Here is a 57,671-nt window from a genome sequence, read left to right as displayed (position 1 = left end):
TGGCATATATCGTTCGGAGATACTGCATCTCCTTGAACCTTGGCGTTCCCCCTCCCTATAATGGGGCATGAGCGACCTTTTTCAGAATACCGCCGTCAAGCAGGACAGCTATTCCGCCCAGGACATCGAAGTTCTGGAGGGGCTGGAACCCGTGCGCCGCCGTCCCGGCATGTATATTGGCGGCACCGATGAACGCGCCCTGCACCATCTGGTGGCGGAGGTGCTGGACAACGCCATGGACGAAGCGGTGGCAGGCCATGCCAACCGCATCGAACTGGACCTTGCCGCCGATGGCACGGTAACGGTGCGCGACAATGGGCGCGGCATCCCCACCGATGAACATCCCAAATATCCCGGCAAGTCCGCGCTGGAGGTGATTTTCACCACCCTGCATTCGGGCGGCAAATTCTCCGGCAAGGTCTATGCCACCTCCGGCGGCCTGCATGGCGTGGGTTCCGCCGTGGTGAATGCCCTGTCCGATCGGCTGCATGTGGAGGTGGCGCGCGACCGTCAGCTTTGGGTGCAGAACTTCTCCCGCGGGGTACCGCTGGGGCCGCTGACCAGTGGCGGGGCGGTGCAGAATCGGCGCGGCACCACGGTCAGCTTCCACCCGGATGCGGAGATTTTCGGCGCCGATGCGCAGTTCAAGCCGGAACGGCTTTACCGGCTCTGCCGCTCCAAGGCCTATCTTTACCGTGGCGTGGAAATCCGCTGGAGCTGTGATGCCAGCCTGTTGCCGCCGGGCAGCGAGGTGCCGGCGGCAGAGGTGCTGCATTTCCCCAACGGCCTGCTGGATTATCTGACCGGCAGCCTGAAAGGCCGCGCCACTGTCACCCCCAACCCGTTCGCCGGTCAGGCGGAATTTCCCGGTGATGCCGGGCGGGTGGAATGGGCGGTGGCCTGGCCGGAAGATGATGAAGGTTTCAGCCACACCTATTGCAACACCATCCCCACGCCGCTGGGCGGCACGCATGAACAGGGCCTGCGCGGGGCGCTGATCCGCGCCATCAAGGGCTATGGCGACCTGCTGGGTAATAAGCGCGCCGCCACCATCACCGCCGATGATGTGATGGAAGGGGCGATGGTGCTGCTCTCCGTCTTTATCCGCGACCCGCATTTCCAGGGCCAGACCAAGGAACGGCTGGTGAATGCGGAGGCGCAGAAGCTGACCGATGCCGCCATCAAGGACCATTTCGACCATTGGCTTTCCGGCTCCCCCGATGCTGCCAAGGCCCTGATCGAACGGCTGATCGAAAAGGCGGATGAGCGGGCGCGCAAGAAGGCGCAGAAGGAGATGGCGCGCAAAACGCCAACCCGCCGCCTGCGCCTGCCCGGCAAGCTGGCCGATTGTTCGCGCCAGAGTGCCGAAGATACCGAGATTTTCATCGTCGAGGGTGATTCGGCCGGCGGTTCGGCCAAACAGGCCCGCTCGCGTGAAACCCAGGCCATTCTGCCCCTGCGCGGCAAGATCCTCAATGTGGCCTCGGCCAGCGTGGACAAGCTGCGCGGCAACCAGGAACTGGCCGATCTGGCCCAGGCGCTGGGCTGTGGCACCGGCAAGGATTTCAGCGTCGACAAGCTTCGCTACGAACGCGTCATCATCATGACCGACGCCGACGTGGACGGGGCGCACATTGCCTCCTTGTTGATGACCTTCTTCTATCGGGAAATGCCGGCCCTGATCCAGCAAGGGCATCTTTATCTGGCCCTGCCCCCGCTCTATCGCCTGTCCGGCGGCGGCAAGGTGCAGTATGCGCGTGACGACGCGCATAAGGACGAGCTGATGCGAAGCACCTTCAAGAATGTGAAGGGCAAGATCGAAATCAGCCGCTTCAAGGGCCTGGGCGAAATGCCGCCGGCCCAGTTGAAGGAAACCACCATGGACCCGAAAAAGCGCATGTTGCTGCGCGTGGTGGTGCCCGACCTGCGCGACCCGGAGCAGAAGGATGATGTGGAATCCACCAAATCCCTGGTGGAAAGCCTGATGGGCCGCAAGCCAGAGCTACGGTTCAAGTTCATCACTGAAAATGCGAAGTTTGCGCAGGATTTGGATGTTTGATGGGAACGGCGCGAGCAAATTGCTCGCGTTGTTTAAAGCAACTTATGCAGCGATAAATTCATGCGCTGATGCAAAATTCGCAGTATTTCTACGCCTGCATCTACGTTTCGGTAAATAACAATGTGCTGTTCGGCATTTATGGCCCGGACCCCCGCTGCCAGATCAGATAAGGGACGGCTTCCCAAAGCAAAGGGATTTTTACCGAGCCGATCAAAGACACGAAGAAAAGCGGCTTGATATTTTCGGCCCTGACCAAGGCCCCATTTAACAATGGTATATTCAATAATATCGACCAAATCCTGCGCCGCCAGTTCGGTCAGACGGTAGGACATGCGATTTTATCGGTCTTGGTTGTTTGTTGCCGCACGAGCCACTGCAACCTCAAACAATTCTTCCACCGTTCTGGTCGAAAAACGCCCCGCGTCCGCCGCATCGACCCCGGCCTGTATGATCGCGCGCAGGGCTTCATGCTCCACCCGCGCCAGTTCCGCAGATAGGGCATCATCCAGAATGGACGCGACAGGGCGCCCGGTCAGCGCCTGCAAGCGCTCCAGGGTGCGGGCTGTACGGTCATCAAGGTCGATATGGCCATCCATAAAGATACTATGGACCAGGCGGCCGCACCTGTCCACCGCTGCCCCCAAGCCGAAATGCCGTGCGCATGATGCATGGCGGATTCAGGCGGAAGCGCCTTGTCCCGGGGCACAAGGCGGGCTAATCCGGGTTTACCAAAGGCGTGGGACGCTGTAGGCCATCGATGGGCCGGCCGCTGGGCCGGGGCGTCGTTCAATCGGAGGAAAGCATGGCTGTTAAAGTTGCGATCAACGGGTTCGGGCGTATTGGCCGTCTGGTGCTGCGCGCGCTCTTTGAAAGCGGTCGGACCGATATCGAGGTCGTCGCTATCAACGATCTGGCCGACGCCAAGTCCAATGCCCATCTGCTGAAGTATGACAGCGTGCATGGCCGTTTCCCCGGCACTGTGGAGGTCGTGGACGGCAATCTGGTGGTCAATGGCCACACCATCCGTTCCGTGCAGCAGCGCGACCCGGCCCAGTTGCCCTGGGGTGAGCTGGGCGTTGATATCGCCCTGGAATGCTCCGGCATCTTCACCAGCCGCGACGCCGCTTCCAAGCACCTGACCGCCGGTGCCAAGAAGGTGCTGATCTCCGCCCCGGCCACGGATGAGGATCTGACCGTCGTTTATGGTGTGAACCATCACAAGCTGACAGCCGAACACAAGATCGTCTCCAACGCGTCGTGCACCACCAACTGCCTGGCCCCGGTCGCCTATGTGCTGAATAACGGCATCGGCATCGACCATGGCTTCATGACCACCATCCACAGCTATACCGGCGACCAGAACACCGTGGACACGTTCCACAAGGATCTGCACCGCGCCCGCGCCGCCGCGCTGAACATCATCCCCACCTCCACCGGTGCTGCCAAGGCCGTGGGCAAGGTTCTGCCGGAACTGAAGGGCAAGCTGGACGGCACCTCGCTGCGCGTTCCCACCCCGAACGTCTCCGTGGTGGATTTCAAGTTCGTCGCCAAGCGCAACACCAGCGTGGAAGAAATCAACCAGCTCATCACCGAGGCCGCCAACGGCCCGCTGAAGGGCATCCTGGGCGCCTATGCGGAGCCGCTGGTGTCCAGCGACTTCAACCATGACGCCCACAGCTCGATCTTCGCGCTGAGCGAGACCAAGGTCATGGAAGGCAATTTCGTGCGCATCCTGTCCTGGTACGACAATGAATGGGGCTTCTCCAACCGCATGGGCGATACTGTCATCGCCATGGCCAAGGCTGGCTGATTGACCCACTGATTTCGGCAGCGGAACGATTTCGTTGCGCTGCCGTAACGGTTGGGCGCCGTCCGTGTCGCGGACGGCGCCCTTGACGTTTCAAGCAACCGACGAGAAAGACATGACCCCCAACGAGATCGCCCGCCTGCAGGCCTATCTCCGCCGTAATTTCGGCAACGAAAAGATCACCGTGAACCCGCCGGCCAAGAAGGGCCAGCCCGTCGAAGTGACGCTGGATGGCGAGTTCATTGGCACGCTGTACCGGGACGAGGAAGATGGCGACGTCTCCTACGCCTTCAACATGTCCATCCTGTCCGAAGACCTGCCGAACATCGCCCCGGCCAAGGGCAAGTAAGCAAGGGGCCCGCACGGCATTGGATAAGGCCGCCCCTGCCCCCCTTCTGGGGGAGACAGATGGCGGCCTTTTTTCTGGCGGATTTGTTCTTGTTTTGATCGCATCGAAATGCGAGAATAGATCACAAGATGATCTTCTTGAATTTCACGTGGTCCCGCCCCGATGCACGCACCGCAAAGCCAGTTCACCCGCCAGGATCGTATTGACTGGCTGCGCCTGATTCGCACGGAAAATGTCGGCCCCATCACCTTTGCCCGGTTGCTGGAGCGGTTTGGCACGGCCACTGCCGCCCTGGCGGCCCTGCCTGATCTGGCCCGCAAGGGCGGCCGGCAACAACCGTTGCGCGTGCCGCCCAAGGCGGAGGTGGAGCGGGAGTTGGCAGCGCTGGAAAAACGCGGCGCCCGGCTGATCTGCAAGGGGGAGGCGGAATATCCCAGGCCCCTGGCGACTGTGGATGATGCCCCGCCCGTGCTGACCGTACTGGGCTTCCCTGGCCTGCTGGCGCGGCCCTGTGTGGGCATTGTCGGGGCCCGCAACGCCAGTATCGTCGGGCGCAAGATGGCCGAAAAACTGGCCCATGATCTGGCCGATGCCGGCTTCACCGTCGTGTCCGGCCTGGCACGCGGCATTGATACGGCAGCACATGAAGGATCGCTGGCCAAAGGCACCGCCGCCGTGGTCGCCGGCGGCATTGATGTGATCTACCCCCCGGAGAATGAAGCCCTTTATCGGGAACTGGCGCAACGGGGCGCCATCATCGCCGAATCGCCCCTGGGCACCGAGCCGCAGGCCCGCCACTTTCCCCGGCGCAACCGGCTGATCTCCGGCCTGTCGCTGGGCGTGGTGGTGGTGGAGGCGGCGTTGAAGTCCGGCTCCCTGATCACCGCCCGCTTTGCCGCCGAACAGGGGCGCGACGTTTTCGCCGTGCCGGGCTCACCGCTGGACCCGCGCGCCCAGGGCTGCAACCGGCTGATCAAGGAAGGTGCCGGGCTGGTGGAAACGGCCGAGGATGTGATTCTGGCCCTGCGCAATGCCAGCCTCTCCCCCCTGTCGGAACCACCGGGCGGCCTGTTTCGGGGTGGCCCCGGCGCCCCGGTGGATGAAAAAATGATGGATAAAGCCCGTGCCATCGTGGTGGAGAGCCTGTCCCCCACCCCGGTTCTGATTGACGAACTGGTTCGCGGCTGCCAATTGTCTGCCGGGGTGGTACTGACAATCCTGCTGGAGTTGGAACTGGCGGGTCGTTTGCAGCGTCATCCTGGCGGGCGTGTCAGCCTGATCTGACCCCCGTTATCCCTATCGTTACTGTATCCCTCGAAAGGCGGGTCGTTCAGTGGCTGGCAGTGTCGTCATCGTCGAGTCCCCGGCCAAGGCCAAGACCATCAACAAATATCTCGGGCAGGATTACACGGTTCTGGCCAGCTTTGGCCATGTCCGCGATCTGCCGCCCAAGGATGGATCCGTCCGTCCTGACGAGGATTTCGAGATGGATTGGGAGTTGGGGGACCGCTCCAAACGCCATGTGGACGAAATCGCCCGTGCCGTGAAGGGGGCTACCCGCGTCTATCTCGCCACCGACCCTGACAGAGAGGGGGAGGCGATTGCCTGGCACGTCCAGGAACTGCTGAAGGAAAAGCGGCTGGCCGGTCGGGAAATCCGCCGCATCACCTTCAATGAGATCACCAAGAGTGCCGTGCTGGATGCCATATCCAAGCCGCGCGACGTCGACCAGGAACTGGTTCAGGCCTATCTGGCCCGCCGCGCGCTGGATTATCTGGTGGGCTTCACCCTGTCGCCGGTGCTGTGGCGCAAGCTGCCGGGCAGCCGCTCGGCAGGGCGCGTTCAGTCGGTGGCCCTGCGGCTGATCTGTGAGCGGGAAGCGGAGATCGAAGCCTTCCGCCCACAGGAATATTGGACCATCGAGGCGGAATTCAAAACCCACGATGGCGCCACCTTCACCGCCCGCCTGACCCAGCTGGACGGCAAGCGGCTGGAAAAATTCAGCCTGACCAACAAGGAACAGGCCGAGGCCGCCCTGGCCCGCATCCGCCCGATGCTGTTCAAGGTGGGCCGGGTGGAACGGCGGGAGGTGAAGCGCAACCCCTATGCGCCCTTCACCACCTCCACCTTGCAGCAGGAAGCCAGCCGCAAGCTGGGTTTCGGCGCCGTGAAGACGATGCGCACGGCCCAGAAGCTCTATGAAGGCGTGGATATCGGCGGTGAAACGGTCGGCCTGATCACCTATATGCGAACCGATGGCGTGTCGCTGAGCCAGGAGGCGATTGACGGCTCCCGCCGGCTGATCGACCAGACCTGGGGGGCGGCCTACGTCCCGGAAAAGCCCCGCATCTACAAGACCGCCGCCAAGAACGCCCAGGAGGCGCACGAGGCGATCCGCCCCACCGACCTGTTCCGCCGCCCGGACCAGATGGGCCGCTATCTCGACAAGGATGAGTTGCGGCTCTATGAGCTGATCTGGAAGCGCACCATGGCCAGCCAGATGGCCAGCGCCATCCTGGATCAGGTGACGGTCGACATTATGAGCAAGGGCGCGGAAGCCGTGTTCCGCGCCACCGGCTCCATCATCCGTTTCGACGGCTTCCTGAAGGTTTATCAGGAAGATAAGGATGATGATGGGGAGGAAGAGGAGAACCGCCGCCTGCCGCCGATGAAGGATGGCGACGACCTGACGCGCGGCAATCTGAAATCTGACCAGCATTTCACCCAGCCCCCGCCCCGCTATACGGAGGCGAGCCTGGTGAAAAAGATGGAAGAGCTGGGGATCGGCCGGCCCTCTACCTATGCGTCGATCCTGCAGGTGCTGCAGGAACGCAATTATGTGCGGCTGGAGAAGCGGCGCTTTGAGCCGGAGGACCGGGGCCGGCTGGTCACCACCTTCCTGGAAAGCTTCTTCAACCGCTATGTGCAGTATGATTTCACGGCGGCGCTGGAAGAGAAGCTGGACGATATTTCCGGCGGCCGCATCTATTGGAAGGATGTGCTGCGCGATTTCTGGCAGCATTTCCGGGGTGCCATCGATGGCACCAAGGATCTGACCATCACCCAGGTGCTGGATGCCCTGGATGAGGCGCTGGGGCCGCATTTCTTCCCCACCCGCGTTGGTGCCGACGGGCAGCCGATCGACGTGCGCGCCTGCCCCACCTGCGGCAGCGGCAGGCTGTCGCTGAAGCTGGGCAAGACCGGCGCCTTTATCGGTTGTTCCAACTACCCGGAATGCCGCTATACCCGCCCCCTGGCGGTTGCTGGGGAAGAGGGCGAGGCCGATGCCGACCGCGAGTTGGGCCCCGATCCCGAAACCGGGCTGACGGTGGTGATGAAGCGCGGCCCCTATGGCGTCTATGTGCAGCTGGGCACGGAATCCTCCAAGGAGGTGAAGCCCAAGCGCGTATCGCTGCCGCGCGGCATGGAGCCGCAGGATGTTGACCTGAACAAAGCGCTGGCCCTGCTGTCGCTGCCGCGCAGTGTGGGGATGCACCCTTCCACCGGGATCGAAATCCAGGCCGGCATCGGGCGTTACGGCCCCTATCTGAAACATGGCGACGCTTATAAGAATGTACCGCCTGATGATGATGTACTGACCATCGGGCTGAACCGGGCGGTCATATTGCTGGGCGACAATCTGGCCAAGAAGGCAGTGGCAGGACGGGAACTGGGCAACCATCCCAAGGATGGCAAGCCGATCAGCATCGGGTCCGGTCGCTTCGGCCCCTATGTGAAGCATAACAAGCTGTTCGCCAGCATTCCCAAGGCCATGTCGTCGGACGAACTGACGCTGGAACAGGCCGTGGAACTGCTGGCTGCCAAAGCCGCGAAGGACAGTGCCAAGAAGGGCGCCGCCCCGGCGGAAGCGGATTCCACCGCGGAGGAGAAGCCGAAAAAGGCCCCGGCCAAGAAGGCAACCACCACCAAGGCCGCGACCGCCAAAACCGCGACGGCAAAGGCAACGGCCCCCAAGCGGGCCAGCGCGGCGAAAGGCGATGCGGCGGCAGCGCCCAAAAAGCCCGCCGCCCCGCGCAAGACGGCCGCCAAGGCGACCAAGGTAAGCGAACCGTTCTGACCCTTTACGGCGATGCGGGGATCATCCCCGCATCGCCGCCTACCCCGGAAGACCGACGGGACAGGGGCGATGCGTCCGTGTAACCTGGACTGACCCCTTCCGCCCAGGAACCGCCATGCGCCCCCTGCCCCTGATATTCTGCTGCTTCCTGACCCTGGCATCGGCACTGCCGACCTTGGCGGCGGATGGTGATGCCGTGGTCGGGGGACAGAACACCGCCGTCAACCCCGGCAAGCCCGTCAATGGCTGGGTCAGGCTGGATCGTCCGGGGGAGAATGGCAGCACGGTAGCGGCGGCACCCACAGCCGCCCAGCAACTGCCCATGGTGCCGCTGGCCGGGGATACGGCGACGGATCAGAAGGCCAAATGCCGGGTCCGCAAAACGGTGGAAGCCGGGGTGGCCATGGGGGCGGTCAGCGGCAAATATGTCGGCGCCGAACTGGCTTATGGCAAGGATGATCGCGCCATGGCGGGCGGTTATATGCCCAACCCTTGCCCGGATACGAATTTCAGCATGTCCGTCGCCGTCTCGCAGTCGGATATGGAGCTGAAACGCCGCCACCGCGACCATTACGATGGCGCCTATGATCCCTATCGCCTGGAACAGGATCGCTATAACGGTATCCCCGGCCCGCTGGACCGCTGACGGACAGGAACTGGTTAGCGCCGGCGTCCGCGTGACTTCATGGCCTGGAAGAAGGCCGTCACCACGGCTGGATCGAACAGGCTGCCCGATCCCTGTTCGATCATGCGCAGCGTCTCTGCCAGCGGCATCGCGTCCCGCCAGCTGCGCTTATGCGTCAGCGCATCATAGACATCAGCCACCGCGACGATCCGGGCGGCCAGGGGAATGGCCTCCCCCCGCAGGCCAGCGGGATAGCCGCTGCCATCCCAGCGTTCCTGGTGGCAGCGGGCAATCGTTGCCCCGAAGGAGAAATAGCTGCTCCCCTCCACCATGCGGGAGGCCTTCTCCAGGATGGCGGCCCCGCGCTCGCAATGCTGTTCCATCAACTGGCGTTCGTCCGCATCCAGGGGTTCCTGCTTGGTAATCACCCGGTCGGGCACGCCCACCATGCCGATATCATACAGCATGGCGCCCATGGCGATCTGGTCCAGGAAATCATCATCGATCACCCCGGCATAGGCGGGGTCGCCGCGCAGAATGAAGGCAATCTCCGTCACCAGCCGCGACAGACGCAGCACATGGTCGCCGCCGCCCTCTGGATCCTTATACTCCGCCAGCCCGGCCAGGGCGATGACGGCGGCCTTATGGGCCCGCTTCACCTGTTCATAGAGGTGGAGATTGTCAAAACCGATGGTGATCTTGGAGCCAAGCACCTCCGCCAGCTTACGCTCCAGCCCATCCAGCGGGCGACCGGCATGAACACAGGCTGCCGCATCGCGCCCATCCGCCGTGCGCAGCCAGATAATGACATCGCCATCATCATAATGATGGGTCCGGGTGCGCAGAACCTCCGCGATTCGCGCCGACAGCAACGGGTCAACGCTGCGCCCCATGGGCAGGCCGACCAGACCATGGTGACGCCCGGCCGCAGCCAGTATCTGCGCATCGGCCGCGGTACTGCCCCGCACAACGCAGACCAGCCCATCACAGGGCAGGTCCAGCACCCGCGCCAGTTCCCGCAGCACCGCCTCAGCGAAACTATCGATGGCGCGCAGGGCGAACAGGTTGCCCGAAGCCTCAATGATCCGCTCCATCCCCTTGCGGGAGCGGGTCAGTTCCAGAATATGCTCGTAAGAGCGCAGGGCCGCCACCGTGGCCGTACCCAGCTTCTGCGCCGTCAGCTCCGTCTTGGCCTTGTAATCATTGATATCATAGCCATGGATGACATCATCCTCCGGCGCCTGTCCCGGCTGGCCGGTGCGCAGGATGATGCGGACCAGATCATTGCCCAAATCCTTGCGGATACGCGGCACCAGACGCAAACCGGCATCATCGGTTTCCATCACCACATCCAGCAGGATGACGGCGATGCCCGGATCGTTGCTCAACACCCGCAACGCCTCTTCGGCGGAATAGGCGGAGAGGAACTGCGCCGGCCGGCCGCGATAGCTGAATTTCTTCATGACCAGCCGGGTCATGGCGTGAACCTCAGGATCGTCATCGACGATCAGGATCAGCCACGGGGGCAAGGGCGCTGGCACGACGGAATTGTCCGGCGTTTCTTCCCGAAACAGGAAGGCGTCGTCATTCATGCCCATATCCGTCCCAAATCCCCCCAGAGGGAGAGCGCTTGTTAAAGTTCGCCCGTCCCGAAACCTGTTCCAAAGTTATATCCGTCGGGAACGGATGATCCAACCTATTCCCGCATAGGCCGACATGTTACGCAAGCACCATAAAACAACCGCAAAAAGATGTATTGCTGTTGCCGTGCTGGAGCGGGCACCTCACATGCCTTAACCGACCAGAATCGAAACGGACCCACGATAATGACGCCATTCTCCCTTCCTCGTCTCCGCCCCTTGAAGCGTGCCGGCTGCGCCCTGCCCCTGGTGACCCTGCTGACACTGGGCGGCGTGGCACCCGGCATGGCTGCCGACAAGCCGCTGGATCGGCAGGCGGTGGAACAGATCGTGCGCGATTATCTGATCGCCAATCCGGAAGTGCTGGTGGAGGCCATGCACGCGCTGGAGGCCAAGGAACAGGCCCAGTCGGAGCAGGCGCAGAAGACCGCACTGACGGCGAATCGTGCCGCCCTGGAAAATAAGGGGCCGGTCGGCGGCAACCCCAAGGGCGATGTCACCCTGGTGGAGTTTTTCGATTACAATTGCGGCTATTGCAAGCGCACCCATCCGGAACGGGTGGAAGCGGTGAAGAAGGATGGCAAGGTCCGCGTCGTCTATAAGGAATTCCCCATCCTCGCCCCCTCTTCCATGGAGGCGGCCAAGGCTGCCCTGGCCGCCAACCGCCAAGGCAAGTATGAGGCGTTCCATACGGCCTTGATGAAGCATGAAGGCCGGCTGGACAGTGATGTCATCCGCGCCACGGCACGCGATGTTGGCTTGGATATCAAGAAGTTGGAAGCCGATATGGGCGACGCGGCCATCCAGGCGGAAATCGACGCCAATATCGCGCTGGCCCGCGAACTGGGTATTCGCGGCACCCCTGGTTTCGTCATCGGCGACACGCTGGTGCCGGGTGCCATTCAAACCGAACAATTCACCAGCTATTTCGCGGCTGCCCGTACGGCCAAGAAGGCCGACAAGGCAGGCTGACCTATAGGTAAGCCCGTGAAACCGGGTGTTTTATCGCGGCCATTGCCCCAATCCATGGCCGTGATATAACCGCCCCGCTTCCTTATGGTGACAATAGCGGGCGGCTGAACTTTGGCGATCCAACCTTCGATTCTTGTCCTGAACGGGCCGAACCTTAACATGCTCGGCACCCGTGAGCCCCAGATCTATGGGGCGGAAACGCTGGACGATGTCGAGGCCCTGTGCCAGACAGAGGCAGCGCGCTTAAGCGTGGACCTGGAATTCCGCCAGTCCAACCATGAGGGAGAGCTGGTGACCTGGATCCAGGAGGCAAGGGGCGAGCATGATGCCATTGTGCTGAATGCTGGCGCCTATACCCACACGTCGGTGGCCATCATGGATGCGCTGTCGGCGGTTGACCTGCCTGTCATCGAGGTTCATCTGAGTAACATCTTCCGCCGTGAGCCGTTCAGACACCATTCCTATGTGTCGATGGTCGCGCGCGGGGTCATATGCGGCCTCGGCTCGCACGGTTATGTTCTGGCACTTCAAGCCGCCTGTCGGCTGATCGACGCTGCGAACCGGCCGGGCGCCTGAGGCAAGCCATTGGATAAGGTTGAGAACACCATGTCGAGCTTCGATCTGGATGCCGAGTTCGTGCGGACCATGGCCAAACTCCTGGAGGAGTCGGGCCTGACGGAAATGGAATATTCGGAAGGCGAACGCCGCATCCGGCTCAGCCGCACGGCCCCTGCTGCGGCCTACCCGGCCGCTTACGCCATGCCGGCCGCCCCGCTGGCAGCCGCACCGGCCGCCGCCGCCGCACCGGCCGCTGCCCCCGCCGTGGCCCCGGCCCAGAACCCGAACGCCCTGAAATCGCCGATGGTCGGCACCGCCTATGCCGCCTCTGAACCCGGCGGCACACCGTTTGTGAAGGTGGGCGATGTGGTGAAGGCCGGCCAGACCGTGCTGATCATCGAGGCCATGAAGGTGATGAACCCGATCAAGGCCGCCAAGGGTGGCACCGTGACCGAGATCCTGGTCTCCGACGCGCAGCCGGTCGAGTTCGGCCAGCCGCTGCTGATCATTGAGTGATCGCACGATGAGCGCGAATACCCAGCAAGGGCTGTTCGACAAGGTGCTGATCGCCAATCGCGGCGAGATCGCTTTGCGTATCCACCGTGCCTGCCGCGAGATGGGGATCAAGACGGTGGCGGTGCATTCCACCGCCGATGCCGACGCCATGCATGTGCGTCTGGCGGATGAAAGCGTCTGTATTGGTCCGCCATCCGCCAAGGAAAGCTATCTGAACATCCCGGCAATCCTGTCGGCGGCCGCCATCACCGGGGCCGATGCCATCCATCCCGGCATCGGCTTCATGGCGGAAAATGCCCAGTTCGCCGATATGGTGATCGAGCATGGCTTCGCCTGGATCGGGCCGACGCCGGACCATATCCGCATCATGGGTGACAAGGTCACGGCCAAGAAGACCGTGATCTCCCTGGGCCTGCCCTGCGTGCCCGGCTCTGACGGTCCGGTGGACAGTTTTGAGACGGCTGCCAGCGTGGCCGACCAGATCGGCTATCCGGTGCTGATCAAGGCTGCCGCCGGTGGTGGCGGCAAGGGCATGAAGGTGGCCTTCAGCCGGGACGAGCTGAAGGAAGCCTATCAGCTGGCCCGGGGTGAGGCGCGTGCCGCCTTCGGCAATGACGAGGTTTACCTGGAAAAGTACCTCGCCAACCCACGCCATATTGAGGTGCAGCTGCTGGGCGATCACCACGGCAATGTGGTGCATTTCGGGGAGCGTGACTGCTCCATCCAGCGCCGGCATCAGAAGGTGGTGGAAGAGGCACCGTCGCCGGCCCTGAATGCGGAGGAGCGGGAAAAGGTCGGCTCGCTGGCCGCCCGCACCGCCAAGCTGTTGGGCTATCGCGGCGTCGGCACGATGGAGTTCCTGTACGAGAACGGGCAGTTCTATTTCATCGAAATGAACACCCGCCTGCAGATCGAACACACGATCACGGAAATGATCACCGGTGTCGATCTGGTGCGTGAACAGATCCGCGTCGCCACCGGGGCGCCGCTGGGCTATACGCAGCAGGATATCCGTTTCCACGGCCATTCGATCGAATGCCGCATCAATGCGGAAAACCCTGTCACCTTCATGCCCTCGCCCGGCCAGATCACCCAGTACCATGCGCCGGGTGGCCTGGGCGTGCGCGTCGACAGCGCGCTGTATGACGGCTATCGCGTACCGCCCTATTATGACAGCATGATCGCCAAGCTGATCGTGCACGGCAACACGCGTAACGAATGCCTGATGCGGCTGCGCCGTGCCTTGGAAGAATTCGTCATCACCGGGGTGGATACCTCCATCCCCCTGCATCAGCGCATCATCGCCGAGCAGGATTTCATCAATGGTGATTACGATATCAAGTGGATGGAAGGCTGGATGAAGCGTCAGGCCGAAGGCTGATTACGCCACGCCTGAAAACCGACTGAATGGAGGAACCCGGCCCGCACCCGCAGGCCGGGTTTTTTCATGCCAGCATCGGTAGCAACAGAACACAGGTCGGGAAGACCGCAGCCAGATGATCCATTCACCCACACATTCCATACAAAGTTTATAATTTCAAAAATGGCAATTAAAATGAACTTTTATAAATGTACAAATATTAATGAATCTGTATTTCTGTAAAATTATTACACATGAAACAAAATTGATCCGACATAAAATATTATAATTTTTTACTAAACGGAAAATTTATAACAAGAACACAATAGAATGTGGCTGTTTCGACACATAAGGCACAGAGTTTTTCAGTTTTCTGACGATAAGGTTGAATCGCCATGACGAGGGTGGCTCAATCCCCGGGCTAAAAATGAACAGCCCATCGGACGGGCTGCGGCAGAATACAAAAGAAAGTTGAACAATGATGATGAGCAATCGTACCCGCACGCTGCGGGGCCTGCTGCTGTTGGGTGTTGCCGTGGGCAGCATCGGCACGCTGGGGGCACCGGCCCTGGCCCAGAGCAGCAACACCGAAGAAGCCATGTCGGAAATCGTCGTGGTGGGTTCGCGTATCCGCCGCGATACGTTCAATTCCCCGTCGCCCATCCAGGTGCTGACCAAGGAAGACAGCGTTCTGGCCGGCATGAACTCCACCGCGGAGATGCTGCAGAATGCCGGCATCACCAGCGGTTCCGCGCAGATCAACAACGCCTATGGTAATTTTGTCACCAATGGCGGCCCCGGCGCCAACACGGTGGGCCTGCGCGGCCTGGGTGCTGGCCGCACGCTGGTGCTGATCAATGGCCGCCGCGTGGCCCCCGCCGGCACGCGTGGTTCCATCGGTTCCGCCGATCTGAACGTGCTGCCCAACGCCATGATCGAGCGTGTGGAAGTACTGCGTGACGGCGCCTCCTCGATCTATGGTTCCGACGCCATCGCCGGCGTGATCAATGTCGTCACCCTGAGCAATGTCGAAGGCGTGACGGTCGATGGGCGCTACACCCGCCCGGTGCATAATGGCGGCGAGGAAGCCCGCGCCTCCATCGTTGGCGGCACCAGCGGTGACCGCTGGAAGGTGGCCGGCTCCTTCGAATATTACGAGCGTGGCAACCTGACCCTGGCGGATCGTGACTGGACCCGCTGCAACACCGATTACCAGTTCAACCCGACCACGGGTGCGCGCCTGGATTTTGTCGACCCGATGACCGGCCAGCCCAAGTGCTACCCGATCTCCGGCACCGGTTCGAACGGCTCTGCCATCAACAGCATCGGCACCAACAACCTGGCCGGTGTCGGCGCCCCCGGTTCGGTGGGCAGCACCTTCAACCGCTGGCGCCCGAATGGTGCCGTCTCCACCGGGCTGGTCGGCTTTGAAGGTGTGGGCGGTGGTGCCAACAACCTGAATGTGCGCGACACGTTCGCGCCGGAAATGCTGAACCGGTCGCTGATTTCCCCGGTGAAGACCTATACCGGCTTCGGTCAGGCCTCCTACGAGCTGGAAGCCCTGGGCAACGCCGAGGTCTATACCGAGGCGCTGTATAACCGCCGCGAATCCACCCAGACCAGCTATCGCCAGCTGGCCCTCGATTATGCCAAGGGCAGCCTGCTGATCCCGACCGGGCTGCAGGGCTCGACCTTCTCCTCCGTGGCGAACGCGCTGACCAACAAGGCCCCCGTCGGCGTTCGCGCCTTCATCGGCTTCGGCAATGACCGCAGCGAGCAGGATGTCGATTTCTACAAGTCCACCACGGGTATCCGCGGCGATTTCACCCCGCTGGATGGCTGGCGCTATGACCTGTCCTTCAGCTATTCCAAGTCTGACGCGACATATCGTCAGCAGTCCTTCCTGACCGATCGTCTGGCACAGAGCCTGAACGTCGTTGCCGCCCCGGCCGGCTTCAATGCGTCACTGGTGCGTCCGGGCGCCAATGGCGGGCTGGTCACCTGTGCCGCCAATATCGCCAACCCGTCGCTGGGCTGCATCCCGGCCCCGGTGCTGAACACGGCGACCATTGGCGGCAAGCTGCCGCAGGACTGGTCCAACCAGGTGTTCCAGACCGTGACCGGCCACACGAAGTATGACGAGAAGGTCGCTTCGCTGGGTCTGGACGGCCCGCTGTTCACCGTCCCGGCCGGTACGGTGCAGGGTGCCTTCGGTGCCGAATATCGTGAAGCCAAGATCGACGATACGCCGGACATCAACAGCCAGACCGCCAACCTCTATAACCTGACCTCGTCGGCCCCGACCCGCGGCACGGACAAGGTGTATGAGCTGTTTGGCGAAGTGGAAGTGCCGGTTCTGGCCAATCTGCCGCTGGTGGAAGAGCTGACGGTGACCGGTTCTGGCCGTTACACCGAGTATGATTCCTACGGTTCGGACTGGACCTATAAGGTGGGCGGTGTCTATGCGCCGACCAGCTGGATGTCGCTGCGCTCCTCCTACGGCACCTCGTTCCGCGCCCCGGCGCTGTTCGAACAGTTCCTGGGCACAACAACGGCCTTCCTGTCCTCGCAGAGCGACCCCTGCAACAATTATGGTGCCGCCGGCAAGACAGCGACCCTGCGGGCCAATTGTGCTTCTGAGGGGATCGGCCCGGATTATCAGGCCACCAACGGCGTTCAGGTCAATTCCGGCGGCGGTTCGGGCACCGGCCTGGAAGCCGAAACCTCCAAGAACTTTACCGCCGGTCTGATCCTGCAGCCGGAACTGCCGGGTGAGTTCGGCCGCTTCTCCTTCGCTGTCGATTATTTCGATATCAAGATCGACAACAGCGTGGAGCGTATCGGCGGTACGGAAATCCTGGGTCGCTGCTATGAATCGGCGGATTTCCGCCGTGGCAGCAACCTGTGCCGTCTGGTCTCCGCCCGTGCCGCCGGCACCAATGCGCTGACCGTTTCCGACAGCTACACCAACATCGCCTCCTCCCTGACCCGTGGTCTGGACTTCACGGCCCGGTATAATGTTGAAGCGGGCCCCGGCGATCTCGGGTTGAACGGGACGCTGACCTACTTCATCGATCAGAAGTCAAAGACCTTCAGCGATCAGCCCTTCATCGAATATAACGGCACCCTGAACCAGCCGAAATATTCGCTGAATGCTGACCTGACCTATAAGATCGAGGAATGGAGCTTCCGTTACGGCTTTGAATGGATCTCCGGCACGGACAGCTACGATCTGTTGGATCTGAACCCGGCCACGGATCCGCGGATCGCCAAGGTCAGCGACTATGACCTGCATCACCTGTCGATGCAGTATAAGGGCGAGGACTGGAGCGTCACCGCCGGCGTGCGCAACATCTTCGACCGCGATCCGCCGAAGATTTCTGCTGGTCTGACCGGTACCTACGCTTCCTACAGCCGCGTCGGCAACTCCCCGCTTTACAGCGGTTACGATTATGTTGGCCGCCGCGTCTTCATCAACCTGAGCAAGAGCTTCTGATCAGGTTGAAAGGCATTTGGGGGCGACGGTCAGGCCGTTGTCCCCAACCAACTTGTACCCCGCCGGGCGACCGGCGGGGTTTTTCTTTGCCGTTGCGGCGCCCAAGAAAAAAGCCGCCCCGACAGGGACGGCTTTCTTATCAAACCCGATGATCCGGCCCCCAGTGAAGGCCGGATCAAGGAGATCAGGATCAGAAGTTGTAGACCACGCCTGCGTAGAAGAAGCGGCCACGGTTCTGATAGATACCGGAGCCTTCGCCCGTGCCAGTCAGACCAAACGGCGGCTCCTTATCGAAGACATTATCCACACCGGCATAGACATTCAGCCCTTCATTGATGTCATAGCCGACGCGAACATCATGATAGAACACGCTCGGGTACCAGCGATCGGTCGCATAATCGGCATCCTGCGGCGGACGCCCCTGTACAGACTTGATGGCTTCGATGTCCGGAGAAATCGACATCTTGCCGATATACTGCAACTGGTAACCGAAGGTGAAGCCTTGGGTCTTGTACTTGGCCGAGAACTGGCCGCTCCACTTCGGGTCACCCAATTCCAGCAGAACCTGATCCTTGAAGTTCGGATCAAGCACATTGGGGTAGTTGTTGCGCAGGATCGTGTAGGTGGCGATCGCCTGCAGCTCCAGGGTGCCCAGATCGCCAATATCAGTGTTGTAGCTGGTATCGAAATCGATACCGCGCGACGTCCGCTTGGCGTAGTTCAGGGAGGATTGCAGAATGCCACCGGGCACGAAATAGAAGGCGTTGCTCTCACCCGTGCGGGGATCCTTGCTGCCAGCCGGCTGACGCTGAATCAACTGGCAGAACGCATTATTAAGCGAGGCGGCGTCATAGCACAGATTCACAATGTCCTGCACATCAACGGACTCGATAACATCATCGACCTTGATGTCAAAATAGTCCGCTGCAAAGGTGAAGCCGGGGATGATATCCGGCGTCAGGACGAAACCCAGCGTCGTCGCCTTGGACTTTTCTTCCGTCAGGTTGGGATTGCCCCCCGAACGGATTTCCGCTGTCTGTAGACGCGCCAATTCATTGACGAAGCCTGCCGGAATACCAGCAGCTGCACAATTGGTCGGACGGGATGACGTACCGGAGCTGATGAAGTTCACATCACAGGGATCGTTAATGGAAGCGAAGCTCTGCGTCGGAGAGGAATAAAGTTCGTCCTGATTGGGGGCACGCACAGCAACCGAGTAATTGCCGCGGAAACGGATCCAGGAATGCGGGGACCAGGTACCACCTGCGTTCCAGGCGAGAGTCGAACCTGTGCTGCCCTTATAGTCAGAATAGCGTACCGCACCCTGGGCCGACAGCTCCTCTGCGAAAGGCAGATCCTTCAGCAGCGGCACATTGATTTCGCCATAGGCTTCCTTCACCTCGAAAGAGGGCGGATCGAAGATTGGAATGGCGTTCAAGAAGGTGCCACCATCGCGCACCAGCTGGTCATATTCCTGATAGGCTGTCTGGCGACGATATTCACCGCCCACGGCAAAGCCGACCGGGCCGGCCGGCAGCTCAAACAGGTCGGAGCTGTCACCGCTGAGGAAGCCGCCGGCAACAAACTGCGTCTGTTTACCCGTCGCCTTGGACTGGGTCATCACATAATTGCGGGCAGCCCCCGTCATGGCGCCTTCGCCAAACGGATTTAGCGGAACGCAGTTTGCCACATCGTCCGCCAGATACTTTTGCAGTTCCGGCGCCAAGGCTTCCCGCGCCGACGGATCGACCGTCACCCGGCAGACAATTTTGCCGCTGGCATCACGGACGGCGTCAGTGGCAAACGCAAAGCGCTGCTCGACACGGTTGCCGCCGGACAGCAGCGTCTTCTTCTGATGACCGTAATTCAGGGAGAATTCGTAGTTCCAGTCATTATTGAATTCGCCGCGGACACCCACCACACCGCGATAGGTTTCACGCGTGATGTCTTCCACGCGGCTGCCCAAATCGAGGTTGTTGCGATTCAAGGAGAAGGTCCGCGACGGCGAGGTGCCGGGCACAATGCTGTTCAGCAGCGTGCGGGCCTGGCTGCTAAGATAGGGATTGTCCAGGCCCAGGATCAGGTCGCTCTGATTGAAACTGGGGCTGGATTCCTGCGTCACCTGATTGCGCACGAACTTCGCTTCGAAGAACGGCACGAAGGCGTCGGAAATGGTATAATGGCCGACCGCATTGACCGCCATACGCCGGATTTCCGGCTGCAGCTGGCCATAGCGGCGCAGCGTGGTGCCATCGCCGCCGTCAGTAGTATTGGCGTTGGGACGGAAATCCCGTGAGCCATAATCGGCTTCAGCCAGAGTGCCATCGGGGCGGAAACGATAGACGCGGGCAATATTTGAACCCGGCTTGCAACGCAGGTCACGAGCAGCACCGGTCAGGGAAGCGGGACAACCCGGAATAACCGAACCGCCTTCGCTCAACAGCACACTGTGCATGTCGCGCACGAAGATGCGATCCGGAATGCCGTCCGTACCGCCTGGCTCATTGGCGGGGCTTTCATTGATCACAAATGCCTGACGAGACCGCGTCCAGTCGCGGTCCTTCATCTTGATCTGCTTCTGCTTGGCCTGTTCAACGGAAAGGGCGATATTGCCCTTGTCATTGTCGAAATTGGTGCCCAGCGTGGCACTGACGAAATAGCTGTCCCCACCCGGATCTTCCGGCGAACCATATTGGGCGCGAACCTTCGCACCCTCAAAATCATTCTTCAAAACAAAATTCACCACGCCGGCGATGGCGTCAGAACCATAAATGGCAGAGCTGCCGCCCGTCACCACATCCACCCGCTCAATCAGATCGGTCGGGATCATGTTGACGTCGACTTCGTTGGTCCCCTCAAGCGCCCCGATATGGCGGCGGCCATTCTGCAGCACCAGCGTGCGGCTGGTGCCCAAGCCACGCAAATCAAGCAGGTTCAAGCCGGAAGTACCGATGAAACGGCTGGAGTTGCCGGTGCTGAAGGTGGAGCGCAGGGCCGGCAGATCGTTCAGCACATCACCGACGGAAACGGTGCCGGTTTCAGAGAAAGCCTCCGCCGGAACAGAGGTCACAGGCACCGCCGAATCCACATTCGGGCGGCGGATGCGCGAACCCGTCACCACGATTTCTTCAATGGGCTGCGTCGCCGCACTGGTCGGCGCGCTTTGCTGCGCCTGTGCCGGCAGTGCAGTCACCAAACCTGCCGCCACACCGGCAAGCAGGACGGAACGGAAACGCCGTGCCGTCGGAATGTACTGGATCGCCATGATTATATACCCCGTTATTTTTGGTTCCCATCCGCAGCAAGGTGGTTCCCGATCCACCAACCATGCAGGCAGGTCATGGCAGTTAACTCCGGAAAGAAAATAACGACAAGAAGTGCGTAACCAATTCGTAAAAGTGGTTTTGACCTGTTGCATTGTTGCAATAATTTCGCCTTGATATAATTTTGTTACGTCACCGCCCTAAAATTGAAATTAAATTTCATTTTTGTTCAGGTAAATGCTATTTTATTTTTACGCGCCGGGACGCACGCTACGCGTGCTCTCTCCCCAGGAAAGAAAGCATCGACATGCCATCGCAGCTCAACAGCGTGAGATGCTTCCGGTTTACCGGTATGCTTTCGCGTTAAGACCAGCGCGCATGACTTTTATTTTAAGACAATTATATGCATAATTATGAATAAAAAACTCACCGTCTCAATCCAGGATTGATTCATACAAAAAAATTGGGAGAGCGGAATAGTGTTTCCAAAACTTTCCCTTACCCCACCTCCATCACTTCCTTTACCTTGGCCGCCAATTGTTTCAGACTGAAGGGCTTGGGTAGGAACTCCGCCTTCTCATCATTGCCCAAGGTGCTGCGGAACCGTTCCTCAGCGTAGCCGGAAATGAAGATTACCTTTACGTCAGGCATGGTTTCCCGCACGGTCCGGATCATGGTGGGACCATCCATTTGCGGCATCACCACATCCGTTACAATCAGGTCCACCGCCGGGGGATTGTCCGCCGATAACAGTTCCAATGCGGCCTCCCCGCATTTCGCCTCGATGACATGATAGCCCTTGTTGCGCAGGGCGCGGGCCGCGAAAATGCGCACGGCATCCTCATCCTCCACCAGCAGGATGGAGCCCATGCCGGTCAGATCGGAGCTGCCGCGCTCCTGCTTTTCGGCACTGACCGTCGCATCAGCCTCGTTGAAGCGGGGCAGATAGATGCTGAACTTGGCGCCGTCCCCCGGCGCACTGTCGACAAAGACGAAGCCGCCCGTCTGGCGGACAATGCCATAGACCGTCGACAGGCCCAGCCCCGTGCCGGACCCGACCTCCTTGGTGGAGAAGAAGGGTTCGAATATCCGCTCCAGATTTTCCGGCGGAATGCCGATGCCGGTATCCAGCACCTCGATCACCACATAATCGCCGGCCGGCACCAGATCCGCTGCCCGTCTCACAGGCTCGCCCAGCGCCAGATTGGAGGTAACGATAGTGAGCTTGCCACCGCCCACCGCCTGCATGGCGTCGCGGGCATTGACGCAGAGATTGATGATCACCTGTTCCAGCTGGCCCTGATCCACCTTGACTAGCCCCAGGTCACGGCCATGCAACATCCGCAGCTCGATATTCTCACCAATCAGTCGGCGCAGCAGATTGGACAGTTCCGCCAGCACATCGGTGACCGACAGCACGCGCGGCTGCAAGGTCTGCTGGCGGGAGAAGGCCAGCAGCTGGCGCACCAGATTGGCGGCCCGGTTGGCATTCTGCTTGATCTGCATGATGTCGGTGAAGGAGGTGTCGCCCGGCTTGTGCCGCAGCAGCAGCAGGTCACAGAAACCGATCATCGCGGTCAGCAGGTTGTTGAAATCATGCGCCACCCCGCCGGCCAGCTGGCCGATGGCCTGCATTTTTTGTGACTGGACGAACTGCGCCTCCAGGCTTTTTTGCCTGGTCATGTCAACGATATGCAGCACCAGCCCGCAATCGCCCGCTTCCTCCCCCTCCACCGGACGGGCATAGACCTGCACCACGGGCCCCGGCGCCCCGCGAAGCTGGACCTCGAACGGCACCTCCCCATCCCGCCCATCGCGCAGGGCCAGCAGGCGGGCCTGGGCGTCGGCGCGCTTTTCCCGCTGGAACAGCAGGCCGACGGACCGGCCCGCCACCTCTGCCATCGGGATGCCGGCCAGGGCCAGCATCGTGTCATTGCACTCCGTCACCCGCAATTCCGCATCCAGCAGCACGATGCCGATGGGCGCATAATCAAACAGCCGCTGAAACCGGCGTTCCAGCTGCGCCAGGGCGGGATCGATGGCCGGGGGTGGGGGCGATACCGGGGCGGATACAGCCGACGGCGGAGCGAGGTGGACCAGCCAAAGGATATGGCCGGCAAACCCCTCCACCGGCCGGGCGGAAACGCGGTGTGGCGCCAGCTGCCCCGACGCGGCATCCGGAAAAGGCAGCGTCACCTCCCCCGCCATCCCGCGCGCAGCGGCGGCGGCCAGCCGGGTCAGCTCCACCCCCGCGGTTGGGCTGGGACTGCGGCCGGCAAGCGCCGTCAGCGGCGGTGTCGTCCCTGGCCGGGCCAGATCACGGAAAGCCGGGTTATAGGCCACTGCCCGTTCGTCCGGCCCCATCAGCAGCTGCGGCAGCGGGCTGGCCTCCAGCGTACGGGAAAACAAGCGCCGTTGTGCCTGCGTCACCGCCATGCCGGCCAGCAGCATCCGCCCCAGCACCAGCCCGCCAAATACCAGCAGGGCGGAAAAGGTCCAGATCAGCAGCCCAGCCCGTAGCCCCCCCGGCCATTCCGCCGGCGGCGGTCCTTCCACCCGGCCCATCAGCAGTAGCCCCGCCACCCCGGCCAGTACCAGCAGCGTCAAGCCGCCGCCCACCAGCCGCGCCGGGGGCATATCGGTGGGGAGGGCGAATTTTCCGGCACGCCTGCTCACGTCTGCATTCTTCCTGACAAGGGTGCCAAGGCTTAACTCATTTGCATTGCTTAGAACCTATAGGTTCTAAGCAATGCCCTCAAGCGCCGGCGGCAGTCGCCGCCGTACACAGTTGCGATGAGGCGAACGCATCGCAACTGTGTGTCAGCCCGGCAGGGGTTTGCGCTTCATTTTGAATACGTAGGAGATGATCTGCGCCACCGCCTTGTAATGGTCGGCGGGGATCTCCTCATTGACTTCTGCCGTGGCATAGAGCGCACGAGCCAAGGCCGGGTTGGCGATCAGCGGTACATCATGTTCTTCCGCCAGTTCGCGGATTCGCATGGCCAGATGATCCACCCCCTTGGCCACCACCGTCGGCGCCCCCATGGCAGCGGGGTCATATTTCAGGGCGACCGCGTAATGGGTGGGGTTGGTGACCACCACGTCGGCGGTGGGAATATTGCCCATCATGCGGTTGCGGGCGCGCTCCATGCGCAGCTGGCGGATCTTGCCCTTGATCAGCGGATCGCCTTCCGCCTGTTTGAACTCGTCCTTCACTTCCTGCTTGGTCATGCGCATCTGCTGCATGAACGTATAGCGCTGGTACAGATAATCGGCCCCGCCCAGCACCAGCAGCACCAGCAGCACGGCAAAAATGATGCGGGCCGCCAGCGATTGGGTTTCCCGCACGATATCAATCATCGACATGGCGATGAAATGATCGACCGAATGCCAGAGGGGGCGGAGCATGACAAAGACGACGATGCTGACAATCACCAGTTTTGCCAGTGCCTTCAGAAACTCCACCAGATTCTTCATGGAGAATTTCTGGCTTAACGCCGTCAGCGGGTTGATGCGGCTGAAATCGAATTGCAGGAATTTCTCTGTGGTGACCAGGAATCCCACCTGCACCACCGAGGCCAGAACACCCGCAACCAGCAGCAGCAGCAGCGGCACCGCCAAGGCCCCCACCACACTGATCGCCAGATCGCGCAGGATCAGTTCCAGCGTGCCGCCATCCATGGGGATGGCGTGGGGCTGTTCAATGAAGGGCAGCAGCGAGGCATCAATGCGCCGGAACGACCAGGGCAGAATCAGCAGGATCAGGCCCAGGCTGGCCCCCAGCACGAACAGATGGCTGAATTCCTGGGATTTCGGCACCTGGCCTTTTTCACGCGCATCGGCCAGGCGCTTACTGCTTGGTTCTTCGGTTTTGCTGTCATCATCCTGATCCTCGGCCATGGCGTCCCTCCCCGGCTCACGGCTGCAGGATGTTGATCAGATGGCCCTCGAACCGGGCCAGCCAGAACACCATCAGGCCGCTGAGGCTGAGCCCCAGCAACAACATGCCGAAAATGATCTGCAAGGGCATCCCCACGAAGAAGACCTGGATCTGTGGCACCAAACGGGCGATCAGCCCCAGCCCAAGATAGAACAGCAGGCCGATCACCGTGAAGGGGGCCGCCAATTGCATCCCGATCAGAAAACTGTCAGCCATCACCCGCGTCAAATGCTGGGCGGCATCATCGACCGGCAACCAGACGCCGGGCGCAAACAGCGAATAGCTGTCCACCACGGCCAGCAGCAGCATATGGTGCAGGTCGGTGGCGAAGATCAGCACCAGCGCCAGCATGGACAGCAAAGACGAGAGCGCGTTACCAGAGGTGGCCTGGGCTGGGTTGAAGCTCTGCGCCGCCGACAGGCCCACCTGATTGGCGATCAGCATCCCCGCCGTTTCCAGCGATGACATCAACATGCGGGCAATGGTGCCCAAAAACAGCCCGGTCAGCGTCTCCGCCAGGATCAGGGTCAGCATCCCGCCCACCGTGGCGGGACGCGGCGGCATACTGGAAAGCAGCACCGGCATCAGCAGATAGGAGACGCCGAGCGCGAACAGCAGCCGGATGCGGGCGGAGACGAACGGCTCCCCAAAGCCCGGCATCACCAGCATGGCGGCACCGACGCGCATGAACACCATCAGAAAGGCAAACAGCGAGCCGGCGATCAGCTGGTCCAGCTGCATCAGCCATCATCCCCATCGCGGGCCGTGCCAACGGCAATGATCTTGTCCATCAGCCCTTCGGTGAAGACCTTCAGATGCCCATGCATGAAAGGCAGCAGAAAGACCATGGCGACGAACATGATCAGGATCTTCGGCACAAAGGTCAGCGTCTGTTCCTGCAACTGGGTCAGCGCCTGGAACAGCGAAATGGCCAGACCCACCACCAGGGCAATCGCCATCAGCGGCAGACTGACGATGATGGTGACGAACAGCGCATCGCGCACAATATCAATGGCTTCCGCCTCAGTCATGCCGGCGGTTCCTTCCCCTTATACCAAATCTCTCTGGATCGCGACCGATCCAGAGAGATTTCACGCTCCCTCAAGCGCCGGGCTGGCGGTCGCCAGCCTCCAACCTGCCTAAAGCTCAACCTTTAGGCAGGTTGGTATTATACCGGACCGCCGGCCACAGGCCCGCCGTCACATCGGCATACGCAGGATTTCCTGATAGGCGGAGATCACCTTGTCGCGCACATTGACCACTGCCTGCAACGTCATTTCCGCATTGGTCACGGCGCTGACCACATCGGCCAGATCAGCCTTGCCCACCACGCCCTTGGCGGTCATGTCCTCGCCCTTATGCATGGTGTTGATGGAGGTCTCCACCGCCTCCTTCAAGGCATCCCCGAAGGAAGCCCCCTCCGCATTGCCGGCCTTGGCGGAACCGCCAGGGGCGGCCAGCCCGCGCTGAGCGGCATTGGCATAAGCAGAAGCGGCGCTGGAGAAGGGAATGGCCATGGCGGTAATCCGGCTTTCTCACGGGTACGGACGGCGTTGCGGCCGCCCGGCCTCTCAGGACAGGGGGAACTCAGTTGGCACGCAGCAGATCGACGGTGCGCATGATCATCTGGCGCGTGGCGTCGATGGTGTTGAGATTGGCCTCATAGGAACGCTGGGCCTCCCGCATATCCGACGCCTCGATCAGCGAATTGACGTTGGGTGTCAGCACATAGCCATCGGCGTCGGCAGAGGGGTGACCCGGATCATAGCGACGGGGAAAATCGCTGCGATCCACATCAATCTTCTTCACCTTGACCTTTTCAACGCCGATTTCCTTGTCCAGCGCATTCTGGAACAGCACCACCTTGCGGCGATAAGGCAGGTCACCCGGCGAGGGGGCGGTGGAATTGGCATTGGCCAGATTTTCAGAAATGATGCGCAGGCGCGTGCCCTGCACCTTCATGCCGGCGGCCGACAAGGCCATGGAATTCATCAGGTCCATCTCATCCCTCCCCTAGCGCGTCAGGCCGATCAGCGCGGCGCCGTCATGGCGGTGCGCAGCATCCCCACCTGCTTGCGGTAAAGATTGGTCACCGTCTGGTATTCCAGCGCGTTCTGGCCGATCTTCAGCATCTGTTCTTCCAGCACCACGCCATTGCCATCCGGCGAGGTTTCATAAGGGGTGCGTTCCTTATCGGCCTGAAACGGCCCCTGCTGCGGCCGCGTGCTGGCCAGATGGCCCGGCTGGCTGCCGGCCAGGGCCATCGGCTGATGGGCCCGCAGCTGCTTCTTGAAATCAAAGGCCGTCAGGTCGCTGGCCTGGAAATGCGGTGTGTCGGCATTGGCCACATTCTGCGACAAAACCTCCTGGCGCTGGTTATGCCAGGCCATCTTGTCGTTCATCATGCGGAACAAGCCGGTATCGCCCAGATCCATGATCCAATCCCCATCATCGGCCCACCGAGCCGGACATCACATGCCTGACAGAACAAGAAGCAAAAAACGCGCCATTCTGGCAGGTCGCCCCCATCTTGATATGCGGGCGCATGGGAAGGGGCTGTCACCCTTCACACCTCATCCCATCACCATACTCCAACCCCACAGTTAATAAAGCGCAAATGCCGCTGGCCGGCCTGTCACCCTCTGCGTCGTTCTGTTATCCTGCTGCCCTCGTGTGTTTTTCGCCCTCCCTTGCCGGGAAGCTTGCCTTTGGCCGATACCGAAGAACCCAGGCAGAAACGACAGGTCGCCGTCGCCCTGCGCCACAGCGCTGGCGATCCCGCCTTGCCGCGCATCGTGGCCAGTGGCCACGGCGCCGTTGCAGAACAGATCCTGGAACTGGCTTTCGCCCATGGGGTGAAGGTGCGCACCGATGCCGATCTGGCGGAAATTCTTGCCGCTGTGGATGTGGAAAGCGAAATCCCCATTGAGGCGATTGCCGCCGTGGCGGAAATTCTTGCCTATGTTTACCGCGCCAATGGCGGGCCGGCTGCGGCCGGCCCTTCCACCGGCCCCGATGATCCTGTAAGACCGCAGCCATGACCATACCCCTGCCCCCTGCCGCCGCCGATATCGCCGACACGCTGGCGAGCCTGGATGCCTTGTTGACCGCCAGTGCCGCCAATGTGCGCAGCGGCGACATGGTGGAACTGGCGGGACTGGAGCGGGAGGTAAAGCCAATCCTGGATGCCGCCCTGGGCCTGCCACCCGATCAGGCCCGCGCCCTGTTGCCACAACTGGAAAAAGTGATGCTGGGTCTGGAGGGGCTTGCCATGGCCCTGAAGGAGGTGCATGGCGACAAGCTGGGGGGTACGGAAACCCACTCCACCCGCATTCGCGCCGCCGCCGCCTATCGCCGCAGCGAGGAAGGTTGAGCATGGGCGGGGATAGTTACATCCGTTTTGTCGCCGCCCTGGTCTTCGTGCTGGCGCTGATCGGGCTGTTCGGCTTCCTGCTGCGGCGCTTCGGCCCCAATGCCGGCCTGCCGGTGCAGCGCCGGGGTGCGGCCCGCCGGCTGGGCGTGGTGGAGGTGCTGCCCCTGGATGCGCGCCGCCGGCTGGTGCTGGTGAAGCGCGACGGGGTGGAACATCTGCTGTTGCTGGGCATGGGGGATGACCGGGTGGTGGAGACGGGCATCAGCCCGCCCGTTATTGCCGATGCACCGGCCCCCGCCCCGGCCCCCAGCTTCCTGTCGCTGCTGAAACGCAGCCAGGGGGACAAGCCATGAGTCTTTTCACAACGATGCCCGGCTGGCTGCGCGGGCTGGCCCTGGCGCTGCCCGCGCTGTTGCTGGCGGTACTGCCAGCGGCGGCACAAAGCTTCTCGCTGGATATGGGCGACGGGCCCAGCAGCACCGGCCGCATCATCCAGTTCGTCGCCCTGCTGACGGTGCTGTCACTGGCGCCCAGCATCCTGATCATGATGACCTGTTTCGTGCGCATCACCATTGTGCTGAGCTTCCTGCGCTCCGCCATGGGCACGATGCAGGTGCCGCCCAATCAGGTGCTGGTCAGTCTCGCCATGTTCCTGACCTTCTTCATCATGGCGCCCACCCTGCAGGCCTCCTATCAGAACGGCATCGTACCGCTGATGAATGAGGAGGTGGACGAGATGACGGCATTCAAGCGCGCCATCGAGCCGTTCCATGCCTTCATGACCAGTCATGTGCGCGAGCGCGATTTGCAGCTTTTCATGGATATTTCCAAGACCCCGCCGGTGGCGGAGCCGAAGGATGTGCCCATCCATGTGTTGATCCCCGCCTTCATGCTGACGGAGCTGAAGCGGTCATTCGAGATCGGTTTTCTGATTTTCGTGCCCTTCCTGATCATCGACATGGTGGTGTCGTCCGTGCTGATGGCGATGGGCATGATGATGCTGCCACCGGCCATGATCGCCCTGCCCTTCAAGCTGATCTTCTTCGTGCTGATCGATGGCTGGTATCTGGTGGTGGGCAGCCTGGTGCAGAGTTTCGGATAGGCAGCCCGCCACCCGTACCCGCCCCATGGCCGGCACAACCCTGCCCCCCGCCCCCTTCCCCCAACGCCCCCTCCCCGTCAGCGGCCTTCCTGAGCTATAGAGCGGATCGCCTTCAGGCGTGAAGCCGCTCGCAGACAGACTCGATCTGGAGCCGGCTCTATTTTCAGCTTAACGAAAGCCGGCTTCAGATAGGCCGCTTCGAACGGAACTGACGGAGTGATGGGCGGATGCAGGTCGGCATCGACATGGGTTTGACGGCGGAAAACCGCCCGGCACTGCTCGACCTGGAGGAATTGCTGGCCACCCGCCTGCTGGTGCAGGGCAATTCCGGTTCCGGCAAGTCGCATCTGCTGCGCCGCCTGCTGGAACAGAGCGCGCCCTGGGTGCAGCAATGCGTCATTGATCCGGAAGGGGATTTCGTCACCCTGGCCGACAAATACGGCCATGTGGTGGTGGAGGCCGCCGACCATACGGAGGTCTCCCTGCAACGGGTGGCCGCCCGCGTGCGCCAGCACCGCGTTTCCGTGGTGCTGAGCCTGGAGGGGGCGGATATCGAGGCGCAGATGCGTCTGGCCGCCGCCTTCCTGGGCGGGCTATTCGATGCGGAACGCGATTACTGGTATCCGATGCTGGTGGTGGTGGACGAGGCGCAGCTATTCGCGCCCGCCGCCGCCGGTGAGGTGTCGGACGAGGCGCGCAAGGTCAGCCTGGGCGCCATGACCAACCTGATGTGCCGTGGCCGCAAGCGCGGGCTGGCCGGCATCATCGCCACCCAGCGTCTGGCCAAGCTGGCCAAGAATGTGGCGGCGGAGGCCAGCAACTTCTTGATGGGCCGTACCTTCCTGGATATCGACATGGCGCGCGCCGCCGACCTGCTGGGCATGGAACGCCGGCAGGCGGAAATGTTCCGCGACCTGCAGCGCGGCCATTTCGTGGCCCTGGGCCCCGCCCTGTCACGCCGGCCGCTGCCGGTGCGAATCGGGGTGGTGGAAACGGCGGGCCGGGGCGGCAGCCCCAAGCTGATGCCCTTGCCCGATCAGCCGCCCGCCGATGCCCGCGACCTGATCCTGACCCCAACCGCGGATGAGCTGTTCGCCCCGACGCCGATGCCCGTGGTCAAGCGCCCGCCGCCGCAGGCCGCCCCCGACATCAATGCCGCCCTGCGGCTGGCCGGGCAGCGGCAGGCGGAAATCGCCGCCAATGCCGCCGCCAACCCGGAACCGCCCGCCCTGTCGGTGGAGGAGATGGAGCAGCGGCTGGATGAGGTGCTGCGCGAGGTGCTGGCCGATCCGGAAGCCGCCTTCCGCACCGATGCCGTGCTGTATCAGGATTTCCTGGTGCGCTGCCGTATCCATCGGCTGCGGGGTGAGGCGCTGGACATGCCGGGCTTTCGCCGTCGCCTGTCCGTGATCCGCGCCGGGGTGGATGCCGGCGGCACCGACCAGCCGGAATGGGCCCAGGCGGAAGAAGCAGCCTCCGGCCTGCCCGAGGACATGCAGGGGGTCTTCCTGCTACTGGCCCGCGCCGCCATCGCCAAGGCGCCCTGCCCGTCGGATGCAGAGGTGGCGCGGGCCTGCGGCAGCCGCTCCCCCGGTCGGGCGCGGCGCCTGCTCTCTTATATGGAACAGCGCGGCGTCATCGTGCAGCGGACCCTGCTGGGCGGGATGCGGGCCATCGCCCTGCCGCATCTGGGTTGCCAGACGGCCGCCGGCGACCCCCATGCACCCGATCCCGCCGACATGATGGCAGCCGCGGAAAATGGGCCGGACCTTTTCGGCACCAGCGCTTAACGTTTACGTCACTGGCACTGCGCCCCAATACAAGTCATGATCGCAAATGGGGAGGACGCAATATCCGGCCATGCCAGGAAAGACCAGCCGTATAGACCAGCTTCTGCTGGTCTTCATCAGCCTTTTGTCCGCATTGCCCGCCTTTGGCACCAGCGCAGAGACATCTCTGCGCATTGGTTTGGATTTTGTTGCGGCCAGCGCCGATCCACACGCCATCGCCGCCCCCTCCAGTCATACGCTGGCCTTCCATATCTTCGAACCGCTGGTGATGTGGGATGGCGGCGACCGGATCAAACCCGTTCTGGCGCAGGAATGGCGACGCGAAGGGCCGACCCGCTGGAGCTTTACACTGCGCAGCGATGTGCGCTTCCATGATGGCCATCCGCTGGGACCGGAAGATCTGGCCTTCACCTTCTGTCGGCTGGCCCGTCTGGAAGGCCAGCTGCAGGGGCTGATCTATAATATCCTGAAAACACAGGCGCTGGGACAGAACCGGGTGCAGATCGACACGCGCAGCCCGATGTCCAACCTGCCCCGCCAGCTGTCGCGTCTGGCCATCATCGGCGCACCGCCGGGCTGGCGGGGGGATTATGCCGCGGAAGGCTGCCCACCGACGAATCAATATAAGGCAGCGGATTTCAATGCCGGGCGTGTTCCGGGCAGCGGCCCCTATCGCCTGACCGGGTTCAATGCGGGCGCTTCGGCCATTCTGCAACGCTATCCAGGATATTGGGGGGAAGCGCCCGCCTGGGACCGGGTGGAAATGATCGCCATTCCTGAGGGGGCTGAGCGGGCGCGGGCGGTGATCAGCCGCAAGGTGGACATCATCAACCGTCCGCCGCTGGAAAGTACCAGCTTCTTCGATCAGCATCCCAATACCAGAATCGTCACCGGTGGTATCAGCCGCACCCTGTTCCTGCTGCCCAACACGCGCAAACGCACGGGCGCCGTCAGCCTGGACAGTGCCGCCGTCCGACAGGCGATTTCCGCCGCCATTGATCGGCGCGGGTTGGCTGACCGGCTGATGGGGGGGCTGGCCTTGCCAGCGTTCCAGCCCCTGCCGCCGGACGACCCGGCCTATCCTGGCTTGCGGGAGGAGTTGCCCACCCCACCGCCGGGCACCCGCCTGCCGCAAAAACTGGAAATCACCACACCCCCCACCTTCCGCCGGGTGGCGGATGGGGTCGCCCGCTATCTGCGGCTGGCGGGTGTCCAGGTTGATATCCGCGATGTTCCCTCCGAGGCGCTGCCCGGGCTGCTGGAATCGGGCGATTTCGACATGATGATGCTCGGACGAGTCATGTTCGATGGCGATCTGGCCCAGCAGACGCGCGATACGCTGGTGACCCGTGATTCGGCGCGGGGGGCCGGGGCCGGGAATTTCCAGGGCTATTCCAACGCTGAACTGGATGGGCTGGTGGAACGGGCGATGGGCACGGAGGACAAGACGGAACGCGCCGCCCTGACCCGCCAGATCAGCACCCTGGTGATGCGGGAGCTGCCGACCATCCCCTTGCTGCACATCGCCCGTTCCTGGGCGATGCATTCCGATCTGGGATATCTGGACCAGCCGGACGGTCTGACCCTTGCCGCCAATGTGGTGCCGCTGGTGGCAACACCAGCCCGCGTGCGTTGAAGGGAAGAATGGTGCCGCCGATGGGTGCCATGACAGGCCCGCCGCTTGCATTCGGCCGGCCAAAGCGCCATCTTGCCGCCGTCGTTCCTGCTTCTGGACCGGCCGGCATGGCAACCGGCCCCGTTCCCGCTGTAGCCGACAGTCGGGAACCTCAAGGGGAGATTGCCAAAAATGCCCGCGGGCACGGTCAAATGGTTCAACAGCATCAAGGGCTATGGCTTCATCACGCCGGAAGATGGCAGCCCTGATATTTTCGTCCATATCTCGTCCGTTCAGCGCATCGGTCTGGCGACCTTGAAGGAAGGCCAGTGGCTGCAGTTCGACGTGGAGAAGGACCGGCGCACCGGCAAGACGGTCGCGCTCAACCTGCGTAACTGATGCGGTCCGGCCCCAGGCCGGCGCCAGGACAACGTAATGGAAGCCCTTCGCAAAGGGTGCACAGGCGGGGAGCCTGCGCGCCCCGATTGGCTTTGTACATGGATCAGACAGGCGGCAGCGGCCCGATCAGTGCTGCCGCCGCCGTTGCAAGGAGAGGCCAGATGGCCAAAGAAGAGTTCATTGAGTTTGAGGGCACCGTTCAGGAAGCCCTGCCGGATGGCCGTTTCCGCGTGACGCTGGAAAATGGCCACGAGATCATCGCCTATACGGCCGGCAAAATGCGCAAAAGCCGCATCCGCACCCTGGCGGGTGACCGGGTGACGGTGGAAATGACCCCCTATGACCTCAACAAGGGGCGTATTACCTTCCGTCACAAGGATGAGCGCGCCGGCGGCCCGCCGCCCGCCGGTGGCCCGCCCCGCCGCCCCGGCGGCCCACGCCGTCACTGACCGGACAACCGTTGAAGGTAGTGCCTAGCTGCACTGAAAAGCCTTCAGCGGTCATACGGTCACAAAACTGCTAACACTATATCTGCTGGCGGCCGATGCTCCGGGGACGGGGCGCGGCCGCGTTTCTATTGGTTCACGGGGAATAATCATGTCCAGTCTTCACAAGCAGGCGATGGAAGCCGTCCTGAAAGCCGCCGAGATGGATGTGCTCGGCACGCTGGAAGAACAGGGCATCAAGGATCGCTACAGCGAAGAAGGCGATCAGGCGGCCATGGATGTGGCGATTCTGCACGGCTACCGCGTCTTCATGCGCATCTGCGAGGCCAATGGCGTGCAGGCCGATGCCGACCTGTTCGCCGAAATGGCGGCGGAACTGGCCGACGATATCGCCAATGACCGCAGCGGCGGCGACGATCAGTAAAGGCCGCCCGGTCAGGTTCAGCCCGGATCCTTGCGTCGGCGCAGGGGCGATGGCTCCCCCATCCGCCCCTGCGCCTGTATCGTCTCCATCAGCCGGCTGCCGTCCCAGGGCGAGAGCAGCAGCTCAAAATCCCGGCAATGTTTCTCGATATGCCGGCTGACAATGACGGCCGCCCGCAGATCAACCTCATTTTCCACCGACAGGGCGAAACGGTCCAGGTCCGGGTAGCGATGACGCATCTGGTTGACCAGCCGTACCAGCCGCACCACGGCCGCCGCCACCTCCTCCGGCAGATCGGTAAGATCGGGGTAGGTGACCATGGCCCCTCGTCTTCGCTCCCTGATGCAACGGTTGGTTAATTATTCTCTGCCACTATGCCAGCGCATGAGGAGAAGGCGAAGCCTGCGCTTCGTCTTTTTAAACCAGGGCTTTATCGTTATGATAATTCACTGGACCGGGGGACTTGTCCCCTATATCGAATTCACCCATGGACAGGTTCCCCCCAATTTGGGGGCGGCAGAGGGAGAGTCCCCTTGTCACAGGCGCTTGAGACGGTTGCCAAGCTGGTACATGAGGTGGAGAGGGGCCTGCCCATCGCCCCCGGTACACTGCGCATGGATGATGATGGTGGTGTCACCGTCAATCGGGAAAGCGTCAGTTCACGCCATCACTTCTTCCTGGACGGGCTGATGTTTCATGTCAGCCTGATGCCCCGGCAAGACCATACGGTGTTCCAGATCTGGGCAGAGGTGGGCTATCTGCCCTATTCCATCGAATCGCCGCAGAAGCGGGCGCGGCTGATGACGGTGCTGCGGGCCACCAATGGGCTGGACCGCGCCAAATTCATCGTCGATGAAAAGCAGAAGATTCTGGTGCTGGGGCAGGTGGAGGTTGAGGGCGCCATGACCCTGGCCGACCTGATGTATGAAACCGTGCAGTTCCTGCAGGAAGCCCGCCCCTATTTGCGCGTGCTGGGGGATTGCCTGTAGCAGTAACGGGGCGCCCCTCATCACGTGCTGATCGGGCGGCACAGACGCCGCTGCAACGGGCGATCAGCCCCCGCCGACCGGGGTGTTTACCGGTGCCAGGGGCTGCGCCAACGCCTGATCCTCCCGCCAGATCAGCCGCAGGATCAGGAATATGGCCGCCCCCACCGGCAGGGCGAATTTCAGCGACCAGGGCAGATACAGCACCGGCTTTTGAAAGCCCTCCGTCATGATCCCGGCCATCAGCAGATGCAGATTGAGGTTGCCCGCCCAATCCATCGTCACCAGCCCCAGGCCGGCACAGACAAAAAGGGTCCAGAGCCAGCGAAACCGCAAAACCTTGCAGCGCCACATCAGTGTCAATGCCACCACCTTAACCGCAGCGATCACCAGCATCAGCGCCAGCAGGGCATAATGCTCCCCGCTGAGGCCGTTCAGATGAAAACCGTTCAATTCTGCCAGGGGCGCTTTCAGCGGGTTGACCTGAATTCCCAGAAGACGCGCCGTCTCCTCCCGTTCCAGAACGATATTCAGCAGGGCATGGCGTCCATCGGACCCCTTCAGTTCATAGGTAACGGCAAGGTTTTGCCCCCAATGGGCGGAGAGCAACCGCTGTTCCACGGGGGCGGCTGGCAGCGCATCGCGCAGGGCTGGCAGAACGGGGGATAATTGTTCCCAGAGGGCGGGCGGCACCATACCGCGCAGGGCCGCATCCTCCCCTGTCTGGATATGCCGAACCACGCCGGCGACCTGCCCATCTTCCCGCTCCAGGCGGACGGTCGCGGGCGACAGCCGGTCGGGCATCAGGTTGAACAGCTCCAGCAGGGGCATGAACAACCCCAGCAGGCACAAGACAAGCCCGAGACCGAACCAGAAATGCCGCAAGCGCCCCTCCCCTTTACGTCAACGGACACCCGGCTGACGATAAGACAGGGGCGCGCGTATGACCAGGGGGATTTTCTCTTTTAGGAAACGTTCTATTTATTATCCGGCATCATGAAAATCTGGCCAGGATAGATCAGGTCCGGATCGCGGATCTGGCCCTGGTTCGCCTCGAAGATCATCGTATAGCGCGGTCCTTCGCCATAAGAGCGGCGGGCGATGGTCCAAAGATTATTGCCGGGAACCACCACCACGGCACGGTTACCGGCCATATTTTCCGGCAGAGGTTTCTTGTCGAACTCCACCTCTGCCCGGCTGGCAACCTTGGCGCCATTCAGAACCTGATCGGCCCGCAGGCTATAGCGGCCATTTTCCAGCCCGCGATCCGGCGTCAATGACCAGCGACCAGCCTCATCGGCCTGTATCCGGCCGATGAGGTTATTTTCCACATAGAGCATCACCTCCGACCCGGCCTTGGCCTGGCCGCCAACGGTGACGCGGCCGCCGCGGTCGTAATCAATGGTGTCGATCGTCACCTCGCCCGCCGGACGGGGTGCACCGTCGCCACCGGCGCCGCGCGGCTTCTGCAAGACGCGGCTGTCACCCTGCGGGCCGGTCAGCACTGCCAGGGCATCGCCCGTGCCATCCTGGCGACGGCCCGCCAGATCACGGTTGCTCTCCGGCACCGCCAGCACAACCGTTCCCAGGCCGGCGGTTACCGTGCCATCCGGCCCCACGGCCTCCAGCCGTAATTCACGCGCGCCCGGCGGCAGCGGATCGGGGGGCAGGAACACCCATTCGCCGCGCGCATCGGCCGTGACAGCGCCCAACAGCTTGTCGCCATCCAGGATGCGCACATTATGCCCCGGTGTGGCGCGGCCGGCGATGACGGCATTGCCCGCCGGTTCCACCCGGACCACGTCAAAGGTGGGGCCGGCGGGCAGCGCCGCCGGGGCGCTTGCCGCCAGCTTGGCCGCACCGGGGGTGGCCTTGTCGCCCCCCTGGCCCTGCAGATAGAAGGCACCCGCGCCGATGGCGGCAACGGCGACAATGGCGGCGGGGATCAGAAGCTGTTTGCGATTCACGGGCAGTGGAACCTTTTTCGCAATCATGCGGGAAGCCCTGGATCAGGCAAAGCTGATCAGGGCCCAGATGGCGGCGGTCGCTATGGCTGCTACCATAAACGCCCGGAAAAGCGAAACGATCCGTGGCGCCGGCTCCGACGCCAGCAAAGCCGCCCGTCCCGTCACCATCGGCCGCACCAGATCCAGGCGCTTCAACCCGGCATACAGCAAGATGGCGGCGATATGCAGGCCGACAATGGCCAGCAACAGATTGAAATTGCCCTTGTGGATCGTGCGCATCAGGGCGGATGTCGCCCCACTGACCTTGCCCGCCAAGGGCCCGTCCACCATGATGCCGTCGCTGGTGAACAGGCCGGTCACGGCCTGCACAGTCACCACGGTCAGCAGCCCGATCACCGCCAGCGCCCCCAGCGGATTATGCCCAGCATGGGCCGCCATGCGACCGGGTGCCGCCAGTTCCCGCAGATGGGCCAGAATGGCCGCTGGCCCGCGCACAAACTGGCTGAACCGTGCCGTCTGGCTGCCCACCAGCCCCCAGATCAGCCGGAACAGCAGCAGCGCCAGCACGGCATAGCCAAAGCGCATGTGCCAATCCATGGCATCATTTTCGGCCGACCACCAGGCCGCAGCGATACAGAACACCAGCGACCAATGGAACAGGCGCACCGGCAAATCCCACACCATGACCCTGCGGGTGACAGCGGTCTTGTCCTTGTTCCGGCCCATGGCCTTATCCCACTGGAGAATCATGACGAAAGACGGCTGAAGCCGTGAAGCACCGCCGCCTGCGGGTTTATGCCGTCCCCCCGCCGAAGCCCTGGCAGGGGGACGGCACAGGCTTACTTGCGGTAGGTTTCGTGGCAACCCTTGCAGGTGCCGCCCACCTTGCCCAGGGCCGCACCGATGGCGGCCTTGTCACCGCCAGCAGCGGCCGTCACCAGTTCGGCGGAAGCGGTCTGGAACGCCACGGTCTTGGCCTTGAAATCATCCATATTTTCCCAGATGTTGGGCTTGGCTTCGCTCTCCCCCACGCCAATGGCGGTGCCGGTCGGCCACCAGCCGGGGAAGGCCTTGGAAACGCCCTCGATGGTGGCGGCGCCGGCCTGCACATCGGCGACGGTGCCCTTGCCCTCTTTCAGGAAGGCACCAATGGCCTTCATGGCGCCGCCGGCCTTCTTCAGCTCGGTCTTGCGCGCGTCAACCACGGCCAGCGGGTCCTGTGCAGCGACGGCGACGCCAGCCGACAGCACACCGGCAGCCACCAAACCGGCGATCAGCAAGCCCTGAATACGCTTCATTCGATTCTCCTGTCATCCTGGCGCCGGGCCGGCGCCAAAGGATTAAGGCGGCGTCCCGGATGGGGGTCAGTGGATGCACCGCAGCACATCCGCCCCGCAATTTGTTGGTACCGCCCCATAACCGCAAGAGGCAAGAAAGCCACATTGGGAACAAGCTGCGGGTTTACCCATCCTTTATGGCGTGACAGAGTGCCGCCAGCATCCATTCCGGCATCTGCCGTCAACACCAGCTTTTACGGGCCCATCACCGGTATCCGTCGTCAGGGAAATGCGTTGATCATGTCGAATATCCGTTCCGTCTGCGTTTACTGCGGTTCATCGAATTATGTGGATGAGGCCTATAAGCAGGCGGCGAAACAAACCGGCCATCTGCTGGCCACAGCCGGGCTGGAGATCGTTTATGGCGGCGGCAATGTCGGCCTGATGGGAATCACCGCCGATGCCGCCCTGGCTGCCGGCGGCCGTGTCATCGGCATCATCCCCGACCATATCCAGAAGTTCGAGGTGGACCATACCGGCCTGACCGAGCTGCATGTGGTCGACAGTATGCATACCCGCAAGCGCATGATGGTGGAGCGTTCAGACGCCTTCATCGTGCTGCCGGGCGGCATCGGCACCCTGGACGAGATGTTCGAGATCATCACCTGGCGTCAGCTGCAATTGCACGCCAAGCCGGTGATCATCGTCAATATCAATGGCTTCTGGGATCCGCTGCTGGCCCTGATGGACCATATGCAGGCCACCGGCTTCATGCGCAAACCCAACCTGCCGGGTGCCAGCAGCCAGCTGTATCAGATCGTCAATGACGTGGAATCGATCCTGCCGCTATTGTCGGTGCAACCGACCCCGATGCGCGAGGCGCAGACGGCGCGGATTTGATGATACCGCAGGCCAGCCCCGCCCCTTGAACGAAAGTTACCGGTTGCGGGGCTGTTGCGACGTTATTGCAAATAGGCTTTATTGGCCACCGCCGGGCGGACCAGATAACAGGTCCGCCCTCTTGAACCCTGGGAGAGCGCTTCCATGTCGAAGATCAAAGTCGTCAATCCGATCGTGGAACTCGACGGCGACGAAATGACCCGCGTGATCTGGCAGTTCATCAAGGACCGCCTGATTCTGCCGTACCTTGACGTCGATCTGAAGTATTACGATCTGGGCGTGGAAGCCCGCGACAAGACGGACGACAAGATCACCATCGAATCCGCCGAAGCCATCAAGCATTACGGCGTGGGCGTGAAGTGCGCCACCATCACCCCCGACGAAGCGCGGGTGAAGGAATTCAACCTGAAGCAGATGTGGAAGTCGCCCAACGGCACCATCCGCAACATCCTGGGCGGCACCGTTTTCCGCGAGCCGATCATCTGCAAGAACGTGCCGCGTCTGGTGCCCGGCTGGACCCAGCCGATCGTCATCGGCCGCCATGCTTTCGGTGACCAGTACAAGGCCACGGATTTCATCATCCCCGGCGCCGGCCGCCTGTCCATCACCTTCACCAGCGCCGATGGCACCAGCAACATCCGCCACACCGTGTTCGATTTCGACGGGCCGGGCGTTGCCATGGGCATGTACAATGTCGATGAATCGATCCGTGGCTTTGCCCGCGCCTGCATGAATTATGGCCTGATGCGCGGCTACCCGGTGTACCTGTCCACCAAGAACACGATTCTGAAGGCCTATGATGGCCGCTTCAAGGACCTGTTCCAGGAAGTGTTCGAGGCGGAATTCGCCGACAAGTTCCAGGCCGCCGGCATCACCTATGAACATCGCCTGATCGATGACATGGTGGCGTCCGCCCTGAAGTGGTCCGGTAACTTCCTGTGGGCCGCCAAGAATTATGACGGCGACGTGCAGTCCGATCTGGTGGCGCAGGGCTTCGGCTCCCTGGGTCTGATGACCTCGGTGCTGATGACCCCCGATGGCAAGACGGTGGAAGCGGAAGCCGCCCACGGCACCGTGACCCGTCACTTCCGTGACCATCAGAAGGGCAAGCCCACCTCCACCAACCCGATCGCCAGCATCTTCGCCTGGACCCAGGGCCTCACCTATCGCGGCAAGTTCGACAACACGCCCGACGTGGTGGAGTTTGCCAAGACCCTGGAAAAGGTCTGCGTGGCCACGGTGGAAGATGGCTACATGACCAAGGATCTGGCCACCCTGATCGGGCCGGAACAGAAGTGGCTGACCACCCAGGACTTCCTGGCCAAGCTGGACGAAAACCTGCAGGCCGCCCGCGCCAAGTAAGGCGATGGGCGAAACCGTACAGGTTTCGTTGTGATGGGGAACCCCGGTGCCGATGGTGCCGGGGTTTTCTTTTGAGCAAAAGGTGGCACCACCTCCCTTGCGAACCATCCGCAATCACCCTATCTTAGGTCCCATGCGCTGCTTCGCCGCCCTTCTGTTGCTCGTGGCATTCCTGTTCAACGCTCCCGGCATCCATGCCCGGGACGTGATGCCGGAGCATGTGCATGGCGTGGCGGATGCCGGTACGCTGGATTGCACGGACGCTTCCCCGGCGCCGGACGCGCCTCACGGGATGGATGCGCATCATTGCTGCAGCCATATCCATGTGGCCGATCATGTCCGCCTGACACATGTGTCGGAACCCGCCTTCTGGGAACCGACCCTGTACCGCGCCGATAGCGAAACGCCACCGGCCAGCGCCGAGCCGCGCCAGCCCGAAGAACCCCCACGCGCCTGACAAGCCGACCTGAAGCCGGGTGACCGCCCCCCGTGGCGTCCCCGCGATCTGCTTGTCCGCATGTGGGAGTTTCCATGCGCATTCATCTTGTTACCGCCCTGGCGATGGTTATCGCCGGGGTGCCGCTGGCAATGGCGCAACAGCCGCCAGCCAGCCTGACCATAGAGGCCGCCATCGCCCAGGCCCTGGAAACGGGGCCACGTACCGCTGCCGCCCAGGCCCGCCGACAGGCCGCCGCCGCCGGTGTCGATCAGGCCGATGTCGCCCCCAATCCCCAGCTCTCCGTCGAGATGGAGAATTTCAAGGGCTCTGGTCCCTATCGGGATTTCCGCAGTTCTGAACGCACCTACAGCCTGTCCCAAACGCTGGAGCTGGGCGGCAAGCGGGGCGCGCGGGTGGATGCCGCCCGCGCCGGCCTTTCCCGCGCCGGCTATGATCTGGAGATCAGCCGGCTGGACCTGACGCGCGATGTGCGGCTGGCCTTTGCCGAAGCCCTGGCCGCCGAGGCCGATCTGGCCCTGGCCGATGATCAGGTACGGCTGGCCGGCGAGGTGGAACGCGCCATCCAGGCACGGCTGGATGCCGGTCGGGAAGCGCCGATCCAGTTGAGCCGGGCAGAAATCGCCCGACGGCAGGCTCAGATGGTACTGGATCAGGCCAAACGCCGCGCCCAGTTGGCCCGGCAGATGCTGGCCGGGCTGACCGGTATCCCGCAAACGGGCCAGCATCTGGTGGATGATTGGTTCACCCGGCTGGACAGCGCCCCGGCCGTCCAAACGGGGGAATCGGCGGACCTGCTGCGTCAGCAGACCGCCGTGCGCCAGGGCCGCGCCGATCTGGCGGTGGAACGGGCCAAAGCCATTCCCGACGTGACGGTCTCTGCCGGCTTCCGCCAGTTCCGGGAGGGGGACAATAATGCCTTCCTGGTTGGTGTCAGCGTGCCGATCCCCGTGTTTGACCAGAATCGGGGGGCGATTGCCCGCGCCCGCGCCGAACTGACGGCGGCAGAGGCCGATCTGGCCGCCGAGCGGATCGACCGTGACCGGCGGCTGGCTGCCGCCCAGGCCAATCTGGACGCTGCCCGCGATGGCGCCACCGCCCTGAAAGATCAGATCATTCCCACGGCGGAAACGGCCTTTGCCGCCGCCCAGGAAGGCTATCGCCAAGGCAAGTTCGCCTACCTGGAGGTGCTGGAGGCGCAGCGCACCCTGTTTGAGGCGCGGCGCGACCTGATCAACACACTCCAGGGCTTTCATAACGCGCGGGCTGAGCTGGACCGGCTGACCGCAACCGCCGCCGTGACCGGCGCAGAGGGGGCACGATGACCAAGAAATTCCTGCTGATCGGTGTCTGTCTGGCAGCCCTGGCCACCGGCGGCGCACCCCATGCCTTCGCCGGTCCCGGCGACCACGCGCCCAAGGACGAAAAACACGCCGAGGGCGATGGCCACAACCACGCTGCCGAAGGCGGCCATGCGCATGGCGAGGAGGAGGAAAGCGACGGCAATGTGCATCTGACGGCGGAGCAGATTGCCAAGGCCAAGATTACCCTTGTCGCCGCCGGCCCCGCCGCCGTCACCGGCGAGGTGCGGGTGATGGGCAGCGTCACCGCCGATGCCGACCGGATGAGCAGCGTGACCACCCGCCTCCCCGGCGTGGTGGTGGAACTGCCCAAGCGGCTGGGCGACAGGGTGGCGGCGGGGGAGGTGCTGGCCGTGCTGGATAGTGCCGAACTGGCCGACGCCAAGGCCGCCTATCTTTCCGCCCAGCGGCAGGAGGGGCTGGCCGCCGGCACCCTGAAGCGTGAGGAAGGCCTCTGGCGCAAGAAAATCTCGGCCGAGCAGGATTATCTGGACGCCCGCACGGCGGCCGAAACCGCCCGCATCAGCCTGGATGCCACCCGCCAGCGACTGGCAGCACTGGGCCTGAGTGCAAGCGATATCAAGGCCTTGCCCAGTCAGAACCCGGCCAGCCTGGCGCGGCTGGAACTGCGCGCGCCCATCGCCGGTCGCATCACCGCCCGCAACCTGCAGCGCGGGGAGCTGGTGGCGGCGGAGAAGGAGGCCTTTGCCATTGCCGACCTGTCACAGGTCTGGGTGGAACTGCCCGTCTATGCCGCCGACCTGCCCCAGGTGCGGGAGGGGCAGCGGCTGGTGTTGAAGGGCAACCATGGCCAGCAGGGTGACGGAAAGGTGATCTTCGTCGCCCCCACCATCGACCCGGCCACGGGGGCCGCCCGCGTGGTGGCACAGGTGGATAATGCCGAAGGCCACTGGCGGCCCGGTGACTTCGCCAGCGGCGCCATCGAGGCCGGCAGCGGCGAGGCGGCGGATATCACCGTGCCCGCCTCTGCCCTGCAGACGCTGAAGGGCGAAACCGTCGTGTTTGTGCGCAATGCGGAGGGGTTTGAACCGCGCGTGGTGGAAATCGGCCGCCGCAACAGCAGCGTGGCGGAAGTGCTATTCGGTCTGTTCCCCGGCGATCAGGTGGCCACGGGCAACACCTTCCTGTTGAAGGCCGAGGCATCGCGCGGGGCCGCCGCCCATTCGCATTCGCATTGAGGAACGTTGGCATGATCGAACGTATCCTCACTTTCGCCATCCAGCGCCGCTTTCTGGTGGTGCTGCTGGTGGCGGTCGCCGCCGCCTTTGGTGTGCAGTCGCTGCTGCGTCTGCCCATTGATGCGGTTCCCGATATCACCAACAACCAGATCCAGATCACCACGCTGGCCCCGGCCCTGTCGCCGTTCGAAATTGAACAGCAGGTGACATATCCGGTGGAAACAGCCCTGGCCGGTATTGCCGGGCTGGAAAGCACCCGCTCCATCTCCGTCAACGGCTTGTCGCAGGTGACGGCCATTTTCGGGGAGAAGGTGGATATCTATTTCGCCCGCCAGCAGGTGAGCGAGCGGCTGACGGAAGCCAAGGAACAGCTTCCCCCCGGCCTTGCCCCCACCATGGGTCCGATCTCCACCGGGCTGGGCGAGGTCTATATGTGGACGGTGGAATATGCACCGTTCGAACAGGCGAAAGCGGAGGCCGGCAAGCCCGGCTGGCAACCCGATGGCAGTTTCCTGACCCCGGAAGGCGAAAGCCTGACCAGTGAGGTGGAGCGGGCCACATATCTACGCACGGTGCAGGATTGGATCGTCTCCCCCCAGATGAAGGGGGTGAAGGGGGTGGCCGGCGTGGACACGATCGGCGGCTATGTCCGCCAGTTCCATGTCATGCCCGATCCGGCCCGGCTGATCGCCTTCAACCTGACCTTTGCGGAGCTGGGCCGGGCGCTGGAACGCGCCAACCAGAGCCTGGGGGCCGGGCAGTTGGAGCGCAATGGCGAGCTGTTCATCGTGCGCTCAGACGGGCGCATCGCCACGCCCGACCAGATCGCCCAGGTGGTGGTGGCAACGCGGGAGGGCGTGCCGGTACGGCTGGGCGATGTGGCCGCCATCCAGCCGGGGCAGGAGGTGCGCACCGGCAGTGCCTCTGAAAACGGGCGTGAAGTGGTGGTGGGTACCGCCCTGATGCTGATCGGCCAGAACAGCCGCACCGTGGCCGCTGCCGTGGATGCCAAGCTGGAGGATATCCGCCGCTCCCTGCCTGCCGGCATTATGGCAAAGACGGTGCTGGACCGCACCGATCTGGTGAATGCCACGGTGAAGACCGTGGCCAGGAACCTGACCGAGGGGGCATTGCTGGTCATTGCCGTGCTGTTCTTGCTGCTGGGCAATATCCGGGCGGCCCTGATCACCGCCCTGGTCATCCCCGTCACCATGCTGTTGACCGCCACCGGCATGTTGAAGGCCGGGGTCAGCGCCAACCTGATGAGCCTGGGCGCCCTGGATTTCGGCCTGATCGTCGATGGCGCCGTCATCATCGCGGAAAACTGCCTGCGCCGGCTGGGGGAGCGTCAGCACCATCTGGGCCGGGTGCTGACCCTGCGCGAACGGTTGAGCGAGGTGACCATCGCCGCCAAGGAGATGATCCAGCCTTCCGTCTATGGCCAAGCCATCATCATCGTTGTTTATCTGCCGCTGCTTACCTTCACCGGGGTGGAAGGCAAGATGTTCGAGCCGATGGCCCTGACCGTTATCATCGCTTTGGTGGCGGCCTTCATCCTGTCGCTGACCCTGGTACCAGCCCTGATCGCCATCTTCGTTTCCGGCAAGGTGGAGGAGAAGGAGAATATCATCATCCGCCGCGCCGGCACCGCCTATCGCCCCCTGCTGGACCGGGCGCTGAAAGCTCCCTTGCGGCTGGCGGCGCTGGCAGCCTTGCTGTTTGGTGGCAGTCTGCTGCTGTTCAGCCAGATGGGCCAGGAATTCATCCCACAACTGGATGAAGGCGATCTGGCCCTGAATGCCTTCCGTATCCCCAGCACCGGGCTGGATCAGGCCACCGGCCAGCAATTGGAGATCGAAAAGACCATCACCGCCTTCCCGGAGGTGGCCTTCGCCTTCTCCAAAACCGGGACGGCGGAAATCGGCACCGACGTGATGCCCCCCGGCATCTCCCATATGTTCGTCATGTTGAAGCCGCGCGACCAATGGCCGGACCCGTCGCTGTCCAAGGCTGAACTGGTCAAGCGGCTGGAAAAGGCCGTGGGTGCCCTGCCGGGGCAGGTGTATGAGGTCAGCCAGCCGATCCAGCTTCGGTTCAACGAATTGCTGGCCGGCGTGCGTGGCGATGTCGCCATCAAGCTGTTCGGCGATGATTTCGACACGCTGCTGGCCACCGCCAACCAGATTTCCGCTGTTGTGCAAGCCGTGCCGGGGGCAGCCGATGTACGGGTGGAACAGGTATCCGGTGCGACGTACCTGAATATGGAGGTAGACCGGGCCAAGGCCGCCCGCTACGGCCTGTCCGTGGCCGATGTGCAGGAGGTGCTGGCCATGGCCGTGGGCGGGCTGGAAGCGGGCCTGCTCTACCAGGGTGACCGCCGCTTCAATATTGTCACCCGCCTGCCGGAGGCGCTGCGCAACGATCCCGCTGCCTTGGCCGCCCTGCCCATCCCGTTGCCCGCCGAAACGGTGGCGGGCCGGGGGGAAACGGCGGTGCGCACCGTACCGCTGGGGGAAGTGGCAAGCTTCAGCATCGCCGAGGGGCCCAACCAGATCAGCCGCGAAAATGGCAAGCGCCGCATCGTGGTGCAGGCCAATGTGCGCGGGCGGGATATCGGCTCCTTCGTGACCGAGGCGCAGGCGCGCATCGCCACCCAGGTGACGGTGCCCGCCGGTTACTGGATCAACTGGGGCGGCCAGTTTGAAAACCTGATCGCCGCGCGGGAACGGCTGACGCTGGTGGTGCCGGCCTGTTTCGCCCTGATCTTCCTGCTGCTTTACAGCGCCCTGGGCTCCGGCCGGGATGCGGCCCTGGTATTCAGCGGCGTGCCGCTGGCGCTGACCGGCGGCATCCTGGCTTTGTTCCTGCGCGGGATGCCATTTTCCATCTCCGCCGCCGTCGGCATGATCGCCCTGTCCGGCATCGCCGTGCTGAATGGTCTGGTCATGCTCTCCTATATCCGCCAGTTGCGGATCAGGGGCATGGCGCTGGAACAGGCGGTGCGGGAGGGGGCACAGACCCGCCTGCGCCCGGTGCTGATGACAGCCCTGGTGGCCAGCCTGGGCTTTGTGCCCATGGCGCTTTCCACCAGCCCGGGGGCAGAGGTGCAGCGCCCCATCGCCACCGTGGTCATTGGCGGGCTGATCACCGCCACCTTGCTGACCCTGCTGGTGCTGCCAGCACTCTACCGCCGCTTCGCCGGGCCATTGGTCGGCGAAGCGGAGGAGGAGGCGGAAGCCCCTGCCCTGCCAACCACCCCCCATTGAGCCTTTGCCAAAGCCCGGCGGCCCCTGCCGCCGGGCCCCCATCCCGTTCATCAAAGGAAGGAAACCATCATGTTGAAGCCGTTCCTGCTGACCGCCGGCCTGTTATTCGCCACCGGCACCGCCCTGGCAGCCGAGAACCATGCCCACGGCCATGGCCACGACCATTCACACCCCGCCGATGCCAAAGGCCCGCATGGCGGCATCGTGCAAAAGCTTGCCGGGTTCGAGGCGGAACTGGTGCTGGCGGATGGCACCGTCCGGCTCTACCTGCTGGACCCGGCCAATGACAAGCCGGTGGCGGTTGACGGCATACAGGCCAGCCTGCTTTTCACCCAGGGCAGCACCCGCAAGGGGACGCTGATCCTGGCCCCCGCCGGCGATCACCTCCAGGCCAGCGGCAAGGCGCCGGATGGTGCCGACGCACTGGTCAGTGTGCGGAGCAAGGACGGCACGTCGGGTCAGGCCCGGTTTGAGCTGGGCGGCCACGCACACTGAAACGTTGAGTTGGCGGCATTTTTCAAGACGTATGATCAATGCCGCCAACGTCAGGATACCAATGGCATGGCTTATGCGCCCCGTGGGGCGCAGGTTAACAATGCATCAACCAATGTGGGATAAGTTCTATTCAACTCACATCATAATTATTTTCATCAAAACGGACAAAACTAAAAATGGTTCTTACGCGCCGGAAAAAACACGTACTACACCTATCAATGCGATTCAAAAAAAATATAACTATAGTAGAGCATCGCTTTTGGAGTGATCACGACGGATTTCAATAGGCTTCTGACGATAAAAATTGATTTTCATGCCAGCCTGACCCAAAGGATAGGCTATCCAGTTGCAGTAAGATTCCAGACTTAATTTGTTCAAAACAAATGCTCTAAGCTCCCCCTAGAATAACGGGCGCCGCCTGTCATCGCCGGTGAATGGGGAAAATCATGCGACTCATCGATCTCTCGATCCTTTCAAAATTGGGTGTGTCCTTTGGGACCGTGATTGGTGTTGTCCTGGTTGCCGGCATGGTTACGACCGATGGGTTGAACCAGCTTGACAGCGCATTGCAACGCAACAGCAAATCCCAGGAAATGCTGCTGGTCCTGTCAGCCGCAGAGCTTGCCAGCACGCGGCAGGAATCATCTGTGCGCGGCTATATGGCCACCGGCAATGCCTCCTTCGTCGAACAATACCGTAAAGCGGGCGGTAATTTTGACGAGGCAATACAAAAAGCACAGCAACTGGCCACGGAGCCGGAGCAGCAACAGCGCTTGCAGGCCCTGTCAACCGTGGCCGCAGAATGGCGCCAAAAGGTCGGGGACCAGGAAGTGGCGCTGATGGCCCAGACGGATGGTGTCAACAAGGCCCGGGAGATCGCTAACAGCCCTACCGGGCGTACCCTTCAGGCCAAATTACATGAGACGGTCACCGGCGCCTTGATCGCCGAACAGACACGGCTGGCCGGCATCGTTCAGGCCGCAGAAGACGAAAAGCAGCACGCCATGGTCGCCATTTGGGGTGGTGCAATATTGGTCACCATTTTCGCTGTGATACTGGCGTTGATGCTTTCCCGGCTGGTGGCTGCACCCTTGCGCCGTGTGGCGGACATTCTCGGAAAATTGAGCCGGAATGAGCCGGTGGCCCCCTTGAAATGGACACGCCGTGACGAAATCGGCCGCATTGCCAATGCCACCGATACATTGGGGGTAACAGTAACCCAGTGCTTCGCCCAGGCGCAGATGATTGCCGAGCTGCCGCTGGGCGTGATGACCTGCGATCCAGCCAATGATTTCCGCATCACCTATATGAACAAGCAGAGCCAGCAGGTGCTGAAGACGATTGAGAACCTGTTGCCCTGCAAGGTGGATGAGATGGTCGGCCAGTCTATCGACATTCTGCACAAGCACCCCGAACATCAGCGGCGCATCCTGGCCAATCCGGCCAATCTGCCCCACCACGCCAAGATCCGTGTCGGGGGTGAGGTGATGGATCTGCGCGTCAGCGCCATCCGCGATACGGCCGGCAATTATGTCGCCCCGATGCTGACCTGGTCGCTGATCACGCAGCAGGTGAAGCTGACCGACGATTTTGAAACCAATGTAAAAGGCGTTGTCGATCTGGTCAGCCAGGCAGCAGAGGAGATGGCGAATGCTGCCGTCAGCCTCAGCCAGACGGCAGGCCGTGCGAACGACCAGTCCGCTGCCGTGGCCGCCGCTGCCCTGCAGGCCAGCGCCAATGTCGCCACTGTGGCGAGCGCGACGGAGGAACTGGCGGCTTCCATCCAGGAAATTGGCCGGCAGGCGGAAGCCGCCAATGGCCGCACCAGCAAGGCGGTGGAAGATGCCGGCCATGCCGACGTGCTGATGGCGCAGTTGGCCGATGCCGCCCGCGAGGTGGGGGAGGTTGTCGATCTGATCAATGCCATTGCCAGCCAGACCAACCTGCTGGCCCTGAATGCCACGATTGAAGCGGCAAGGGCAGGCGAAGCTGGCAAGGGCTTTGCCGTGGTCGCCAGCGAAGTGAAGGGGCTCGCCAACCAGACGGCGACCGCCACCGACCGTATCCGCGACAAGATCGCGGAAATTCAGGGTGCCAGTGACCGGGTCGGCGCTGCCCTGCAGGGGATCACCCAGTCGGTGCGCGACGTTCATTCCACAGCGGCAGCCATCGCGGCGGCGGTAGAGGAACAACAGGCGGCAACGCGGGAAATTGCCAACAACATCACCCAGGCCGCCGCCGGCACGCAGGAGGTGACGCAAAATGTCACCGGTCTGAACCAGTCCACCAGCGAAACCGGCGATGCCGCCCATCAGGTGCGAACCGCCGCCGGCGAACTCTCTGGTGGCGCCAGCCGGCTGTCCCGCCAGGTGGCGCAGTTCCTGGAAAATGCCCGCGCAGCATAACAGGTGATAGCAAGCCAACGGATGTTGGCGCCGGGGGTATAATGTCCTGACAAGGGGGTGGCGGCCCGCAGGTCGCCACCCCCTTGTCATTTGCCTCAGTGCTGGCCGGACAGGCCGACCTTGAAACCGGGCTGGTTCATCGGGTGGTTCTGGTCACGGAAGACCGACCGGTCATTCTTCATCATGATGACTTCGAAATAAGGCCGGAACTCTTCATCCGTAATGCCAAAGGCCTGCTGGGCCTTGTCGAAGAAGACCCGCTCCTCCGGCTCCGCATCGCCATCGGCCAGCGCGCTGTCCACCAGATTCATCAGGATGCACAGGCGCTGTGCCGTGGTCAGCACTGGGGTCGCCTCGGCCAGGAACTGTTCATGGCTGTGGCTGCGGACATATTTGAAGGCCGAGTCCAGCAGGGCTTGGTTATTGGCACCAACGCCAATAACACCACCCTTGCTGTCGCCACCGATCACCGCCAGCAGATGGCCCACCTCTTCGGGGTCCATCTCGCCATCAGCGGCCATGGTGTAGATCAGGGCGATGGTGAACGCCTTGTGCGGCGTCATCTGCTCGCCCTTATCGCTCTTGAACATACCGAACAAGCTCATAGGATCACATCCTGCCAAGTTATATGTTTGGAAAACATCCCTCAAAGGGCGGCGGCCGTGCCATCGATCAGCGGCCCACCCTGGGGATCACGGAAAGGATGCGCGCCATCCAGATGGCGGCGCAGCAACCTCATATTGCGGTCATTGGCCTTGAAGACGAAATCGGCGGCCCAACCGACCAGGGGAATGGCCCCCAGAACGGTATCAAGCGCCACATTGCCCGCCATGCGGACCAGCAGGGAACGCGGCACCCGCAGCCGGGCAGCCTCCACGATCAGCCAGGCGGAGATGCCGCCACTGGCCAATGTGCCAAGACCAGGGACCAGATTCAGCACCGGGTCCAGCCCGAAGCGCCAGCCGAGCAACGGCAGGCGAAAGGCATGGTCCAACAGACCCGAGACACGATCCAACCGTCGCCGCACACGCCAGTGACGGTCAGAAAAGCCCGCCCCGGTTGCCAGAACCGGGGCATAGGAGCGCAAACGCGGGGGCATTCGGGGCGGCCTTTGCGCGTCAGATCGCGGCCAACCACCAGGCGCCCAGCCGCTGCCGACGCGGCCAGGACAGCCGGAACAATCCCGGCCGCCGGATTGCCCGCGCACGGTGCAGGGCGGTGGCAACCTGGGCAAATCGGATAATGTACGGCAATTGATAGGTCATAACAGGCTCCTTCACGACCAAGCGACAGCTTCGTCCAAGGAGTCCGACATCACGTGGCGTTAAACCACGTCAGAGGGGCCCGGACCCGAGACTGACCTGATGTAAGAAGCCATTCCGCATGGCACAAGCCCTGCCGGTAAAAATATTCAGCGGCCACACTGACCACCCATCACACATCCGCCCAGAGCCGTAGCAGGTTATGATAGCTGTTGGTCAGCGACAGCACGCCTTGATGGTCGGGGACATCCTGGTTCAGGCGCACAATCGCCATGTCCATATCGAACAGGATGCGGCGCTGTGCATCATCGCGGATCATGCTCTGCACCCAGAAGAAGGAAGACACGCGCGCGCCGCGCGTCACCGGCCGGACATGGTGCAGGCTGCTGCTGGGATAAAGCACCATGTGACCGGCCGGCAGCTTCACCTGCTGGGTGCCAAACAGATCCTCAATCACCAGCTCCCCACCGTCATATTCGTCGGGCTCCGCGAAAAACAGGGTGCAGGAGAGGTCGGTGCGGAGGCGCTGGCCGGTGCCCGGCACCAGCCGGATGGCATTATCGACATGGGCGCCGAAATGCTGCCCCCCCGCATAGCGGTTGAACATCGGCGGCAGAATCCGGGACGGCAAGGCCGCCGACATGAAAAGCAGGTTGCGCGACAGCGCCTGCAGGATCATCTGCCCCAGTTCCTGCGCCACCGGGTGGTTCTCCGGCAGTTGGGCATTATCCTTCACCTTGGCGGACTGGAACCCGGCGGTCCCCTTCCCATCCACCCAGTCAGCCGCATCCAGGGCCGCGCGGGCCTGCCCCACCTGCTCCGGGGTCAGCACATTGGGGATGGCGATCAACATGGTGCATATCCTGGTGAAAACAGCAAGGGAGCCAGCCTATAACAGTCGCTTCTGAGAGCCACTCTGATTTGCATCAATGCCCCCATGAAAAAGGGGAGCGGCTGTGCGGCCGCTCCCCTTCCCCCTTGCAGCGCTCTTCAGCGTCAGATCAGAACGTGTAGCCGACCGTCAGCGTGGCATTGCGCCCCGTGCCGGGGTTGGCCCAGCCATTGGTCGCGTTGCTGCGGATCTTGGTATAATAGGTCTCGTCAAACAGGTTCGTGACATTCAGCTGCAGCTTCACCTGATCATTCAGCTGATAAGACACAGCCGCGCGGTGGACCCAATAGGCCGGCACCTTGTACATGGCCAGGGCGTCGGAGTTGTTGGGCAGCAACTTGCCCTGATAGGTCACGCCATAGCCCAACTGCACCCCAACCGGCAGGTCATAGGTGGTCCAGATGCTGAAGGCATGGCGCGGCGTGGCCGTCAGCGCCGCACCCTGGCGACCGTTGGCAGCAGCAAGCGAGCTGGCGCAACTGGCCTGGGTCGGGTTGGCAAGGCAGTAATCGGAAACGCCCTGCAGCACCTCGCTATCCAGGAACGTATAGTTGGCGAACAGGCCCCATTCCGGCGTGATATGGCCAGCAGCACCCAAAGCGACGCCATCCACCCGCGACTTGCCATCCAGCTGCTGATCCGGCACGCCCGGCTCGTTGGAGGCCACCTTGTAGTTGGTGCGGTCATTGCGGAAGATGGCGGCGGTCAGCGACAGCTGCTCATCCAGCACATCCCACTTGGTACCCAGCTCGATATTTTCCGCCGTTTCCGGCTTCACATTGCAGCTGAGGCTGTTGGCGGTGGTGGAGCAGGCACCATTGACCGCACTCTGCGACGGCGTCTTGGAATTGCCATAGCCGATATAGATCGAACCGAAGGGCAGCGGCTTATAGACCGCCCCGACGCGCCAGGAGAACAGATGCTCCTTGTTGCTGGCCGTCGGGCTGACCGTGGTGGTCTTTCCGGTGGCCGTATAGGCATAGGTGGTGCTGTGATAGTCACCGTCGGTCCGCTCCCAGCGCAGACCGCCATTCAGCTCGAACTGCTCGGACAGCTGGGTGCGGTCGAACAGGTAGATAGCCTGGTTGTTCAGCGTGGAATCCACATCGCCGGTCACGATGAAATTATCCGGTCCGGTCCAGACGCTGTTGGGATTGGCGATGGAGATCGGCACAAAGCTGGCCGTCGGCACCGTACCATCCGGATTGCGCAGGCGGTTGCCCGACCTCTGGTCGAACTTCTCCGACGAGATGGCGGCACCCAGCACGATATCATGCTTGATGCTGCCGGTCTGCAGCGAGGCCTTCAGATCGGTCTGGTTATAGAAGATGCTGGTATCGGCATCGCGGGTGATGCCGCGATTGGTGCTGGGCGTGAAGATACCCGCCGGGGTGCAGCGCGCACCGGTATAGGCGTTGATGCCATTGGCCAGACACCAGGTCCCCTGCAGGTAAGAGGTGGTGACGAAGCTGTCCACCTGCTGCCAGCGGGTCAGGTTGCTGATCGACAGCGTGTCGTTGAAGCGATGATCCACCTTCAGGGTGGCCATGTTCAACGTGCTCTCCTGCGTATCGATATTGCTGTAGCCGTAGTAGGCCTCGCGGTCGATACCGGCCAGCGGCCCGCGTGAAACAGCGTTCAAGCCGTAGGGCACACCATAAAGCGGGATATTATTATCCTGCTGATGCAGATAGCTGATGGAAACCTGGGTGTCGGTATTCAGGCCCAGGGTGATCGACGGGGCGATGCCCCAGCGCTTGGCATCCTCCACATCGCGCTTGGGCACATCGTTGCGGTGCCACATGCCATTCAGACGGATGGCAGTATTCTCATCCAGCTTCTGGTTGGTATCCACCGTGGCGCGGTAATAATTGTCGGTGCCGATGCCGGCCGTCGCTTCGGTGAAGCGGTCATCCTGCGCCACCTTGCTGACCATATTGATGGTGCCGCCGACGGAGCCAGAGCCGTTGAACACGGAATTGGCTCCGTTCGTCACCTCGACCTGCTGCACATTGAAGCTGTCGCTGCGCACATAGGCGCCGCTGTCGCGCACGCCATCGATGGTGATGTCGCTGTTGGCGGAATAGCCGCGCAGATTGACGCTGTCGGAACCACCGGCCCCGCCCTCACCCGCGCCAAAGGTGATGCCCGGTACGGTGGACAGGATATCGGTCAGCGAAATCAGGTTCTGTTCCTGCATCACCGCCTTGGGAATGACGGTGATGGTCTGCGGCGTGTCCCGCAGCGGGGCGACATATTTCGGCGACGCCACCCGCTCCGGCGGCTTCTTCTCATTGGCCACGCCCTGGCCTTCGACGCTCAGCGTCGGCAGCATCATGGTGCCGCCGCTGGCATTGCCCTGCTGGGCCGGCTGTGCCTGCTGCGCCAGAGCGGGTGCCGCCACTGACGAGACCACACCGGCAGAAAGCGCCGCCATCAAGGCCATACGACCACGCACCAGAGTCGAACCCGACTTATCTTCCATTTCAGAGACCCTTCCCTTCACCGTATATTTCGGCGGGCAATTCATTCTCAATGTTATTCGCATACGCAAATTCAGGCCCGGATGGTCCTGGTATTTCCTTGCCGGCACCCTCACGGCCGCAAGGCCGGAAGAATGTTTGGCTGCGCGCACGATATTGCGAACAATTCACATTAACAATGTTGTCGCGCAGAAGCAGAGGCAACGGTGCCATCACCAATAGTTCACGTAAGTTATTGAAATAATTATTTATTTATACCGATCCGGCAGAGACGCAGCACAGCCCGTCGCTCAAGGCATGGCTTTATCGGCCTGCGGAGCAGCTTTATTGCCACAAACGGCGCGAAAACCGGCGGCGATATAGCGGGGCATCCGGGCCCGCACCGCCGCGACATCATCGGATACCAGGGCACCGCCGGAGAGTCGTTCAATCCGGCCGGTCTGGGCGAAGGCCAGCAGCATGGCGCCGGAGAGGAACTGATAACTCCAGAGCAAATCCGCCTCCGTCGCTCCCGGCAGGATGGGGCGCAGCACATCCAGCAGGCGGTGGATGACCGGATCGAAATAGCGGGCCATGGTCTGCCCGCCCCAGTCAGGGGTGTTGTTCACCTGCGCCAGCAGAGCAAAATAATCCGACCAGCCGCGCCCGCCCGCCGCCCAGATATCCAGCATCGGCCCGACAAAGGCCTCTATCACCCCTTCAACCGTCGGGCCTTCCGGCCCCGGATCGGCTTGATAGCGGTTGAGGGAAGCGATCCGCTCCCGGTTGAGGATTTCTGCCCGGCGCAGGAACACCGCATCGAATAATCCCATCTTGGTGCCGAAATAATAATGGGCCAGCGCCACATCCACCCCGGCCTCCCCGGTGATCTGGCGCACGCTGACACCGTAGAAGCCATGCCGGGCGAACAGCTTCTCTGCGGCATCCAAGATCCGCTCCCGCGTCTCCTCCCCCTTCTCAGACCGGGGACCGCGCCCCACCGCAGCGCCGGACTGTTCCCCACCCTGTTCCAACTTTCCCACCACCCACCTGTCTTGACCACCAACGATATGGCCCGGCGCCAAGGTCACCCGCGCCGGGCGGTACGTCAACTCCAACGGCAAGCTGTCAAAGGACGACGTTAAACCTGGCCCGACGACTAAGCCAAAAAAAGGGGCACCGCCGGAACGGTGCCCCTGTTTCATTGCTTTCATCCGATACCGACCGGCCCTTACAGCCGGTCGGCAACGCATTATCAGGCAAACAGCGCGTTGATCTGGTCGTTGGTCATCGCCCCTGTCTGCACAGAGGTGAAAGCCCGAACCTGCGTGTCTGTCATCGCCGCGATGTCCGTCGTCTCCAACCCACCAATCTGGGTCGTGGTGAAGGCGGCAATCTGCGTCGAGGTCAGTGCACGTGCCTGGGTCGTTGTAAAGCCCCCGACCTGAGTGCTCGTCAGTGCAGTGAGCTGCGTCGTCGTCAGCGCAACAAGTTGCGAGGATGTCAAGGCAGCGACCTGATCGGTGGACAATCCGGGGATGGTCGTATCGGCGAACCCACGGATTTGCGAGCTTGTCAAAGCGACGATCTGGGTTGTGGAGAAGCCCGCAACCTGGGTGGTCGTCAACACCGCCAGATCAGTCGTTTCGAAGCCACGAACCTGAGTGGCCGTGAAGCCACCGATCTGAGTGGTTGTCAGCGACGCAACCTGGGTTGTGCTCAACCCGGACACAAGGGTTGAGGTCAGACCAACCAGCTGAGTGGTTTCCAGCGACGCCAGAGCCGAAGTCGTCAGCGCTCCGATCTGTGCCGTAGTCAACCCTTGCAGCTGGGTGGAGTTAAGGCCAGGCACCTGGGTCGAAGTAAACACGGCGAAGTCGGACGATTCAAGACTACGAACCTGCGTTGTCGTCAGACCACTCAACTGCGTCGAGCTCAGCACCGATGTCTGGTCAGTGGTCAGACCGGCAAGCTGGGCCGTCGTCAGGCCACGAACCTGCGTCGTCGTCAGCACCACAAGGTCGGTCGTCTCAATCGAACCAAACTGCGTCGTCGTCAGCGCACCCAGCTGGACCGAGGTCAGGCCGGATATCTGCGTCGTCGTCAGTGCTGCAAGGTCAGTTGTCTCCAGACCACGAACCTGCGTCGTCGTCAGCGCACCAACCTGCGTCTCCGTCAGGCCCGGGATCTGATCGGTCGTCAGCGCCGCAATCTGCGCCGACGTCAGCGAACGCATCTGCGTGCTGGTCAGGCCACCGATCTGCGTCGTCGTCAGCGCACCCATCTGCGTGCTGTTCAGACCGATGATCTGTGCCGTCTGCAAACCAACCAACTGATCTGTGGTCAATGATGCCAGCGCCGTCGTCGTCAGCGCATTCAACTGCGCCGTCGTGAAGCCCTGCATCTGGGTGGAAACAAGACCACCAACCTGAACCGAAGTCAGCAGCGCCAGATCCGTCGTCTCAAGCGCACGAACCTGCGTCGTCGTCAGCGCACCAAGCGTCGTCGTCGTCAGACCCTCAGCCTGCGTCGTCGACAGACCGGCAACCTGCGCCGTCGTCAAGCTGCGAACCTGCGTCGACGAAAGTGCGGCAATGTCCGTCGTCTCAATCGAACCAAACTGCGTCGCCGTCAGCGACGACAGCTGCAACGTCGTCAGGCCGGCAACCTGGTCGCTCGACATCGCGATGATATCGGTCGTTTCCAGACCACGAACCTGCGTCGTCGTCAGCTGACCAACCTGCGTCGTCGTCAGCGCAGCAACCTGCGTCGTCGTCAACGAGCCGATCTGCGTCGAGGTCAAGGCCCGCAGCTGCGTGGAGGCCAGCGTGCCGATCTGATCCGTCGTCAACAGACCAACCTGCGTGCTGTTCAGGCCCGCAATCTGGCTGGTCTGCAAACCACCCAGCTGCGTCGAGGTCAGCGCAACAACCGCCGTCGTCGTCAGGGCGTTCAAATGACCCGTCGTCAGGCCCGGCATCTGGGCAGCAGACAGACCACCAAGCTGCGTCGTCGTCAGACCCGCAAAGTCAGACGTCTCCAGAGCGCGAAGCTGCGTCGTCGTCAGACCGCCAAACTGCGTCTCCGTCAGCGCCGACGTCTGGTCGGTAGTCAGCGCGGCAAGCTGGGCCGTCGTCAGACCACGCACCTGCGTCGTCGTCAGCGTCCCCAGGTCCGTCGTCTCAATCCCGGCAACCTGCGTCGTCGTCAGCGCACCCAGCTGGACCGAGGTCAGGCCGGATATCTGCGTCGTCGTCAGTGCTGCAAGGTCAGTTGTCTCCAGACCACGAACCTGCGTCGTCGTCAGCGCACCAACCTGCGTCTCCGTCAGGCCCGGGATCTGCGTCACCGTCAGCGCCGCAATCTGCGCCGTCGTCAGCGAACGCATCTGCGTGCTGGTCAGGCCACCGATCTGCGTCGTCGTCAGCGCACCCATCTGTGTGCCGTTCAGACCGATGATCTGTGCCGTCTGCAAACCGACCAACTGATCTGTGGTCAACGATGCCAGCGCCGTCGTCGTCAGCGCATTCAACTGCGCCGTCGTGAAGCCCTGCATCTGGGTGGAAAC

Annotated in this window: 52 protein-coding genes; 29 read left to right on the top strand and 23 right to left on the bottom strand. The window is 62.4% G+C overall.

Annotated elements, in window-relative coordinates:
- Positions 1-67: 67 nt before the first annotated feature.
- Positions 68-2,059 carry a DNA topoisomerase IV subunit B gene (parE, locus tag PCJ49_RS16315; protein WP_269911853.1) on the top strand — a complete coding sequence of 664 codons (1,992 nt, stop codon included), beginning with the start codon at positions 68-70 and terminating at the stop codon, positions 2,057-2,059.
- Positions 2,060-2,091: 32 nt separating this feature from the next.
- Here the strand turns inward: parE and PCJ49_RS16310 are convergent, their stop codons facing one another.
- Together PCJ49_RS16310 and PCJ49_RS16305 are read right to left on the bottom strand one after the other, a co-directional pair.
- A complete protein-coding gene (locus PCJ49_RS16310; RefSeq protein ID WP_269911852.1) occupies positions 2,092-2,391 on the bottom strand; it encodes a type II toxin-antitoxin system RelE/ParE family toxin in 300 nt (99 codons plus the stop codon).
- A gap of 6 nt (positions 2,392-2,397) precedes the next feature.
- Entirely contained in the window at positions 2,398-2,655 is a 258-nt protein-coding gene (locus tag PCJ49_RS16305; RefSeq protein ID WP_269911851.1) for a hypothetical protein, read from the bottom strand.
- 206 nt (positions 2,656-2,861) lie between these two features.
- Between PCJ49_RS16305 and gap the strand changes: the two genes are divergently transcribed.
- From gap to PCJ49_RS16280, 5 genes are all read left to right on the top strand, one after another.
- The gene (gap, locus tag PCJ49_RS16300; RefSeq protein WP_269911850.1) at positions 2,862-3,869 is read left to right on the top strand and encodes a type I glyceraldehyde-3-phosphate dehydrogenase; all 1,008 of its coding nucleotides are present in this window, start codon (positions 2,862-2,864) and stop codon (positions 3,867-3,869) included.
- 112 nt (positions 3,870-3,981) lie between these two features.
- Positions 3,982-4,215 (top strand): DUF3126 family protein, encoded by a 234-nt coding sequence (locus PCJ49_RS16295; RefSeq protein ID WP_089289899.1) that lies wholly within the window; start codon positions 3,982-3,984, stop codon positions 4,213-4,215.
- A gap of 162 nt (positions 4,216-4,377) precedes the next feature.
- On the top strand, positions 4,378-5,499 hold the full coding sequence (gene dprA / locus PCJ49_RS16290; protein ID WP_269911849.1) for a DNA-processing protein DprA: 1,122 nt from the start codon (positions 4,378-4,380) through the stop codon (positions 5,497-5,499).
- 49 nt (positions 5,500-5,548) lie between these two features.
- The gene (gene topA / locus PCJ49_RS16285) at positions 5,549-8,293 is read left to right on the top strand and encodes a type I DNA topoisomerase (RefSeq protein WP_269911848.1); all 2,745 of its coding nucleotides are present in this window, start codon (positions 5,549-5,551) and stop codon (positions 8,291-8,293) included.
- A 115-nt stretch (positions 8,294-8,408) separates the two neighbouring features.
- A complete protein-coding gene (locus tag PCJ49_RS16280; RefSeq protein ID WP_269911847.1) occupies positions 8,409-8,939 on the top strand; it encodes a hypothetical protein in 531 nt (176 codons plus the stop codon).
- Positions 8,940-8,953: 14 nt separating this feature from the next.
- On the opposite strand, the gene PCJ49_RS16275 is transcribed toward PCJ49_RS16280, so the two are convergent.
- A complete protein-coding gene (locus PCJ49_RS16275) occupies positions 8,954-10,510 on the bottom strand; it encodes a DUF3369 domain-containing protein (RefSeq protein WP_269911846.1) in 1,557 nt (518 codons plus the stop codon).
- Between the two features lie 234 nt (positions 10,511-10,744).
- Between PCJ49_RS16275 and PCJ49_RS16270 the strand changes: the two genes are divergently transcribed.
- The 5 genes from PCJ49_RS16270 to PCJ49_RS16250 all read left to right on the top strand — a co-directional run bounded on the left by PCJ49_RS16270 (position 10,745) and on the right by PCJ49_RS16250 (position 17,460).
- Complete coding sequence (locus PCJ49_RS16270; protein WP_269911845.1) at positions 10,745-11,530, top strand: DsbA family protein; 786 nt, start codon at positions 10,745-10,747, stop codon at positions 11,528-11,530.
- 111 nt (positions 11,531-11,641) lie between these two features.
- The gene (gene aroQ / locus PCJ49_RS16265; RefSeq protein ID WP_269911844.1) at positions 11,642-12,106 is read left to right on the top strand and encodes a type II 3-dehydroquinate dehydratase; all 465 of its coding nucleotides are present in this window, start codon (positions 11,642-11,644) and stop codon (positions 12,104-12,106) included.
- Between the two features lie 30 nt (positions 12,107-12,136).
- Positions 12,137-12,604 (top strand): acetyl-CoA carboxylase biotin carboxyl carrier protein, encoded by a 468-nt coding sequence (gene accB, locus PCJ49_RS16260; RefSeq protein WP_269911843.1) that lies wholly within the window; start codon positions 12,137-12,139, stop codon positions 12,602-12,604.
- A gap of 31 nt (positions 12,605-12,635) precedes the next feature.
- On the top strand, positions 12,636-13,985 hold the full coding sequence (gene accC, locus PCJ49_RS16255) for an acetyl-CoA carboxylase biotin carboxylase subunit (protein WP_089289934.1): 1,350 nt from the start codon (positions 12,636-12,638) through the stop codon (positions 13,983-13,985).
- A 457-nt stretch (positions 13,986-14,442) separates the two neighbouring features.
- A complete protein-coding gene (locus PCJ49_RS16250; protein WP_269911842.1) occupies positions 14,443-17,460 on the top strand; it encodes a TonB-dependent receptor in 3,018 nt (1,005 codons plus the stop codon).
- Between the two features lie 190 nt (positions 17,461-17,650).
- Here the strand turns inward: PCJ49_RS16250 and PCJ49_RS16245 are convergent, their stop codons facing one another.
- From PCJ49_RS16245 to flgB, 8 genes are all read right to left on the bottom strand, one after another.
- The gene (locus tag PCJ49_RS16245; RefSeq protein WP_269911841.1) at positions 17,651-20,725 is read right to left on the bottom strand and encodes a TonB-dependent receptor; all 3,075 of its coding nucleotides are present in this window, start codon (positions 20,723-20,725) and stop codon (positions 17,651-17,653) included.
- A 496-nt stretch (positions 20,726-21,221) separates the two neighbouring features.
- Positions 21,222-23,399 (bottom strand): ATP-binding protein, encoded by a 2,178-nt coding sequence (locus PCJ49_RS16240; protein WP_347710439.1) that lies wholly within the window; start codon positions 23,397-23,399, stop codon positions 21,222-21,224.
- A gap of 144 nt (positions 23,400-23,543) precedes the next feature.
- Positions 23,544-24,623 carry a flagellar biosynthesis protein FlhB gene (gene flhB, locus PCJ49_RS16235; protein WP_269911840.1) on the bottom strand — a complete coding sequence of 360 codons (1,080 nt, stop codon included), beginning with the start codon at positions 24,621-24,623 and terminating at the stop codon, positions 23,544-23,546.
- Positions 24,624-24,639: 16 nt separating this feature from the next.
- Complete coding sequence (gene fliR, locus PCJ49_RS16230) at positions 24,640-25,404, bottom strand: flagellar biosynthetic protein FliR (RefSeq protein WP_269911839.1); 765 nt, start codon at positions 25,402-25,404, stop codon at positions 24,640-24,642.
- Entirely contained in the window at positions 25,404-25,694 is a 291-nt protein-coding gene (fliQ, locus tag PCJ49_RS16225; RefSeq protein WP_089289909.1) for a flagellar biosynthesis protein FliQ, read from the bottom strand. The genes fliR and fliQ overlap by 1 nt, the downstream gene beginning before the upstream one ends.
- Positions 25,695-25,862: 168 nt before the next feature.
- Entirely contained in the window at positions 25,863-26,180 is a 318-nt protein-coding gene (fliE, locus tag PCJ49_RS16220) for a flagellar hook-basal body complex protein FliE (protein WP_269911838.1), read from the bottom strand.
- A gap of 70 nt (positions 26,181-26,250) precedes the next feature.
- The gene (gene flgC / locus PCJ49_RS16215; protein ID WP_089289911.1) at positions 26,251-26,664 is read right to left on the bottom strand and encodes a flagellar basal body rod protein FlgC; all 414 of its coding nucleotides are present in this window, start codon (positions 26,662-26,664) and stop codon (positions 26,251-26,253) included.
- Between the two features lie 29 nt (positions 26,665-26,693).
- Complete coding sequence (gene flgB / locus PCJ49_RS16210) at positions 26,694-27,098, bottom strand: flagellar basal body rod protein FlgB (protein WP_269911837.1); 405 nt, start codon at positions 27,096-27,098, stop codon at positions 26,694-26,696.
- A gap of 273 nt (positions 27,099-27,371) precedes the next feature.
- Between flgB and PCJ49_RS16205 the strand changes: the two genes are divergently transcribed.
- The 9 genes from PCJ49_RS16205 to PCJ49_RS16165 all read left to right on the top strand — a co-directional run bounded on the left by PCJ49_RS16205 (position 27,372) and on the right by PCJ49_RS16165 (position 33,812).
- Positions 27,372-27,704, top strand: a complete 333-nt coding sequence (locus PCJ49_RS16205; protein WP_269911836.1) for an EscU/YscU/HrcU family type III secretion system export apparatus switch protein — start codon at positions 27,372-27,374, stop codon at positions 27,702-27,704.
- Positions 27,701-28,036: a hypothetical protein gene (locus PCJ49_RS16200; RefSeq protein ID WP_153203163.1), complete on the top strand. Its 336-nt coding sequence runs from the start codon at positions 27,701-27,703 to the stop codon at positions 28,034-28,036. The genes PCJ49_RS16205 and PCJ49_RS16200 overlap by 4 nt, the downstream gene beginning before the upstream one ends.
- 2 nt (positions 28,037-28,038) lie before the next feature.
- The gene (locus tag PCJ49_RS16195) at positions 28,039-28,389 is read left to right on the top strand and encodes a flagellar biosynthetic protein FliO (RefSeq protein WP_089289915.1); all 351 of its coding nucleotides are present in this window, start codon (positions 28,039-28,041) and stop codon (positions 28,387-28,389) included.
- On the top strand, positions 28,386-29,138 hold the full coding sequence (fliP, locus tag PCJ49_RS16190) for a flagellar type III secretion system pore protein FliP (protein WP_269911835.1): 753 nt from the start codon (positions 28,386-28,388) through the stop codon (positions 29,136-29,138). Before PCJ49_RS16195 ends, fliP begins: the two co-directional genes overlap by 4 nt.
- A gap of 227 nt (positions 29,139-29,365) precedes the next feature.
- On the top strand, positions 29,366-30,928 hold the full coding sequence (locus PCJ49_RS16185) for an ATP-binding protein (RefSeq protein ID WP_269911834.1): 1,563 nt from the start codon (positions 29,366-29,368) through the stop codon (positions 30,926-30,928).
- 70 nt (positions 30,929-30,998) lie between these two features.
- Positions 30,999-32,564: an ABC transporter substrate-binding protein gene (locus PCJ49_RS16180; RefSeq protein ID WP_269911833.1), complete on the top strand. Its 1,566-nt coding sequence runs from the start codon at positions 30,999-31,001 to the stop codon at positions 32,562-32,564.
- Positions 32,565-32,735: 171 nt separating this feature from the next.
- A complete protein-coding gene (locus PCJ49_RS16175) occupies positions 32,736-32,942 on the top strand; it encodes a cold-shock protein (RefSeq protein ID WP_089289918.1) in 207 nt (68 codons plus the stop codon).
- A gap of 161 nt (positions 32,943-33,103) precedes the next feature.
- Positions 33,104-33,391 (top strand): translation initiation factor IF-1, encoded by a 288-nt coding sequence (infA, locus tag PCJ49_RS16170; RefSeq protein WP_089289919.1) that lies wholly within the window; start codon positions 33,104-33,106, stop codon positions 33,389-33,391.
- 148 nt (positions 33,392-33,539) lie between these two features.
- A complete protein-coding gene (locus PCJ49_RS16165) occupies positions 33,540-33,812 on the top strand; it encodes a hypothetical protein (RefSeq protein WP_089289920.1) in 273 nt (90 codons plus the stop codon).
- A gap of 17 nt (positions 33,813-33,829) precedes the next feature.
- Here the strand turns inward: PCJ49_RS16165 and PCJ49_RS16160 are convergent, their stop codons facing one another.
- Entirely contained in the window at positions 33,830-34,132 is a 303-nt protein-coding gene (locus PCJ49_RS16160) for a hypothetical protein (RefSeq protein ID WP_269911832.1), read from the bottom strand.
- A 213-nt stretch (positions 34,133-34,345) separates the two neighbouring features.
- Here PCJ49_RS16160 and PCJ49_RS16155 point away from each other — a divergent pair, with 213 nt between their 5' ends.
- Positions 34,346-34,801 (top strand): hypothetical protein, encoded by a 456-nt coding sequence (locus tag PCJ49_RS16155; protein ID WP_269911831.1) that lies wholly within the window; start codon positions 34,346-34,348, stop codon positions 34,799-34,801.
- Between the two features lie 63 nt (positions 34,802-34,864).
- On the opposite strand, the gene PCJ49_RS16150 is transcribed toward PCJ49_RS16155, so the two are convergent.
- From PCJ49_RS16150 to PCJ49_RS16135, 4 genes are all read right to left on the bottom strand, one after another.
- A complete protein-coding gene (locus PCJ49_RS16150; RefSeq protein WP_269911830.1) occupies positions 34,865-35,629 on the bottom strand; it encodes a hypothetical protein in 765 nt (254 codons plus the stop codon).
- Between the two features lie 146 nt (positions 35,630-35,775).
- Positions 35,776-36,765 (bottom strand): LysM peptidoglycan-binding domain-containing protein, encoded by a 990-nt coding sequence (locus PCJ49_RS16145; protein ID WP_269911829.1) that lies wholly within the window; start codon positions 36,763-36,765, stop codon positions 35,776-35,778.
- A 42-nt stretch (positions 36,766-36,807) separates the two neighbouring features.
- On the bottom strand, positions 36,808-37,491 hold the full coding sequence (locus tag PCJ49_RS16140; protein WP_269911828.1) for a cytochrome b/b6 domain-containing protein: 684 nt from the start codon (positions 37,489-37,491) through the stop codon (positions 36,808-36,810).
- Positions 37,492-37,604: 113 nt separating this feature from the next.
- Positions 37,605-38,063 (bottom strand): cytochrome c, encoded by a 459-nt coding sequence (locus tag PCJ49_RS16135; RefSeq protein ID WP_269911827.1) that lies wholly within the window; start codon positions 38,061-38,063, stop codon positions 37,605-37,607.
- Positions 38,064-38,342: 279 nt separating this feature from the next.
- Between PCJ49_RS16135 and PCJ49_RS16130 the strand changes: the two genes are divergently transcribed.
- From PCJ49_RS16130 to PCJ49_RS16095, 8 genes are all read left to right on the top strand, one after another.
- Entirely contained in the window at positions 38,343-38,942 is a 600-nt protein-coding gene (locus PCJ49_RS16130; protein ID WP_089289937.1) for a TIGR00730 family Rossman fold protein, read from the top strand.
- A 144-nt stretch (positions 38,943-39,086) separates the two neighbouring features.
- Positions 39,087-40,304 (top strand): NADP-dependent isocitrate dehydrogenase, encoded by a 1,218-nt coding sequence (locus PCJ49_RS16125; protein WP_269911826.1) that lies wholly within the window; start codon positions 39,087-39,089, stop codon positions 40,302-40,304.
- Between the two features lie 208 nt (positions 40,305-40,512).
- Complete coding sequence (locus tag PCJ49_RS16120) at positions 40,513-40,761, top strand: hypothetical protein (protein WP_269911825.1); 249 nt, start codon at positions 40,513-40,515, stop codon at positions 40,759-40,761.
- A 74-nt stretch (positions 40,762-40,835) separates the two neighbouring features.
- Positions 40,836-42,086, top strand: coding sequence for a TolC family protein (locus PCJ49_RS16115; protein ID WP_269911824.1), 1,251 nt, complete (start codon positions 40,836-40,838; stop codon positions 42,084-42,086).
- Positions 42,083-43,321 (top strand): efflux RND transporter periplasmic adaptor subunit, encoded by a 1,239-nt coding sequence (locus tag PCJ49_RS16110; protein ID WP_269911823.1) that lies wholly within the window; start codon positions 42,083-42,085, stop codon positions 43,319-43,321. The genes PCJ49_RS16115 and PCJ49_RS16110 overlap by 4 nt, the downstream gene beginning before the upstream one ends.
- 11 nt (positions 43,322-43,332) lie before the next feature.
- Complete coding sequence (locus tag PCJ49_RS16105) at positions 43,333-46,587, top strand: CusA/CzcA family heavy metal efflux RND transporter (RefSeq protein ID WP_269911822.1); 3,255 nt, start codon at positions 43,333-43,335, stop codon at positions 46,585-46,587.
- A 69-nt stretch (positions 46,588-46,656) separates the two neighbouring features.
- Positions 46,657-47,082: a hypothetical protein gene (locus PCJ49_RS16100; protein ID WP_269911821.1), complete on the top strand. Its 426-nt coding sequence runs from the start codon at positions 46,657-46,659 to the stop codon at positions 47,080-47,082.
- A gap of 527 nt (positions 47,083-47,609) precedes the next feature.
- A complete protein-coding gene (locus PCJ49_RS16095) occupies positions 47,610-49,487 on the top strand; it encodes a methyl-accepting chemotaxis protein (protein WP_269911820.1) in 1,878 nt (625 codons plus the stop codon).
- Between the two features lie 95 nt (positions 49,488-49,582).
- On the opposite strand, the gene PCJ49_RS16090 is transcribed toward PCJ49_RS16095, so the two are convergent.
- From PCJ49_RS16090 to PCJ49_RS16060, 7 genes are all read right to left on the bottom strand, one after another.
- The gene (locus tag PCJ49_RS16090) at positions 49,583-50,092 is read right to left on the bottom strand and encodes a TerB family tellurite resistance protein (protein ID WP_269911819.1); all 510 of its coding nucleotides are present in this window, start codon (positions 50,090-50,092) and stop codon (positions 49,583-49,585) included.
- Positions 50,093-50,133: 41 nt separating this feature from the next.
- A complete protein-coding gene (locus PCJ49_RS16085; protein WP_269911818.1) occupies positions 50,134-50,586 on the bottom strand; it encodes a DUF4112 domain-containing protein in 453 nt (150 codons plus the stop codon).
- A 19-nt stretch (positions 50,587-50,605) separates the two neighbouring features.
- Positions 50,606-50,752 (bottom strand): hypothetical protein, encoded by a 147-nt coding sequence (locus tag PCJ49_RS16080; protein ID WP_269911817.1) that lies wholly within the window; start codon positions 50,750-50,752, stop codon positions 50,606-50,608.
- 169 nt (positions 50,753-50,921) lie between these two features.
- Complete coding sequence (locus PCJ49_RS16075; RefSeq protein ID WP_269911816.1) at positions 50,922-51,602, bottom strand: Fe2+-dependent dioxygenase; 681 nt, start codon at positions 51,600-51,602, stop codon at positions 50,922-50,924.
- A 148-nt stretch (positions 51,603-51,750) separates the two neighbouring features.
- Positions 51,751-54,126: a TonB-dependent receptor gene (locus tag PCJ49_RS16070; RefSeq protein WP_269911815.1), complete on the bottom strand. Its 2,376-nt coding sequence runs from the start codon at positions 54,124-54,126 to the stop codon at positions 51,751-51,753.
- A 288-nt stretch (positions 54,127-54,414) separates the two neighbouring features.
- A complete protein-coding gene (locus PCJ49_RS16065) occupies positions 54,415-55,149 on the bottom strand; it encodes a TetR/AcrR family transcriptional regulator (protein WP_269911814.1) in 735 nt (244 codons plus the stop codon).
- Between the two features lie 209 nt (positions 55,150-55,358).
- Positions 55,359-57,671: heme utilization protein (locus PCJ49_RS16060; protein ID WP_269911813.1), on the bottom strand; the 2,313-nt coding region annotated here is incomplete at its 5' end.

It is taken from the genome of Niveispirillum sp. BGYR6 (genome assembly GCF_027568365.1).
In the GTDB taxonomy this organism is placed as follows: Bacteria; Pseudomonadota; Alphaproteobacteria; order Azospirillales; family Azospirillaceae; genus Niveispirillum.
Note: the sequence above shows the minus strand (reverse complement) of the source record. Positions and strands in the feature narration are given on the sequence as shown.

What these genes read in the sequence shown, in the direction of transcription:
- PCJ49_RS16125 (WP_269911826.1), top strand. Translation starts at nt 39,087, where the DNA reads ATGTCGAAGATCAAAGTCGTCAATCCGATCGTGGAACTCGACGGCGAC.
- PCJ49_RS16085 (WP_269911818.1), bottom strand. Translation starts at nt 50,586, where the DNA reads ATGCCCCCGCGTTTGCGCTCCTATGCCCCGGTTCTGGCAACCGGGGCG.
- PCJ49_RS16175 (WP_089289918.1), top strand. Translation starts at nt 32,736, where the DNA reads ATGCCCGCGGGCACGGTCAAATGGTTCAACAGCATCAAGGGCTATGGC.
- PCJ49_RS16130 (WP_089289937.1), top strand. Translation starts at nt 38,343, where the DNA reads ATGTCGAATATCCGTTCCGTCTGCGTTTACTGCGGTTCATCGAATTAT.
- PCJ49_RS16195 (WP_089289915.1), top strand. Translation starts at nt 28,039, where the DNA reads ATGGGCGGGGATAGTTACATCCGTTTTGTCGCCGCCCTGGTCTTCGTG.
- flhB (WP_269911840.1), bottom strand. Translation starts at nt 24,623, where the DNA reads ATGGCCGAGGATCAGGATGATGACAGCAAAACCGAAGAACCAAGCAGT.
- PCJ49_RS16135 (WP_269911827.1), bottom strand. Translation starts at nt 38,063, where the DNA reads ATGAAGCGTATTCAGGGCTTGCTGATCGCCGGTTTGGTGGCTGCCGGT.
- PCJ49_RS16110 (WP_269911823.1), top strand. Translation starts at nt 42,083, where the DNA reads ATGACCAAGAAATTCCTGCTGATCGGTGTCTGTCTGGCAGCCCTGGCC.
- PCJ49_RS16280 (WP_269911847.1), top strand. Translation starts at nt 8,409, where the DNA reads ATGCGCCCCCTGCCCCTGATATTCTGCTGCTTCCTGACCCTGGCATCG.
- PCJ49_RS16095 (WP_269911820.1), top strand. Translation starts at nt 47,610, where the DNA reads ATGGTTACGACCGATGGGTTGAACCAGCTTGACAGCGCATTGCAACGC.
- infA (WP_089289919.1), top strand. Translation starts at nt 33,104, where the DNA reads ATGGCCAAAGAAGAGTTCATTGAGTTTGAGGGCACCGTTCAGGAAGCC.
- dprA (WP_269911849.1), top strand. Translation starts at nt 4,378, where the DNA reads ATGCACGCACCGCAAAGCCAGTTCACCCGCCAGGATCGTATTGACTGG.
- PCJ49_RS16180 (WP_269911833.1), top strand. Translation starts at nt 30,999, where the DNA reads ATGCCAGGAAAGACCAGCCGTATAGACCAGCTTCTGCTGGTCTTCATC.
- PCJ49_RS16200 (WP_153203163.1), top strand. Translation starts at nt 27,701, where the DNA reads ATGACCATACCCCTGCCCCCTGCCGCCGCCGATATCGCCGACACGCTG.
- fliE (WP_269911838.1), bottom strand. Translation starts at nt 26,180, where the DNA reads ATGGCCATTCCCTTCTCCAGCGCCGCTTCTGCTTATGCCAATGCCGCT.
- fliP (WP_269911835.1), top strand. Translation starts at nt 28,386, where the DNA reads ATGAGTCTTTTCACAACGATGCCCGGCTGGCTGCGCGGGCTGGCCCTG.
- PCJ49_RS16250 (WP_269911842.1), top strand. Translation starts at nt 14,443, where the DNA reads ATGATGATGAGCAATCGTACCCGCACGCTGCGGGGCCTGCTGCTGTTG.
- PCJ49_RS16115 (WP_269911824.1), top strand. Translation starts at nt 40,836, where the DNA reads ATGCGCATTCATCTTGTTACCGCCCTGGCGATGGTTATCGCCGGGGTG.
- PCJ49_RS16080 (WP_269911817.1), bottom strand. Translation starts at nt 50,752, where the DNA reads ATGACCTATCAATTGCCGTACATTATCCGATTTGCCCAGGTTGCCACC.
- PCJ49_RS16245 (WP_269911841.1), bottom strand. Translation starts at nt 20,725, where the DNA reads ATGGCGATCCAGTACATTCCGACGGCACGGCGTTTCCGTTCCGTCCTG.
- PCJ49_RS16310 (WP_269911852.1), bottom strand. Translation starts at nt 2,391, where the DNA reads ATGTCCTACCGTCTGACCGAACTGGCGGCGCAGGATTTGGTCGATATT.
- PCJ49_RS16075 (WP_269911816.1), bottom strand. Translation starts at nt 51,602, where the DNA reads ATGTTGATCGCCATCCCCAATGTGCTGACCCCGGAGCAGGTGGGGCAG.
- PCJ49_RS16140 (WP_269911828.1), bottom strand. Translation starts at nt 37,491, where the DNA reads ATGGGCCGGAACAAGGACAAGACCGCTGTCACCCGCAGGGTCATGGTG.
- PCJ49_RS16070 (WP_269911815.1), bottom strand. Translation starts at nt 54,126, where the DNA reads ATGGAAGATAAGTCGGGTTCGACTCTGGTGCGTGGTCGTATGGCCTTG.
- PCJ49_RS16165 (WP_089289920.1), top strand. Translation starts at nt 33,540, where the DNA reads ATGTCCAGTCTTCACAAGCAGGCGATGGAAGCCGTCCTGAAAGCCGCC.
- PCJ49_RS16295 (WP_089289899.1), top strand. Translation starts at nt 3,982, where the DNA reads ATGACCCCCAACGAGATCGCCCGCCTGCAGGCCTATCTCCGCCGTAAT.
- flgC (WP_089289911.1), bottom strand. Translation starts at nt 26,664, where the DNA reads ATGGACCTGATGAATTCCATGGCCTTGTCGGCCGCCGGCATGAAGGTG.
- fliR (WP_269911839.1), bottom strand. Translation starts at nt 25,404, where the DNA reads ATGCAGCTGGACCAGCTGATCGCCGGCTCGCTGTTTGCCTTTCTGATG.
- PCJ49_RS16270 (WP_269911845.1), top strand. Translation starts at nt 10,745, where the DNA reads ATGACGCCATTCTCCCTTCCTCGTCTCCGCCCCTTGAAGCGTGCCGGC.
- PCJ49_RS16120 (WP_269911825.1), top strand. Translation starts at nt 40,513, where the DNA reads ATGCCGGAGCATGTGCATGGCGTGGCGGATGCCGGTACGCTGGATTGC.
- PCJ49_RS16160 (WP_269911832.1), bottom strand. Translation starts at nt 34,132, where the DNA reads ATGGTCACCTACCCCGATCTTACCGATCTGCCGGAGGAGGTGGCGGCG.
- gap (WP_269911850.1), top strand. Translation starts at nt 2,862, where the DNA reads ATGGCTGTTAAAGTTGCGATCAACGGGTTCGGGCGTATTGGCCGTCTG.
- accB (WP_269911843.1), top strand. Translation starts at nt 12,137, where the DNA reads ATGTCGAGCTTCGATCTGGATGCCGAGTTCGTGCGGACCATGGCCAAA.
- PCJ49_RS16150 (WP_269911830.1), bottom strand. Translation starts at nt 35,629, where the DNA reads ATGCCCCTGCTGGAGCTGTTCAACCTGATGCCCGACCGGCTGTCGCCC.
- PCJ49_RS16090 (WP_269911819.1), bottom strand. Translation starts at nt 50,092, where the DNA reads ATGAGCTTGTTCGGTATGTTCAAGAGCGATAAGGGCGAGCAGATGACG.
- PCJ49_RS16100 (WP_269911821.1), top strand. Translation starts at nt 46,657, where the DNA reads ATGTTGAAGCCGTTCCTGCTGACCGCCGGCCTGTTATTCGCCACCGGC.
- PCJ49_RS16305 (WP_269911851.1), bottom strand. Translation starts at nt 2,655, where the DNA reads ATGGATGGCCATATCGACCTTGATGACCGTACAGCCCGCACCCTGGAG.
- PCJ49_RS16185 (WP_269911834.1), top strand. Translation starts at nt 29,366, where the DNA reads ATGCAGGTCGGCATCGACATGGGTTTGACGGCGGAAAACCGCCCGGCA.
- fliQ (WP_089289909.1), bottom strand. Translation starts at nt 25,694, where the DNA reads ATGACTGAGGCGGAAGCCATTGATATTGTGCGCGATGCGCTGTTCGTC.
- PCJ49_RS16105 (WP_269911822.1), top strand. Translation starts at nt 43,333, where the DNA reads ATGATCGAACGTATCCTCACTTTCGCCATCCAGCGCCGCTTTCTGGTG.
- parE (WP_269911853.1), top strand. Translation starts at nt 68, where the DNA reads ATGAGCGACCTTTTTCAGAATACCGCCGTCAAGCAGGACAGCTATTCC.
- PCJ49_RS16275 (WP_269911846.1), bottom strand. Translation starts at nt 10,510, where the DNA reads ATGAATGACGACGCCTTCCTGTTTCGGGAAGAAACGCCGGACAATTCC.
- flgB (WP_269911837.1), bottom strand. Translation starts at nt 27,098, where the DNA reads ATGGATCTGGGCGATACCGGCTTGTTCCGCATGATGAACGACAAGATG.